General features: G+C 70.9%; 50 protein-coding genes (2 of these 50 running past the window's edge). 34 read left to right on the top strand and 16 right to left on the bottom strand.

The window, feature by feature from the left end; all coding sequences use genetic code 11:
* Both AC07N1_RS02880 and AC07N1_RS02875 read right to left on the bottom strand, forming a co-directional pair.
* Nucleotides 1-533: the 5' portion of a Tle-like phospholipase domain-containing protein gene (locus tag AC07N1_RS02880; protein WP_494670415.1), read on the bottom strand. 406 nt of this gene lie to the left of the window's left edge; 533 of the gene's 939 nt are visible here — the first part of the coding sequence; the start codon lies at nucleotides 531-533; its stop codon lies off the left edge, out of view.
* Nucleotides 534-814: 281 nt separating this feature from the next.
* The gene (locus AC07N1_RS02875; protein WP_494670414.1) at nucleotides 815-1321 is read right to left on the bottom strand and encodes an ArsR/SmtB family transcription factor; all 507 of its coding nucleotides are present in this window, start codon (nucleotides 1319-1321) and stop codon (nucleotides 815-817) included.
* 84 nt (nucleotides 1322-1405) lie between these two features.
* Here AC07N1_RS02875 and AC07N1_RS02870 point away from each other — a divergent pair, with 84 nt between their 5' ends.
* Nucleotides 1406-2752 (top strand): MFS transporter, encoded by a 1347-nt coding sequence (locus tag AC07N1_RS02870; RefSeq protein WP_494670413.1) that lies wholly within the window; start codon nucleotides 1406-1408, stop codon nucleotides 2750-2752.
* 164 nt (nucleotides 2753-2916) lie between these two features.
* Here the strand turns inward: AC07N1_RS02870 and AC07N1_RS02865 are convergent, their stop codons facing one another.
* Together AC07N1_RS02865 and AC07N1_RS02860 are read right to left on the bottom strand one after the other, a co-directional pair.
* Nucleotides 2917-3237 (bottom strand): antitoxin YezG family protein, encoded by a 321-nt coding sequence (locus tag AC07N1_RS02865; protein WP_494670412.1) that lies wholly within the window; start codon nucleotides 3235-3237, stop codon nucleotides 2917-2919.
* Between the two features lie 20 nt (nucleotides 3238-3257).
* Entirely contained in the window at nucleotides 3258-4397 is a 1140-nt protein-coding gene (locus AC07N1_RS02860) for a DNA/RNA non-specific endonuclease (protein ID WP_494670411.1), read from the bottom strand.
* A gap of 156 nt (nucleotides 4398-4553) precedes the next feature.
* Between AC07N1_RS02860 and AC07N1_RS02855 the strand changes: the two genes are divergently transcribed.
* The 3 genes from AC07N1_RS02855 to AC07N1_RS02845 all read left to right on the top strand — a co-directional run bounded on the left by AC07N1_RS02855 (nucleotide 4554) and on the right by AC07N1_RS02845 (nucleotide 7590).
* Nucleotides 4554-6275, top strand: coding sequence for a LysM peptidoglycan-binding domain-containing protein (locus tag AC07N1_RS02855; protein WP_494670410.1), 1722 nt, complete (start codon nucleotides 4554-4556; stop codon nucleotides 6273-6275).
* 200 nt (nucleotides 6276-6475) lie between these two features.
* Nucleotides 6476-7078, top strand: coding sequence for a hypothetical protein (locus AC07N1_RS02850; protein WP_494670409.1), 603 nt, complete (start codon nucleotides 6476-6478; stop codon nucleotides 7076-7078).
* A complete protein-coding gene (locus tag AC07N1_RS02845; protein WP_494670408.1) occupies nucleotides 7075-7590 on the top strand; it encodes a hypothetical protein in 516 nt (171 codons plus the stop codon). The genes AC07N1_RS02850 and AC07N1_RS02845 overlap by 4 nt, the downstream gene beginning before the upstream one ends.
* Nucleotides 7591-7756: 166 nt before the next feature.
* Here AC07N1_RS02845 and AC07N1_RS02840 read toward each other — a convergent pair whose 3' ends face one another.
* The 5 genes from AC07N1_RS02840 to sctU form a co-directional block, all read right to left on the bottom strand.
* Nucleotides 7757-8278 carry a hypothetical protein gene (locus tag AC07N1_RS02840; RefSeq protein ID WP_494670407.1) on the bottom strand — a complete coding sequence of 174 codons (522 nt, stop codon included), beginning with the start codon at nucleotides 8276-8278 and terminating at the stop codon, nucleotides 7757-7759.
* Between the two features lie 14 nt (nucleotides 8279-8292).
* The gene (locus AC07N1_RS02835; RefSeq protein ID WP_494670406.1) at nucleotides 8293-9072 is read right to left on the bottom strand and encodes a DUF6683 family protein; all 780 of its coding nucleotides are present in this window, start codon (nucleotides 9070-9072) and stop codon (nucleotides 8293-8295) included.
* A gap of 84 nt (nucleotides 9073-9156) precedes the next feature.
* Entirely contained in the window at nucleotides 9157-9852 is a 696-nt protein-coding gene (locus tag AC07N1_RS02830) for a hypothetical protein (RefSeq protein ID WP_494670405.1), read from the bottom strand.
* 91 nt (nucleotides 9853-9943) lie between these two features.
* Entirely contained in the window at nucleotides 9944-10315 is a 372-nt protein-coding gene (locus tag AC07N1_RS02825) for a FliO/MopB family protein (protein WP_494670404.1), read from the bottom strand.
* Nucleotides 10316-10329: 14 nt separating this feature from the next.
* Nucleotides 10330-11460 (bottom strand): type III secretion system export apparatus subunit SctU, encoded by a 1131-nt coding sequence (sctU, locus tag AC07N1_RS02820; protein WP_494670403.1) that lies wholly within the window; start codon nucleotides 11458-11460, stop codon nucleotides 10330-10332.
* A 438-nt stretch (nucleotides 11461-11898) separates the two neighbouring features.
* Here sctU and AC07N1_RS02815 point away from each other — a divergent pair, with 438 nt between their 5' ends.
* From AC07N1_RS02815 to AC07N1_RS02760, 12 genes are read left to right on the top strand one after another with little or no spacing between them, the layout of a single operon-like run.
* A complete protein-coding gene (locus AC07N1_RS02815; protein WP_494670402.1) occupies nucleotides 11899-12423 on the top strand; it encodes a lytic transglycosylase domain-containing protein in 525 nt (174 codons plus the stop codon).
* A 10-nt stretch (nucleotides 12424-12433) separates the two neighbouring features.
* Entirely contained in the window at nucleotides 12434-14443 is a 2010-nt protein-coding gene (locus tag AC07N1_RS02810) for an FHIPEP family type III secretion protein (RefSeq protein ID WP_494670401.1), read from the top strand.
* A gap of 13 nt (nucleotides 14444-14456) precedes the next feature.
* Complete coding sequence (gene sctC, locus AC07N1_RS02805) at nucleotides 14457-16361, top strand: type III secretion system outer membrane ring subunit SctC (RefSeq protein ID WP_494670400.1); 1905 nt, start codon at nucleotides 14457-14459, stop codon at nucleotides 16359-16361.
* 4 nt (nucleotides 16362-16365) lie between these two features.
* Entirely contained in the window at nucleotides 16366-17541 is a 1176-nt protein-coding gene (locus AC07N1_RS02800) for a SctD/MshK family protein (RefSeq protein WP_494670399.1), read from the top strand.
* A 42-nt stretch (nucleotides 17542-17583) separates the two neighbouring features.
* Nucleotides 17584-17889, top strand: a complete 306-nt coding sequence (locus AC07N1_RS02795; protein WP_492856830.1) for a hypothetical protein — start codon at nucleotides 17584-17586, stop codon at nucleotides 17887-17889.
* 27 nt (nucleotides 17890-17916) lie between these two features.
* Entirely contained in the window at nucleotides 17917-18318 is a 402-nt protein-coding gene (locus AC07N1_RS02790) for a hypothetical protein (protein WP_494670398.1), read from the top strand.
* Between the two features lie 11 nt (nucleotides 18319-18329).
* Nucleotides 18330-19073: a type III secretion system inner membrane ring lipoprotein SctJ gene (sctJ, locus tag AC07N1_RS02785; protein ID WP_494670397.1), complete on the top strand. Its 744-nt coding sequence runs from the start codon at nucleotides 18330-18332 to the stop codon at nucleotides 19071-19073.
* Nucleotides 19070-19639 carry a hypothetical protein gene (locus AC07N1_RS02780; protein WP_494670396.1) on the top strand — a complete coding sequence of 190 codons (570 nt, stop codon included), beginning with the start codon at nucleotides 19070-19072 and terminating at the stop codon, nucleotides 19637-19639. The genes sctJ and AC07N1_RS02780 overlap by 4 nt, the downstream gene beginning before the upstream one ends.
* Complete coding sequence (locus AC07N1_RS02775; protein WP_494670395.1) at nucleotides 19636-20235, top strand: FliH/SctL family protein; 600 nt, start codon at nucleotides 19636-19638, stop codon at nucleotides 20233-20235. The genes AC07N1_RS02780 and AC07N1_RS02775 overlap by 4 nt, the downstream gene beginning before the upstream one ends.
* The gene (locus AC07N1_RS02770) at nucleotides 20232-21554 is read left to right on the top strand and encodes a FliI/YscN family ATPase (protein WP_494670394.1); all 1323 of its coding nucleotides are present in this window, start codon (nucleotides 20232-20234) and stop codon (nucleotides 21552-21554) included. The genes AC07N1_RS02775 and AC07N1_RS02770 overlap by 4 nt, the downstream gene beginning before the upstream one ends.
* Entirely contained in the window at nucleotides 21551-22033 is a 483-nt protein-coding gene (locus AC07N1_RS02765) for a hypothetical protein (RefSeq protein WP_494670393.1), read from the top strand. The genes AC07N1_RS02770 and AC07N1_RS02765 overlap by 4 nt, the downstream gene beginning before the upstream one ends.
* Nucleotides 22030-22701 (top strand): hypothetical protein, encoded by a 672-nt coding sequence (locus AC07N1_RS02760; protein WP_494670392.1) that lies wholly within the window; start codon nucleotides 22030-22032, stop codon nucleotides 22699-22701. Before AC07N1_RS02765 ends, AC07N1_RS02760 begins: the two co-directional genes overlap by 4 nt.
* 185 nt (nucleotides 22702-22886) lie before the next feature.
* Here the strand turns inward: AC07N1_RS02760 and AC07N1_RS02755 are convergent, their stop codons facing one another.
* Both AC07N1_RS02755 and AC07N1_RS02750 read right to left on the bottom strand, forming a co-directional pair.
* Entirely contained in the window at nucleotides 22887-23543 is a 657-nt protein-coding gene (locus AC07N1_RS02755) for a hypothetical protein (RefSeq protein ID WP_494670391.1), read from the bottom strand.
* A 15-nt stretch (nucleotides 23544-23558) separates the two neighbouring features.
* Nucleotides 23559-23789 (bottom strand): hypothetical protein, encoded by a 231-nt coding sequence (locus AC07N1_RS02750; RefSeq protein ID WP_494670390.1) that lies wholly within the window; start codon nucleotides 23787-23789, stop codon nucleotides 23559-23561.
* 107 nt (nucleotides 23790-23896) lie between these two features.
* Between AC07N1_RS02750 and AC07N1_RS02745 the strand changes: the two genes are divergently transcribed.
* From AC07N1_RS02745 to AC07N1_RS02710, 8 genes are all read left to right on the top strand, one after another.
* The gene (locus tag AC07N1_RS02745; protein ID WP_494670389.1) at nucleotides 23897-24958 is read left to right on the top strand and encodes a sensor histidine kinase; all 1062 of its coding nucleotides are present in this window, start codon (nucleotides 23897-23899) and stop codon (nucleotides 24956-24958) included.
* Complete coding sequence (locus tag AC07N1_RS02740; protein ID WP_494670388.1) at nucleotides 24955-25605, top strand: response regulator transcription factor; 651 nt, start codon at nucleotides 24955-24957, stop codon at nucleotides 25603-25605. Before AC07N1_RS02745 ends, AC07N1_RS02740 begins: the two co-directional genes overlap by 4 nt.
* Nucleotides 25602-26591 (top strand): FliM/FliN family flagellar motor switch protein, encoded by a 990-nt coding sequence (locus tag AC07N1_RS02735; RefSeq protein ID WP_494670387.1) that lies wholly within the window; start codon nucleotides 25602-25604, stop codon nucleotides 26589-26591. Before AC07N1_RS02740 ends, AC07N1_RS02735 begins: the two co-directional genes overlap by 4 nt.
* A gap of 6 nt (nucleotides 26592-26597) precedes the next feature.
* Nucleotides 26598-27260: a type III secretion system export apparatus subunit SctR gene (sctR, locus tag AC07N1_RS02730; RefSeq protein ID WP_110119752.1), complete on the top strand. Its 663-nt coding sequence runs from the start codon at nucleotides 26598-26600 to the stop codon at nucleotides 27258-27260.
* A 13-nt stretch (nucleotides 27261-27273) separates the two neighbouring features.
* Nucleotides 27274-27546, top strand: coding sequence for a type III secretion system export apparatus subunit SctS (gene sctS / locus AC07N1_RS02725; RefSeq protein ID WP_494670386.1), 273 nt, complete (start codon nucleotides 27274-27276; stop codon nucleotides 27544-27546).
* Nucleotides 27543-28343 (top strand): type III secretion system export apparatus subunit SctT, encoded by an 801-nt coding sequence (gene sctT / locus AC07N1_RS02720; RefSeq protein WP_494670385.1) that lies wholly within the window; start codon nucleotides 27543-27545, stop codon nucleotides 28341-28343. Before sctS ends, sctT begins: the two co-directional genes overlap by 4 nt.
* Before the next feature lie 234 nt (nucleotides 28344-28577).
* The gene (locus AC07N1_RS02715) at nucleotides 28578-29384 is read left to right on the top strand and encodes a DUF1521 domain-containing protein (RefSeq protein WP_494670384.1); all 807 of its coding nucleotides are present in this window, start codon (nucleotides 28578-28580) and stop codon (nucleotides 29382-29384) included.
* Between the two features lie 145 nt (nucleotides 29385-29529).
* Nucleotides 29530-30999, top strand: coding sequence for an adenosine deaminase family protein (locus AC07N1_RS02710; protein WP_494670383.1), 1470 nt, complete (start codon nucleotides 29530-29532; stop codon nucleotides 30997-30999).
* Between the two features lie 130 nt (nucleotides 31000-31129).
* On the opposite strand, the gene AC07N1_RS02705 is transcribed toward AC07N1_RS02710, so the two are convergent.
* Nucleotides 31130-33616, bottom strand: a complete 2487-nt coding sequence (locus AC07N1_RS02705; protein ID WP_494670382.1) for a glycosyl hydrolase 115 family protein — start codon at nucleotides 33614-33616, stop codon at nucleotides 31130-31132.
* 396 nt (nucleotides 33617-34012) lie between these two features.
* Nucleotides 34013-36043, bottom strand: a complete 2031-nt coding sequence (locus AC07N1_RS02700) for a phytase (protein WP_494670381.1) — start codon at nucleotides 36041-36043, stop codon at nucleotides 34013-34015.
* A 178-nt stretch (nucleotides 36044-36221) separates the two neighbouring features.
* On the opposite strand from AC07N1_RS02700, the gene AC07N1_RS02695 reads away from it, so the two are divergent.
* The 6 genes from AC07N1_RS02695 (at nucleotide 36222) to AC07N1_RS02670 (ending at nucleotide 46484) form a co-directional block, all read left to right on the top strand.
* A complete protein-coding gene (locus tag AC07N1_RS02695; protein WP_494670380.1) occupies nucleotides 36222-38237 on the top strand; it encodes a TonB-dependent receptor in 2016 nt (671 codons plus the stop codon).
* Nucleotides 38238-38546: 309 nt separating this feature from the next.
* Complete coding sequence (locus AC07N1_RS02690) at nucleotides 38547-39737, top strand: glycoside hydrolase family 27 protein (RefSeq protein WP_494670379.1); 1191 nt, start codon at nucleotides 38547-38549, stop codon at nucleotides 39735-39737.
* A gap of 117 nt (nucleotides 39738-39854) precedes the next feature.
* Nucleotides 39855-40778, top strand: a complete 924-nt coding sequence (locus AC07N1_RS02685) for an ROK family protein (protein ID WP_494670378.1) — start codon at nucleotides 39855-39857, stop codon at nucleotides 40776-40778.
* A gap of 25 nt (nucleotides 40779-40803) precedes the next feature.
* Entirely contained in the window at nucleotides 40804-42285 is a 1482-nt protein-coding gene (locus AC07N1_RS02680; protein ID WP_494670377.1) for a carboxylesterase/lipase family protein, read from the top strand.
* 51 nt (nucleotides 42286-42336) lie between these two features.
* Complete coding sequence (locus AC07N1_RS02675; RefSeq protein ID WP_494670376.1) at nucleotides 42337-45762, top strand: glycosyl hydrolase 2 galactose-binding domain-containing protein; 3426 nt, start codon at nucleotides 42337-42339, stop codon at nucleotides 45760-45762.
* Nucleotides 45759-46484, top strand: a complete 726-nt coding sequence (locus AC07N1_RS02670) for an SGNH/GDSL hydrolase family protein (protein WP_494670375.1) — start codon at nucleotides 45759-45761, stop codon at nucleotides 46482-46484. Before AC07N1_RS02675 ends, AC07N1_RS02670 begins: the two co-directional genes overlap by 4 nt.
* Before the next feature lie 157 nt (nucleotides 46485-46641).
* Here AC07N1_RS02670 and AC07N1_RS02665 read toward each other — a convergent pair whose 3' ends face one another.
* Together AC07N1_RS02665 and AC07N1_RS02660 are read right to left on the bottom strand one after the other, a co-directional pair.
* Complete coding sequence (locus AC07N1_RS02665; RefSeq protein ID WP_494670374.1) at nucleotides 46642-46950, bottom strand: DUF1244 domain-containing protein; 309 nt, start codon at nucleotides 46948-46950, stop codon at nucleotides 46642-46644.
* Nucleotides 46951-46958: 8 nt separating this feature from the next.
* Nucleotides 46959-48170: an ROK family transcriptional regulator gene (locus AC07N1_RS02660; protein WP_494670373.1), complete on the bottom strand. Its 1212-nt coding sequence runs from the start codon at nucleotides 48168-48170 to the stop codon at nucleotides 46959-46961.
* A gap of 170 nt (nucleotides 48171-48340) precedes the next feature.
* On the opposite strand from AC07N1_RS02660, the gene AC07N1_RS02655 reads away from it, so the two are divergent.
* Nucleotides 48341-49330, top strand: a complete 990-nt coding sequence (locus AC07N1_RS02655) for a cellulase family glycosylhydrolase (protein WP_494670372.1) — start codon at nucleotides 48341-48343, stop codon at nucleotides 49328-49330.
* 204 nt (nucleotides 49331-49534) lie between these two features.
* On the opposite strand, the gene AC07N1_RS02650 is transcribed toward AC07N1_RS02655, so the two are convergent.
* Nucleotides 49535-50551 carry a cupin-like domain-containing protein gene (locus tag AC07N1_RS02650; RefSeq protein ID WP_494670371.1) on the bottom strand — a complete coding sequence of 339 codons (1017 nt, stop codon included), beginning with the start codon at nucleotides 50549-50551 and terminating at the stop codon, nucleotides 49535-49537.
* Nucleotides 50552-50869: 318 nt separating this feature from the next.
* On the opposite strand from AC07N1_RS02650, the gene AC07N1_RS02645 reads away from it, so the two are divergent.
* From AC07N1_RS02645 to AC07N1_RS02635, 3 genes are all read left to right on the top strand, one after another.
* Nucleotides 50870-54229 carry a TonB-dependent receptor gene (locus AC07N1_RS02645; RefSeq protein ID WP_494670370.1) on the top strand — a complete coding sequence of 1120 codons (3360 nt, stop codon included), beginning with the start codon at nucleotides 50870-50872 and terminating at the stop codon, nucleotides 54227-54229.
* Between the two features lie 110 nt (nucleotides 54230-54339).
* Nucleotides 54340-55872 (top strand): tryptophan halogenase family protein, encoded by a 1533-nt coding sequence (locus tag AC07N1_RS02640; RefSeq protein WP_494670369.1) that lies wholly within the window; start codon nucleotides 54340-54342, stop codon nucleotides 55870-55872.
* A protein-coding gene (locus AC07N1_RS02635) for a tryptophan 7-halogenase (RefSeq protein ID WP_494670368.1) crosses the window boundary here: on the top strand, nucleotides 55869-56913 show its 5' portion. It continues 464 nt past the right edge of the window; the window shows 1045 of its 1509 coding nt (coding positions 1-1045); it begins with the start codon at nucleotides 55869-55871; its stop codon lies beyond the right edge, outside the window. Before AC07N1_RS02640 ends, AC07N1_RS02635 begins: the two co-directional genes overlap by 4 nt.

The raw sequence follows: 56913 nt of genomic DNA, 5'->3' as shown, positions 1-56913 counted from the left end.
GAGTGGCCGGTCAGGGTGACGTCCTCGCCCGCCGTCCGCAGCCGCTCGCCGATCAGCAGGGCCTTGTCGTAGTGGCCGGAGTCCAGCCCCAGGCCCTGTTGCAGGTTGGCCTTCCAGTCGGCCGCGCTCTGGGTGCCGCGGAAGGCCACCACATAGTCGCCCGCCGTATCGACATAGACCCGGGCGCGGAAGTCGGAGCCTGACTCCTGCAGGTCGGTGGGATCCAGCCCCAGCCGCGCCAGGTCCTCGTCGCCGGCCACGCTCCAGCCGGCCGGCGGGTTGGGGGTGTCGTTGTAGACGTCGGCGGCCAGGGCCATGTGCACACGCGCCTGCGCCAGCTCGGCCGCCTTGCCGCCGCCGGCCGCGACGGCCGAGACCTTCGCATCCGCCTGGGCCGTGACCGACACGGCCGGCCGCGAGGCGGGGGCGTTCCACTCGGCCGCCACCTGGGCGTCGATCGCGACCTCGGCCTTCGGCCCGACCGTGCTCCGGTCGCTGACCGCCGTGATCCCCGATCCGCCGTCGATACGCATGACCCTGTCCCTCGATGCGAGCGTCGAGGCGGATGCTGCGCGCGGGTCGGGGGCTGGACTAGCTGGGGAATTCCCTAGTGTGGCGGGAGGTCAGGGACCTTCCACAGTCAAATCCACGATCGACAATAGATCCCGTCATTCCCGCCCTTGTGGCGGGAACCCCTCTGTCAGCCGCAAGGGCGGATGGGGCGGCGTGCTCAGCACGCCGCTTGCACTTCACCTGCGACCGGAACCAGGGGTTCCCGCCACAAGGGCGGGAATGACGGGAGAATAAGAGAAATTCACGCCGCCACGCGGCCCTCGTCGTCGAGGCTGACGCCCAGCCGCGCCTTCAGTTCCCGCGCGCCTTCGGGTGTCAGACGTACGGCTCGGCCCTTGGCCTCCAGGGCCAGCCAGCCGCGATCCGTCATCGTCGACAGCAGCCTGACCCCCAGCCGTCCGGCCAGGTGGCCGTAGCAGCAGCGGGCCTCGCGCAGGGCGCGGGCCTTGGGCGAGCGCGGGACTTCCAGCGACCGCACCGGCGTGGCGATCGCCGACAACGCCTCGATGGCGTGGGCCACCTCGGCCGAGGCCAGGCGGTAGTAGCGATGACGGCCCTCGCGTTCGACCGCCAGCAGCCCGCCCTCGACCAGCTTGGACAGGTGGTTGCTGGCCGCCTGGGCGCTGACCCCGGCGGCCCAGGCCAGGGCGCCGGCGGGTTGGGCGCGGCCGTCCTGCAAGGCCTGCAGCATGGCGGCGCGGACCGGGTCGCCGATCAGGGCGGCGGGGGTGGCGATATTGGCGTCCATGCGTCCACTCTAGACCCATCGTCGGCGCGATGGTTCATCGGCGCGTGTAGCATTCCATCGTCGGATCGGCGCATCACCGGGGCCATGAGCGCACAGACCTCCCGCCTGCCGTGGATCACGGCCGCCGCCAGCTTCGGTTTCCTGGTCACCCAGCTGGACGTCACCATCGTCAATTTCGCCCTCGACGCGATCGGCGACGCCTTCGACGCGCCGACGGCCCAGCTGCAATGGGTGGTCGACGCCTATGTGCTGGCTCTGGCGGCCATGCTGCTGTCGGCCGGCGCGATCGGCGACCGGATCGGACCTCGGCGCGCCTTCCTGGCCGGGCTGATGTTGTTCGGCGTGGCTTCCGCCGCCTGCGGGTTCGCGACGAGCCCACTGGCCCTGATCCTGGCCCGCGTGGCGCAAGGCGCGGCCGGCGCGCTGCTGATCCCGCCGTCCCTGGCCCTGATCGCCCACGCCGCCCATGGCGACGACCGCCGGCGCGCGGCCGCGGTCGGCTGGTGGACGGCGGCCGGCGGCGTCTCGATCGCCGCCGGGCCGGTGCTGGGCGGACTGCTGGTCGAGACGCTCGGCTGGCGCTGGGTGTTCTTCGTCAACCTGCCGCTCTGCGCGGCCGGCGTGGTCCTGACCCTGCTGGTCGCTCCGCCGAGCCCGCCCAAGCCCAAGGTCCCGTTCGACCTGGTCGGCCAGGCCCTGGCCGCGGCGGCCGTCACCCTGCTGATCGGCGGGCTGATCGAAGGCGGACACCGTGGCTGGGGCGGCGCGCCGCTGGCGGCCCTGGTCGCCGGCCTGATCCTGGCGCTGGCCTTCGTGCTGTTCGAGCGGCGGGCGGCCCATCCGGCCATGCCGTTGTCGGTCTTCCGCCGTCGTCCCGCCTGGAGCGCGGTGGTCGTCGGCTCGGCCCTGAACTTCACCTATTACGGCCTGATCTTCGTGCTGGGCCTCTACATGCTGCGGGCGCTGCACTGGACACCGGGCAAGGCGGGCCTGGCCTTCCTGCCGCTGACGGCGACCTTTATCGTCTCCAACCTAGCGAGCGGATCCCTGGTCGGACGCTTCGGGGCCAAGGCCGTCACCAGCGTCGGGGTGCTGGTCGCCGCCTGCGGCTACGCCCTGACCGCGCGGCTGGGGCAGGACAGCGGCCTCTTGGAAATGCTGCCCGGTTTCGCCTTGATCCCCGGCGGCATGGGCCTGGCGATCCCCGCCCTGACCAGCGGCCTGCTGGCCGGCGTCGACCGCCACGACGCCGGCGCGGCCTCGGGCGTGCTCAACGCCTGCCGACAGGTCGGCGGCGCGGCCGGGGTGGCGATCTTCGGCGCGCTGGCCGGGGCGGGGATCGTGAGCGGCTTGAAGGCCTCGGCGATCGTGTCGGCGGCGATGCTGGTCGTCGCGGCGGGCGTGCTGCTGGCGCCGGCGCGGAAGACATAGCGACGTCTTTCTTTCTCCCGTGATTCCCGCCCTTGTGGCGGGAACCCCTCTGTCAGCCGCAGGGGCAGTAGAGGCGGATCGCTGGCGATCCGCTTGCGCCTCACATGCGAGCGGAACCAGGGGTTCCCGCCACAAGGGCGGGAATGACGGGAGTATTTTTAGATTTAAGCCGCCGCGTAGTCGTACTTCAGGTCGAAGGCTCCGTCCGACTTCAGCGAGAACACCGCCTTCGACCACGGCTCGTGGGCGCTGGAGGCGGTGAGGCGGTGCAGGTTGCGCAGGGCCTTCGACACCGAATAGTCGAGCTTGCGCACGTCGAGGTCGGCCACCTCGCCGGCGGCCTTGGTGTAGTCGCCGGTCAGGCCCACCGAGCCGTCGATCACGTCGACATGCAGGCGGATCTCCGACCAGGGCTCGGCCACGCTGCCGGCCAGGGCCTGGCCGACATGGCGGTAGATGCCTTCGGGGGTGTCGATGTCGGCCATGGAATCCTCCGCGGCTCAGATTAGTCGTTGAAGAAGGTTCGGGTCGAGGGCTTGCCGTCGATGACGTACTCCACCCTGAACGCCTCGGGTCGCTTGGAGGCGCCGTCGAACACCGCCTTGATGTCGACGTCGACGCTCTTGCTGTCCTTCAGGGCGGCGGCCCACTCGTTCTCCATGGTCTTCCAGCCGCTCTTGTTCAGCGTGCCGTCCATGGCGTGGTAGTTGATCTGCTCGCCGGGGCCGTTGAAGATCGCCGCGATCAGGTGGCCGCCCTCGTCGCTCTCGACCCCGTCCTTGATCCCGCCTTCCTGGCCCGCCTTGGTCTGCTGGTAGCCGTTGCGGTCGGCGTGCTTGAGGTCGAGCGTGCCCGTCACCTGCTCGACCCGGCCCTTGGCGTCGGTGTGATAGGTGTAGCGGCCGCTGACCACGTAATCTGTGTTGGGCGCCAGTTCGCCGTTCAGCTTGGCGTTCCAGCCGCCCTTGGCGCCTTGCTCCAGCTCGACGCGCGGGCGGGCGCTCAGCGCCTCGTCCAGCTTGCGGCTGGCGGTCTCCAGGGTGTTGCGGGCGCTTTCGGGCAGCTTGTCCAGCGGCAGGGCGTCGATGGCGCCCTTCAGCTTCTCCAGCGCCGGCCTGGCGGCCGCGGCGAAGGCGCTGTCGACCTTGGCGAGATCCGCGGCCTTGCTCACCGTCTCGGCCCACTTGCCGAGCTTGCCCAGTTTCGCCGCGTCGCCGATGTACGGGATCATGCTGACGGCCGACAGGCCCGCGCCCAGGAAGTCGCACCGGAACAGCGAGATGACGCCGTTGGCGCCGTCCGAGATCGGGGTCGGGTCGAACAGGCCCGCGACGTCCAGCGCCATCTGGCCCAGGTCGAGCATCAGCTCCTGCTTCTGGGCGGCGCTGGCCGCGTCCAGGTCGTCGGCCAGCCGCTTCTGGTCGGTCGGCGACAGGTCGGCCTCGATCTCCGCCCGCAGGCTCTGGGCCTTGGCGGGATCGGATTTGGCGATCTCGGAAAGCTGGCCGGCCAGCTCGCTGGTGTTCAGCTGGCCGCCGGTGCGGCTGGCGGCGACCAGGCTGGAGGCCTCGCTCGCGGCGCCGGCCGCGCTCGACGCGGCGCGGCTGGAGGCTCCGAGGGACTCGGCTGCGTTCAGGGCGGACATGCGGGGCCTCCGTTGCGCCTTGGTGGCCAACGATGGCGGCGGGGAGGGGCGTCCGGATAGCTGGGAGCGTCCCTAGCTAGGGATGTCCCTAGTTATGCAGCGGACGGGGGAGGGCTAGCGTCCCCGGCAGGAAAGCGTCCGTACCAGGAGTTGCCGATGACCGCCGTGTCCCTCAACACCCAGTCATCCGTGTCCGGCGCGGGCGGCGGGCGGTCCGACGACTATGTCGTCAAGTCCGGCGACACCCTGTCGGGGATCGCCGACAAGCACGGCGTCTCGCTGGACGCCCTGATCCGGGCCAATCCGCAGATCACCAATCCCAACGTCATCCGACCGGGTCAGACCGTGACCCTTCCGCAGGGCGCAGCCGCGGAGCCGCGGAGCTACGAGGTCGCGGCCGGCGACAACCTCTCCAGCATCGGCGCCCAGTTCGGGGTCTCATGGCAGGCGATCGCCCAGGCCAACCATCTGGCCAACCCCAACCTGATCCATGTCGGCCAGGCCTTGCAGATACCGGGGGGAGGGACGGCGGCGCGTCCGATCCCGCAGACGACCGAGACGACGCCATCGACCACGACCGGCCAGGCGACCGGCGTCCTGCCGTCGACCGAGGGGCTGAGCCAGGCCCAGAAGTACGACCTCTACGCCGGTTACGTGAACGCCTATGGAGACGCCCAGGCCAAGGCCGATCTGGCCGCCGGCAAGCAGGTGATCCTGGGCCTGCGCACCGAGACCAGCCTGAACACGAACGGCGGCAAGGGCGCCTATGATGACCGGGTCGTCGTGCTGCAGCAGGGGAAGGTCCAGGAATACGCCGCCAACACCGAGCCCTCGGCCCAGTACGACGGCCGCTACGGCGCCGACTTCAACGGCGACGGCCGCAAGGAACTGGGCCGCATCGCCGAGGGCACGGTGACCTTCCAGAAGAGCACCAGCTCGACCCTGGGGAACGTGCTTCGCCCGACCGAAAGCCATGCCGTCCAGCGCGACACCAACCACGACGGCCTGATCGACGCCAAGGACGGCAAGGGAACCGGCGTCAGCACTGACAACTCGTTCCTGTTCCACGCCGGCGGCAACACCAACACCGGCTCGGCGGGCTGCCAGACCCTCAAGCCCGGCGACTTCCAGTCGTTCTGGAACGGCTTGGGCGACCAGAAGAGCTTCAACTACGTGCTCGTGAACGTCGACCGCCAAGGACCGCCCGGCGGCGCGACGACCACGACGCCGGCCGATGTCTCCGGCGACGCTCGCATCGGCGCCCTGTCGGAGCAGTACGAGACCGGCGGGCGCGGTCCCGGCACGGTGTCGAGCGGGGCGGGCGATCCGGGCGGCGTCTCCTACGGCACCTACCAGCTGGCCGGCAATCGCGGCCGGCCGCAGGAGTTCCTCGCCGCCGAGGGCCGCCAGTGGGCCGCCGAGTTCGGCGGCGCCAGCCCCGGTTCTGCCAGCTTCACGGCCACGTGGAAGGCGATTGCCGCCCGCGAGCCCGAAAAGTTCGAGGCCGCCCAGCACGACTACATCCAGCGTACGCACTACCAGGTGCAGCTAGACAAGGTGAAGACCGACACGGGCGTGGATCTGTCGACCCGCTCGGCGGCGATCCGCGACGTCGTCTGGTCCACCTCGGTGCAGCACGGGCCGGAGACCGGCGCGGTGGTCAAGGCCATGGCGCGGGTGGAAGGGCAGGGGCTCACCCCGGCCGACGGCCAGACCTATGACCGCGCCCTGATCAACGCCATCTACGACGAGCGCGGCAAGCGCGACGCCAGCGGGGCGCTGGCCTACTTCACCAGCGCCTCGGCCGACGTCCAGGCCTCGGTCGCCAACCGTTTCGCCAGCGAACGCCGGGACGCCCTGGCCATGCTGGGCCGATGAGACCGCCGCGGCGGGCCGGCGTTGATCCGCCAGGCCCGTTCCGGATGACCCCGACGATGAAGCTTGCTCCCCCAACCCTCATCGCCCTCGCGCTGGCCTTCGCCGGTTGTGAGCGACCGGCGGCGGCCGTCCCCCCCCTACCCATGGCCGCCGCCGGCACCGCTGACGCATCCGACGCGTCGGCGGCTGGGGCGTATCTGATGAGCGGCCAGCGTCGCGGTCGGCTGACCCTGACGCCCAAGGGCGAGGTCTGGCGGATCAGCCTGTCGGGCGGGGCGATCGCCGACGGCGCGTCCACGGCGGCCGACTGCCAGCTCGAGGCAGAGGGGACGCTGAAGGACGGCCGCATCGACGCTCAGGTCGTGCCTTTCGACGGGGCCAACATCTCGCTCACCGCCGCCGACCTGGCTGCGCGGCCGGCCACGGCGAGCGTGGCGCTGAACGGGGAGACCGCGACCGTGACCACCGATTTCAAGGGCTGCGGCGCCGGCGCGGATCTCTCAGGCCGCTATGTGCGCCCGGCGTCGGGCGCGATCGCGCAGGGCGCCATTTCTCAGGGGGCGAGCGTGGCCGACCTGTCGGCGGCGCTGCCCGACGCGCGGTTGATGATCCTGGAGGGCTATCCCTGGGCGCGGTTCGCGATCGCGCGCGGCGGCAAGCGGCTGGCGGTGGTGCAGTTCGACGGCGAGAACGAGGAACTGGCCGACGGCCGCAACAGCCAGCAGGCGATCGGTTCGGAGGTGGGCTGGAGCGCGCTGAAGCCCGGCCTGCGGGTGGTCAAGGTCGAGGGAGGCGCGTCGTGATCCGCCCCGTAGAGCGCGCCTCGGGAGTCGATCTCTCCTCTTCGACCCCCTCCACCACGGCCGCCCGCGCCGGCGCGGCCCGGCTGGCGCTCGAGGCGATGGCCACCATCGCCGGCGCGGCGGTGGTCGATCCCCTGCGCGGCGGCGATCGCGGCCAGGCCGCCGCCTTCGTCTGGGCCGAGCATGGCCAGCCCGGCGCCGCCAGCGTCGGCGGCGACCTGCGGACCCTGGCGGCCCAGAGCGGCCAGTCGGTGGCCGGCCGTTTGTCGGCGACCTCGCCGGTCGACGCCGGCCGCATCGAACGCGTGCTGGCCGACTTCGCCCGCGAACTGCGCGCCCAGGCCGCCGACCGGCCGCACATGACGCCCTCGGGCCTGGTCGAGCCCCTGATCCGCTCGCTCGCCGCCGGCCTGCAGCGCGAGCCCGCGCCCGGGACCGCGCGCAGCGACGCCGTCGAGCAGTTCGTGCGGATCGTCGAAGGCGCGACGGAGAGCCTGCGGGCGGCGGGTTAGGTCACCTCGATTGGCATTACTTCAGCCGTCATCCCGGCCGAAGGTCCGCGCAGCGGACCGTAGAGCCGGGACCCAGGGGCCGCCTCACTGCGCTTGGCCCCTGGGTCCCGGATAAGCCCTTCGGGCTTTCCGGGATGACGAATGAATAGAGCGCCGGGGCCGGGTCCTACCGCGGATCCGCCCGCAGGGCCGGCTGGTCGACGGGACTCGGGAAGGCCGCGGCCCAGTCCAGCGGGGCCGGCGGGGTGTTAAGGCGGCGGCCGGGCGAGAGCACGGCGTCGAAATGCGACTGGGCCTGGATGCTGCTCATCCGCTGGTCCTGGCCGTTCTCGCGGGCGTCCTCGACCTGGCGTTCGGAGCGGGTCTCCACCGCGCCGTCGGCGGCGACGTCGACCACGCCTACGGCCGTATCCACCGTCCCGCCCACCAGCGAGCCGGCGGTGTCGCCGACCAGGCCCAGCAGACCCTTGTCGGCCAGGGCGCCTTGCAGCGCGCCGCGCCGGGCGGGCGGCAGGCGGTCCAGGCGCTGGGCGAAGGCTTCGCCGCCGGCGGCCCGGGCTTCTTCCACGAGGCCCTGCGAGACCTCGCCGGTCGCCTCGAAGCGGTCGATCTCGCGGTCCAGCCGGTCGGGGCCGGCGCCCGAGGAGGCGGAGGTGGAGGAACTGGTCGAGACGGGGGCGACGGTCATCGAAGGAGGCTCCTCTAGCGCCGCTGCACGAGGCCGCGGTCGGTCAGGGTCAGGGTGCGCAGATCGACGCCCATCTCGTTCTTGAAGCGGGCCACGGCCGCGTCGCCCAACTGCTGCTGGGCGCGCTGATCGCCGCGCTTCATGGCGTCGACATAGGCGGCCTGCTGGATCAGGAAGTTCAGCATCAGCACCTCGGAGAACTCCTGGCGCTGGCCCTCGTTGAGGTTGGAATAGGCCGGGTTGGCGGCGATCATCGGCCGGACCTGCTCGCGCACCGCCAGGGTCTGGGCGCGGTTGTTGTCGCCGCGGTTGGCCATCACCCAGTTCAGCACCCAGTAGGCGGCCAGGGCGTCGGCGCTGTCGCCGGGGCGCAGGCCGTCGGAGGCCACCAGCTGGCTCCAGTTGCGCACCGGGTCGGTGCGGCGCATGGCGTCGGCCACCTGGCGGCCGCCGTCGGCGCCGGCCTGTCTGGCCATGAATTCGGAGAACTGCTTCTGCACCCGCGCGCTGACGGCCGGCGAGGCGCGATAGGTGGTCGGGGTGGTCCCGCGCGTCGCCTGGCGGGCGGTCGCCGCCGCGCCGGCCTGCGGGAACAGCGGCCGGGCGCCGGCCGCGACGCCGTTGCGCCCCGGATTGCCGCCGCCGCGCCCGAAGGCCCGGTCGTTGGACTGCAGGACGTTCTTGAACACCTGGGTGTTGAACTGCGGGGTGACCATGTCGAGCTGGGCGAAGGCGGGACCCTGAAGGCCCAGGCCGGCTGCGGCGACGATGGCGGCGAAAGTGCGAACTCGCATGCTGCGCTTCCTTTTTTACCCCTGAAACGTGAAGTCGCGGGCGCCGTTGAACGGCGCCCGCGTGCTCCACAACGCTCGGTCGTACTATTGTTTCCGGGCGATACCCGCGATGGCTTCGCCGATGGTCTTCAGCGAGGTGTTGAGGGCGTTGCTCATGATGTTCGCCTCCTGACCGTAGGCGGTCATCTTGGCGCTCATCTCGGTGACCTTCGACTCGTCCTTGTTGGACTTGGCGTTGTCGATCTCCTTGGCGATGTCGAGCATGTCGTTCATCTTGTTGTCGACCGCCGTGCCGAGCGCGATGGCCAGCTTCACCAGGAAGCTCTCGCCGCCGCCGGCCGCCGCCAGGGCGCTGGCGCCCTTGCCGCGCTTGGAGCCTTCGGCGTCCGAACCGGCCTGCAGCTCTTCCTGGGCGTTCTTCACGATCCAGTCCACCGCGTCGAAGGTGTCGCGCTGGGCCTGGCCGGCCTGGAAGTTGTCGAAGCCCGCGGCGTTGCTGAAGCCCTGGACGGCCTCGCTGACGTTCTGGGCCGCGCCGCCCGGATCGCCGGCGGCGCTATGGAAGGCCGCCTGGGCCAGGTCGATGGCGCCTTGCGGCAGGCCCAGCTGTTGGCCCAGCTGCTGCAGGACCTGGTCGCCGACCGCCGTCAGCACGCTCTTCAGAGCCGTGGTGACCAGCAGGGAGGCCCCGCCGGTGGCGACGCCCAGGGCGCCTTGCAGCGCGATGTTGGCGATGCTGCTGAACAGGTTGCCGCCGCCGCCGATACCCAGGAAAGACATGTGATGCTCCTTCGATTTCCGTCTGCTCGGAGGGCCTTGGGAGCGTCGCTCCGTCGCCCGGCAAATCGAGACAACCACCTCGCCGCGGCGGTCAGTAGTCGGGTCGTTCCCTAGCTAGGGTTTTCCCTATCAGCTGGCGCACCGCCGCCGCCGGGCGTGCGGCGCGCGTGCGGGCCTCGTCGCTCGCCCGCGCCTCGGCGGCGATCTCCTCGGGCGTGCGGGCGCGGCGATCCAGCACCGTGATCTGGCCGGCCGTCACCCCCAGCAGGAACACCTCGTCGCGATAGGCTACCAGGGTCAGCCGCTCGCGCTGGCCCACGGGCAGGGCGCGCAGGTAGCGGATCTGGTCGTCGGTCGCCGGCCCCGCCTGCACCTGCTTGAGCAGCTTCAGCGAGAAGAAGGCCAGGCCCAGCACGATGGCCAGGGCCAGGGCGACGGTCAGCAGGTCGAGTACGGCGCTCAAGCTGTGGCTCCAGGCTAGGGTAGGGGCGGGAAGGTGGGACCGGGCGGCGGCTGGTCGCCCGGCGAATCTTGTGCGTCCGCCTGGACCTGCTCGTCCTTGAGCCGGCGCGCCCAGAGGATCACCTCGGCGACGGCGGCGAACAGGTCCTGCGGGATGATGTCGTCGACGGCGGCCTTGTCGCGCAGGGCGCGGGCCAGCTCGACGTTGCGGATGATCGGCACGCCCTCGGTTTCGGCCGCCTCGCGCATGGCCTGGGCGATCAGCCCCTCGCCCTTGCCCAGCAGCACCGGCACGGCGTGCTCGGCCGGGTCGTAGGCCAGGGCGCAGGCGATGTGGGTCGGGTTGACCACCAGCACCGAGGCGTCGCGCGCGGCCTGCACCGCGTTCTGCTGCGCCCACTCCTGGTGCAGCTGCCGGCGGTGGGCCTTCACGTGCGGGTCGCCCTCGGAATCCTTGGCTTCCTGGCGGATGTCGCGCCGGCTCATGCGCATCTTCTTGGTGAAGGAAAAGCGCTGGTAGGCCAGGTCCAGCAGCGACACGAAGACGAACAGCACCGCCGTTCCCGCCAGCAGCTGGAAGGTCAGGCCGCCATAGGCCGACAGCGCCCCGTCGGCCTCGCTGGCGGGTAGGGCCAGCAGTTTGTCGAACGTCATCGCCACGACGATCCAGGTGAACACGCCCAGCAGCAGGGTCTTGGCCAGCGACTTGGCCACCTCGAACAGGTTGTCGACGCTGAACATCCGCTTGAGCCCCTCGCCGGGGTTCATGTGCGACATCTTCGGGCTCATCTTCTCGAAGGTGAAGACCGGCCCGACCTGTCCGAACTCGGCCAGCATGCCCAGGATCGCCACGGGGATGAAGGTGACGGCCGTCAGGGCCACGAACACCTTGCCGCTGGCGGCCGCCGCGATCGGCCAGGCCTCGGCGAACGGGCGGTCCATGACCGCGAACACCTCGTCGAACAGGCCGCCCAGCCGGTCGAAGGCCCAGCCCGCCGTCATCGCCCCCAACAGCACCCAGGCGCCGAGCACGATGGTCGAGGTCAGGTCCTTGCTCTTGGGAACGTCGCCCTTCTTGCGGGCGTCGGTCAGGCGCTTGGGTGTCGGTTTCTCTGTCTTGTCCCCGCCGTCGTTCTTTTCAGCCATAGCGTGTGTCTGTCGACGATCGTGACCAAACCAACCGGCGCCGAAGGACCGGCAAAGCCGACAAGCGCGCCAAAAATGGCCAAAAAGAGGCGAGCTTAGCCATAGTAGTTCTTAAGCTGAGCCATAGAATATGATGCCTGTAAGGCAGTATACTGAGTATGAAAATTGTTTTAATTCCGTGGTTGACAGGATTGATACACGAAAGCTAGCTTTTGAACGGGTAGTATGCACAGGCGGGGCGCTGCATAGAGGGACAGATTTATGCGCAAGTTCCGCGTAGTGGCGTCGAGCGTGTGTTTAGTCTTATTTTGTTCAAGTCCAGTGTTCGCATATGAATGTGTGACCGCTGACGGCTTGAAATTCAGCAGCGCCCTTCCGATCAACGAAAAGTTTTCCCTGGCGCGCATAGATTGCGTCGCTGAAACACAACCGACAGGGGTGTCTGAACAGCTTCGGCTCTATGACGGACCCCAACTGGCCAGCGCCGTGATCTCGGCGGGACGCATCTCGCCGGCGCCGGTCGTGCTGGTCCGGGGCGCCTCCGGATCCACCCTCTACGCCCCGCTGGTGGCGGCCGCCGGCCGCGACTTCGACATCGATCCCGACCTGCTGCGCGCCGTGATGCACGTGGAGTCCCGCGCCAATCCGGGGGCGATCTCGCCCAAGGGCGCCCGGGGGCTGATGCAGATCATGCCGGCCACGGCCAAGCGCTTCGGGGTGCGCGACCCTGCCGTCGAGCTGGGCGATCCGATGGTCAACATCCGCACCGGCGCGGCCTATCTGAAGACCCTGCAGGGCCAGTTCGGCAACGACCTGGAGCTGGTGCTGGCGGCCTACAACGCCGGCGAGGGCGCGGTCATGAAGTACGGCCGCAAGATCCCGCCCTATCGCGAGACGCAGGGCTACGTGTCCAGCGTGCTCGACCGGTATCGCGGCCTGGTTTCGGCGCGCGGCGGCTTCTGAGGACAGCCCCATGAGCGTCGAAACCTATCTCAAGCGCCTTCAGGGGCGGCCGCGCCAGGGAGTCGTCGCACGGTTCAGCGACCTGTTCCTGGTGGCCGGCGTCGTGGCCATCGTCGCCCTGATGATCCTGCCGATGCCGGCCCTGGCGCTCGACGCCCTGGTGGCGGTCAACATCTGCTTCGGCGTCATGCTGCTGCTGGTGGCGATCTACATCTCGACCATCGTCGAGTTCTCGGTGTTTCCGAGCCTGCTGCTGATCACCACGCTCTATCGGCTGGCCCTGTCGATCGCCACGACCCGGATGATCCTGATCGAGGGCCATGCCGGGCACATCATCGACACCTTCGGCAACATGGTCGCCGGCGGCAATCTGGTGGTCGGGCTGGTGGTGTTCCTGATCATCACCGTCGTGCAGTTCATCGTCATCGCCAAGGGCGCCGAGCGGGTGGCCGAGGTCGCCGCGCGCTTCAGCCTCGACGCCATGCCGGGCAAGCAGCTGTCGATCGACAGCGACCTGCGCTCGGGTATGATCGACAAGGACGAGGCCAAGCGCCGCCGGCGCGTGCTGGAGATGGAGAGCAAGCTCCACGGCAGCCTCGATGGCGCGATGAAGTTCGTCAAAGGCGACGCCATCGCCAGCATCATCATCGTGGTCATCAACCTCTTGGGCGGCCTGGCTATCGGCATGCTGCAGCAGGGCCTCGACTTCGGCTCGGCGATCCACAAGTACTCGATCCTGACCATCGGCGACGGCATGGTCACCCAGATCCCGGCGCTGCTGGGGGCCATGGCCGCCGGCCTGATCGTCACCCGCACCACCGACGAGGACAGCGAGACCCACCTGGGCGACGCCATGCGCCGGCAGTTTTCGGCCAAGCCCCGGGTGTTCCTGGTGGCTGGCGGCATCTGCTGGCTGATGGCCCTGGTGCCCGGCTTCCCGGCGGTGATCTTCCTGCTGCTGGGCGGCGCGGCCATGATCACCGGCGCCCTGGTCGACGTCGACATGCGCGCGCGCCTGACCCGCAAGCTCGCGCCGGCCCGCGCCGCCGCCGACGAGGCCAAGGCCTCGCCCGCCGCCGCCCGCACCAAGATCCAGGAAGCCCAGCCGGTGGTGCCGCTGCTGCTCGAGCTCGACGGCGACAACGCCCGCCGCCACGAGAGCGCTGTCCTGACCCGTGGCCTGGAGGAGGTGCTGGAGGAGTTCGAGCTGCGCCTGGGCGTGGCCCTGCCCCGCGCCTCGTTCCACTACGGCGAGGGTTCTGGCGCTCCCCGCTGGCGGCTGCTGGCTTTCGAGGCCCCGATCGGCGCGGGCGATCTGGTTCATCCGGCGGACCTCTCCGAGCTTCAGGACGCCGTGCGCCAGGCCCTGCGCCGGAACGCCGGCCTGTTCGTGGGCATCCAGGAGGCCAGTAACCTGCTGACCCGCGCCGGCGCCGACTATCCCGAGGTGGTCAAGGAAGCCGCCCGCGCCCTGCCTCTGGCCCGCATCGCCGAGGTTATGCGCCGCCTGGCCGAGGAAGAGGTGCCGCTGCGCAACCAGCGCGACATCCTCGAGGCCCTGGCCGACGCCGGTCAGCGCGAGAAGGACCCGTTCGCCCTCACCGAGTTCGCCCGCGTCGCCCTGCGCCGCCAGATCAGCCACCGCTACGCCCCCGACGGCGCCCTCAGCGCCGTGGTGCTGGAGCCGCCGCTGGAGCAGCACCTGCGCGAAGCCATCCGCACCGGCGCCGGCGCCCAGCAGCTGGCTCTCGACCCCGACATGGCCCGCCGCGTCACCGACGCGATCCTGGCCAAGGTCGACGAGAGCGGCGCGGCCGTCGTCCTGGCCGCCATCGACCTGCGCCGGCACGTGCGCAAGCTGGTCGAGGCCCGCCGCTTCGACCTCGGCGTCCTGTCGTTCCACGAACTCCTGCCGACCCTGAAGCTCGACGTGGCCGGCCGCGTGGCCTTCCCGCGCGAGCCGCTGACCGTCGTGCCCAACGATCCCGAACCGCCGCCGCCCGCTTCGGCGGCCGCCTGAACCCGGAGACAGAATGTCCCTTCAGAAGGATAGACCCAGCGTTCGCCGCGCCGCCCGGATGGGCGTTGCCGCGGCGGTCGCCGCCGCCCTGGCCGCCACCGCGCCCCAGGTTCGCGCCGGCGAGGTCCCGCTGGGCGGCCGCACCATCGACCTGACCGCCCGCGAGCAGCCGATCGCCCAGTTCCTGCAGAACTTCTACAATCAGGTCGGCGTGCCGGTGATCGTCTCCTCGCAAGTGGCCGGCACGATCAACGGCGTGTTCCGCGGCCCGGCCGCCAAGATCGACGCCGACGTCTCCAAGGCCTTCGACCTCGTCACCTATTACGACGGCGGCGCGGCCTATGTTTACACCGCCGCCCAGCTTTCCAGCCGCAGCTTCCCGATCTCCGGCTCGGCCTCGCGCCGGGTCGACCGCGCCGCGCGGCAACTGGGTCTGCTGGACGGCCGCAACACCCTGCGCGCCACGGGCGACATGCTGGTGGCCACCGGTTCGCCGCGCTTCCTGCAGCAGGTGGACGAGCTGGCGCGGGGCGGCGTCCAGGCCGAGGCCGCGTCGCCGACCCTGCAGTACCGGGTCTTCTACCTGCGCTACGGCTGGGCCGACGACGTGAACCTGACGGTGGGCGCCAAGCAGGTGACCATCCCGGGCGTGGCCTCGATCATCCGCTCGCTGGTCAGCTCCGAGACCAACGAGCGCTCCGGCGCGGCCGCCCGCAGCGAAAGCGCCATCCCCGCCGCCGTCCAGGGCCTGCGCGGCCAGGGGCTGGCGACCTTGGGCACGCCCAATGCGGGCGGTTCGTTCTACGGCAATGAAGGGCAGGGGACCCTGGGCCAGCCGCTCGCCAACGAGCAGACCGGCGTCTACGCCCCGCCCAACCCCGTGCGTGTGCAGGCCGACAGTCGGCTCAACGCCATCATCGTCCGCGACGTCGCCGAGCGCATGTCGGCCTACGAGGAGCTGGTCCGCGCCCTCGATGTCGAGCCGCAGCTGCTCGAGGTCGAGGCGGCGATCATCGACATCGACACCACCAAGGCCCGGGATCTCGGGATCAACTGGCGCTTCGACGACGGCAACGGCGGCGTCCAGTTCGGCCGGGGTCCCAATGCACCGGCCGGCCTGGAGGACACCAACCTCACCCGGGGAAACACCTCGCCCAAGCCCTACCAGGGCCTGATCGCCTCGACGATCATCGGCAACGGCGACTATTTCGCCGCCCGCCTCAACGCCCTGGAGACCGAGGGCGTCGCCCGCGTCGTCTCGCGGCCGCAGATCGTCACCCTGTCGAACGTCGAGGCGGTGTTCGAGAACAGCCGCGACTTCTACGTCCGTCTGGCCGGCGAGCGCGACGTCGACCTCTTCAACGTCACCGCCGGCACCACCCTGCGCGTCACCCCGCACGTCACCCGCGACGCCGGCCAGACCCGCATCCGCATGCTGGTGACCATCGAGGACGGCTCGCTGACCAACGCCAGCGTCGACAACATCCCGGTGGTCCGCCGCGCGGCGCTCAACACCCAGGCCCTGATCGTCGAGGGGCAGAGCCTGCTGCTGGGCGGCATGACCGTGCAGTCCGACACCACCGGCTCGTCGAAGATCCCAGTGCTGGGCTCGATCCCGGTGCTGGGCAACCTCTTCAAGGTGCAGCAGCGCAGCAGCGGCCGCATCGAGCGGATGTTCCTGATCACCCCGCGCCTGGCCTCGATCGGCTCGCGATCGCCGTCGCCGGCGGGCGTGCGCTACGACGCGCCGGCCTCGGGCTTCGAGAACGCTCCGCTGCCCGCCGCGCCGGCCCTGCCCAGCGACCGCAAGCCCGTCAAGGGCGCGCGGCGCGGTCCCGCCCAGCCGCTGCCGCCGGCGCCGCCCCCCGTGGCGGCGCAGCCTGACGGCACGATGAAACCCATCCCCAATCCGAGCTAGGCCCATGACCCATCAAGCCCTGCCGCCCGAAGACACCACGGAAGACCTGGCGAAGGTCCGCGCCGCGACCCTCGTCCTCAAGGTGCTGTCCGGCCGCGTCGCCGGCGCCCTGCTGCCCATGCCGCCGGGCGATGCCGCCGAACTCGGCCACGGCTTCGACGCCGACATCGTCCTGCGCGACGCCAGCGCCAAGGGCATTCGCGTGCGGCTCACTGCAGGCGAGGAGGCCGCCGACATCGAGGTGCTGTCGGGCCAGGTCGAGATGCTCGGCCATCGTCTGGAGGCGCCGGCCCGCGCCGTGCTGCCCTGCTACGTGCCGCTGATCGTCGGCGACAACGCCCTGGCCCTGGGCGTCGAGGAGAGCCCCCGCTGGCGCGAGGCCGAGCGCCTGCTGAACGCCGCCGCGCCCGCCGAGGCCCCGCCGGCCGAGGAGGAGGGCGGACTGTTCGAGGACGGCCGCAGCCTGCTGCGGCGCACGCTGGATCGCGGCGTGCGGGTCGTCGTCGCCACGCCGCATCTGGTGCCGGTGCTGGTGTTCGGCGCGGCCCTGGCCTGCGTCACCTACGCCGTCGCCAACGTGCCCCGCTTCGGCGGCCAGGAGGCCAGCCCCTCCAAGCTCCACGCCCTGCTGCGCCAGGAGGGCTACGGCGCCCTGGCCGTGCGGCCCGAGGAGAACGGCAAGCTGGTCATCGCCGGCGTGCTCAATCGCGACGCCGAGAAGGCCCGCCTGACCCGTCTGGTCAGCAACCGCGATCTGCCGGCCAGGGTCGAGGTCGTGACCAGCGAAAGCCTGGCCCAGAACGTCGAGGACGTCTTCCAGGCCAACGGCCTGGCCGCCACCGCCCGCCCCAACGGCCTGGCCCGCGTGCAGGTGCAGGTCACCGGCCCGGCCCAGGACGTGGACAAGGTCGAGAAGATCGCCCTGCACGACGTCAAGGGCCTGCGCGCCCTCGACGTCGAGCGGGCCGGCGGCGGCGATCGCCTGGGCCAGGTGTTCGACCAGGGTCCCGGCAAGCGCGTGGTGGCGGTGGTCGGCGGCGAGGCCGGCTACGTCGCCACCGCCGACGGCGCCCGCTACTTCGCCGGCTCGATGCTGCCCACGGGCGACCGCATCATCGGCGTCGAGAGCCAGGCCGTGCTGGTCGAGAAGGGCGGCGAGACCACCCGCCTGATGTTCTGAGAGCGAGCAAAGCAACCCGATAGAATTCAAGGAGAAGCGACGATGACCGACACGATTTCGAACTACGCGACCATGTCCGTGGCCTCCAGCCTCCAGGGCTCCAACACCAAGAACCGCCCGGGCAGCTGGTTCGAGGCCATGGCCCACGCCTGGGGCCAGGTGCTCGACTCCCAGGCCGTGCGCATCACCGAGCTGTCCGACCAGGTCGGCACGGGCGGCGACGACAAGCCCTCGGTCATGGCCATGCTGACGGCCGAAAGCCTGCGCATGAACTTCATGGCCAATTCGGAAAGCACCTCGGTCGACAGCGTCGGCCGCGCCCTCGAAACCATGGCCCGCAAGAACTAAGCGGCCTCTTCAGCGGAGAGGACGCCCATGTCCTTCGACCCCATATCGGCGGCCGCCCTGGCCGTCCCCCAGGAAGCATCGCCCCAGGTCGCCCAGGTCGGCTACGGCGCCAGCCTGACCGACGCCGTCCAGTTCCAGAACGCCCTGCACACGGCCGGCGCGTCGGGCGTGTCCGGCCTGTCCGGTCCCGAAGCCCTGGCCCCGGCCATGAAGGGGATCTTCAACCAGCTGGAGTTCGTCAACGGCCAGGCCTCGAACCTGGCCGCCCACGCCAAGGCGGCCGAGGCCAAGGGCGCGGCGATCACGCCGGGCGAGATGATCGGCCTGACCGTCCAGTGCCACGAGTTCATGTTCAACTGCCAACTGACCTCGAACATCGCCAACCGCACGTCCGACGGCCTGCAGCAGCTCTTCCGGCAGCAGTCCTGAGGGAGGCGACGATGCGCAAGATCCTGTCGGCGTTGCTGGTCGCCACGGCCCTGGGCCTCACCGCCTGCGCGGAGAAGGAGCTCTATGGCGGGCTTTCCGAGCGCGAGGCCAACGAGATGGTCGCCGTGCTCCAGAACGCCAATGTCTCGGCTTCGAAGAGCAGCAAGGACGGCAAGGTCTGGGCGCTGAAGACTCGGGCCGAGCAGTTCTCCTCGGCCGTGGCCGTGCTGCACGACCAGGGCTATCCGCGCGACAAGTTCGAGAGCCTGGGCGAGGTGTTCAAGAAGGAAGGCTTCGTCTCCTCGCCGATGGAGCAGCGGGCCCGGCTGATGTACGGCCTGAGCCAGGAACTCAGCCAGACCATCTCGTCGATCGACGGGGTGGTTCAGGCCCGGGTGCACATCGCCGTGCCCGAGGCCGACCCGCTGGCCGAGCAGCAGAAGCCGTCCTCGGCCTCGGTGTTCATCCGCCACAACCCAGACGTCGACCTCTCCGGCCAGGTGGGGTCGATCAAGGCCCTGGTCACCAACTCCATCGAGGGCCTGCCCTACGACAAGGTGACGGTGGTGATGTTCCCCGCCAAGCCGGTGATGGCCGCCGCCCCGGTATCGCCGATCAAGAGCTTCACTATGCCGGCCATCGCCATACTGGCGGCGATCGGCGGGGTGGGGGCCTATGTCGTCAGCCGCACCAGCCGTTTCAGGCCGCGCCGCAAGCTGCGGACCCTGGCCGAGCCGACGGGCCCCACCGCATGAGCGCCCGGGCTGATCGCGAACGGCTGGGCGCCCAGGCCAGGCTGCTGACGAGCGTCGGCGCGCCGGGCGGCGTGGGTCCGCGCGCGGCGCGCCTGGCCCGGCGGCTGGCCGGCCGACCCGAAACCGTCCTGGCCTTCGCCGACATCGCCGCCGCGCCCGACTGGGCCGCCTGGCCGGCCGAGCGTCGCGCCCGCCTGGCCGACTTCGCGGCGGCGGCGGCCTGCACGGCGGCGCTGCAACGCTCGATCGACGGCCGGCGGCTGGCCCGTGTGGCGCGGCGCATCGGCGAGGCGGCGCTGGACGCGGTCCTGGCCTCGCCCCCGGGCCTCGTGCCCGCCATCCCCCAGGCCGAGGCGGCCCTGGCCGACGACACGGCCTTCGCGGCGCTCGGCGCGGCCGTCCTGCTGGCCGAGGTCGCCGACCGGCCCGCTGCCGCCGATCGCCTGCGCGATCTCTTCGACGTCGTCCCCCTGGCGCTCGATCCCGAGCGTGGACGCAGCGCGGCCCACGCCGCGCGGGGACTTTTCATGGCCTTCGAGGCCGGCGCGCTGGAGGCCGCCGCATGACCTATCTGCTGCTTTCCTCGGGTCCCTCGGGCGCGCTGCTGACCGACCAGCCGGTGATCCGCCGCGAGGACGTCGGCGCGGTGCGCGACGCGGCCGAGCTGACCGCGACCCTCGACGCCCTGCGCCAGGCGACCCGCGAGGCCGCCCTGCGCGACGGCTTCGCCCAGGGCCATGCCGAGGGAACCGCCGCCGCCGCCCGCGAGACCGCCCAGGTGCTGGCGAGCGTCCACGCTGCGCTCCAGGTCGAACGCGACCGCCTGCGGACCAGCGCCGGCGCCCTGGCCCTCGACATCGTCCGCCGCATCGCCGCCGGCCTCGCGCCCGACGAGGTGCTGGCCGCCCTGGCCGAGCAGGCCGCCCGCGACCTGCTGCCCGAAGAGCCGATCCGTGTCCGCGTCGCGCCCGAGGCGGCCGGAGCGGTGACCCGCCGCCTGTGGTCGATCGACGCCCGCATCGAGGTGGTCGGCGACGTCGACCTGCCGGCGGGCGACTGCGTGCTCGACACCCCCTCGGGCCGTACCCACGCCGGCCTCGAAACCCAGCTGCGGGCTCTCGAAGCCGTGTTCGCCGCCCCCGCCGGCGAGGCCGCCGCATGAGCCTGGACGCCGATACCGACGCCCGCCTTCGCGACGTCCTGCGCGGCGCCCGCACCGTCGAGCGGCGAGGGCGTGTGGCCCAGGCCTTCGGCACCACCGTCCGCGCCACGGGACTGGACGTCCGCATCGGCCAGGAGTGCGAGATCGTCGACCGCGCCGGCGGCCACGTGGTCAAGGCCCAGGTGGTCGGCCTCGACGGCGGGGCTGCGATCCTGACGCCCCTGGCGCGGCTGGAGGGCGTGGCGGTCGACGCCGAGGTGGTGGCCGGTCCGCGCCGCAGCGAGATCGGGGTGGGCGAGGGCCTGCTCGGCCGAGTGCTCGACGCCCATGGCGAGCCGCTCGATGGCCTCGGTCCCATCACCGGCCTGCTGCGGCCGTTCCCGGTCTATGGCGAGGCGCCAAACCCGTTGGCCCGCCCGCCGATCGCCAAGCCCTTCGCCACCGGCGTGCGCAGCGTCGACGCCTTGCTGACCACGGGCGAGGGCCAGCGCGTGGGCCTGTTCGCCATGGCCGGCGGCGGCAAGTCGACCCTGCTGGGCATGTTCGCCCGCCACGCCCGCAGCGACGTCAACGTCATCGCCCTGATCGGCGAACGCGGGCGGGAGGTGCGCGAGTTCCTCGACGACTGCCTGGGGCCGGAGGGCCTGGCCCGCTCGGTGGTCATCGTCTCGACCTCCGACCGCCCGGCCATGGAGCGGGTGCGCGCCGCGCACGTCGCCACCGCCATTGCGGAAGGGTTCCGGGCCGAGGGGCGTAGGGTCATGTTGCAGATGGACAGCGTCACCCGCTTCGCCCGCGCCCTGCGCGAGATCGGCCTGTCGGTCGGCGAGCCGGCCGTGCGCCGGGGCTTTCCGCCGTCGGTCTTCGCCGAACTGCCGCGCCTGTTCGAACGGGCGGGGGCGATCGAGGGCGGGGCGATCACCGCCTTCTACACCGTGCTGATCGAGGACGAGGAGGGCGGCGATCCGGTCGGCGAGGAAGTCCGCTCGATCCTCGACGGCCACATCTATCTGTCGCGCAAGCTCGGCCAGGCCGGCCATTATCCTGCCATCGACGTCGCCGCCAGCCTCAGCCGGGTCTTCCCGCGCGTCACGGGGCCGGAGCAGCAGGCCGCAGCTTCGAAGGTGCGCGGCTGGATGGCCAAGTACGCCGAGATCGAGTTCCTGCTCCAGATCGGCGAGTACAAGCCCGGCGGCGACCCGCTGGCCGACGAGGCCATCGCCCGCCGCACCTTCATCACCAACCTGCTGCGCCAGGGCGCGCACGAGGCCGTCGCCTTCGACCAGGCCCTCGCCGCCCTGATGGAGACGGCCGCATGAGCGCCGCCCGCGTCCAGGTCCAGGCCCTGACCCCGGTGGTCAAGCTGCGCGAGCGCCGCGTAGAGAGGGCCATGCGCGAGGCCGCGCAGGCCCGCCGCAAGGTCGCCGACGCCGTCATGGCGCTGGAGACCCGCGACCGGGTGATCGCCGCCCACGACCTGGCCAAGGCCCGGCTCGACGACTGGTTCGCCGGCGGCCTGTCGGGCGCGGCCCACCTGATCGAGGCCGCCCTGGCCCGCCGCGAGGCGATCGCCACGGCCCGCGACGCCGACCAGCGCCTGCGCGACCAGGAGGCCGTGGCCCTGGATCTGGCCCGCGAGGATCTCGCCGTCGCCCTGCGCGACCTCGCCCGCGCCCAGGGCCGCTTCGACGCCATGAGCGGCCGCCTGGATCTCGCTCGCGCCCTGGTCGCCGCCGACCGCGAGGCCCGCGAGCAGCTTGAGATCGAGGACGCCGGCGCCCTGAGGAGAATTCGATGACCGCCATCCGTGACAGCGCCCCGTCCGAGCGTTCCAGCCCGTCCAGCCAGCGGTCGTCCTCGTCCGACCAGGCCGCGCCCTGGCGCGGCGCCGAGTTCCAGGCCGCCCTGCAACAGGCCGCCGAACGTCGCGAACCCGCCGCCCGCCAGCCCGCCCGCGCCGAGCGCCAGAAGGAGGCCAAGCGCGACGAGAAGGAGGAGGGCGCGAGTGTGGATCTTTCCGCCCTGCTGGGACCCGCCCGCGAGTTCAAGGATATCGCCTCGAACTCCGAACCCGCCGGCGTCGACGCCCTCGCGGCCCTGACCCGCCAAGGCGGCGAGGCGGTCGACATCCCGGTGACCGGGCCGGCCACGGCCAGCGCCGCCGAGATCGAGGCCTTCGCCGCGGCCATGGACCAGGCTTGGCTGGCGGCCGGCGGCGACCGCAAGGCGCTGGCCCTTGGTCTGGCCGACAAGAACTCGCTGCTGACGGGCCTTGGCCTGGCGCGCGGTCCCGACGGCGCCGTCTCCCTGACCCTGGCCGCCCGGCCGGACGCCACGCCCGAGGTGACCAAGGCCCTGGAGGCCCTGCGCAAGCGGCTGGAGGTGCGGGGCCTGGCCCTGGCCGACCTCTTCGTCGAGGCCGACGACGGCCTGGATCCGGAAGCGTTGATCCGGAGGGTGCGGTGACGCAACGCGCCCCCCCTCAACTCCCGTCATTCCCGCCCTTGTGGCGGGAACCCCTCTGTCAGCCGCTAGGGCAGCCGAGGCGGCGTGCCGAGCACGCCGCTAGCATCTCACGTGTCAGCGGAACCAGGGGTTCCCGCCACAAGGGCGGGAATGACGGGATCATTTTGGCTGGGGGTCGTTCCTCCCTACCTCAACGGCAACCCGAACCGCCCCCGATCGGCCTCCGCAGCCCGAGCCACGGCCCGGGCCACCTCGGCCGGGGGATCGCCGGCGCCCCAGCGGTCGGCCAGGATCTCGATCAGCCGGCGGCTCTGGGCGTTGTGCAGGCCCTCGGTCGGGTCGGCGGCGTCGGCCCGCAGCTTGTCGATGTAGAGGCCGGCCGCCTTGGGCGAGGCCGAGACGAGGTCCAGCAGGTAGGTCGCCGCCGTCTCGAAGGCCTCCGCGTCCAGCGGCGCGTCGGCGATGTCGCGCACCAGCCAGACGCACAGGAACTCCAGCGGGCCGACCTTGCGGCTGTTGCTCAGCAGCGGCCCACCCATGCCCAGACTGGAGAAACCGCCCGCGCCCCAGGCCGGCACGCGCGCGGCGGGCAGGCGGGCGGTCAGCAGGGCCTGGGCCAGGGTGTCGGCGACCAGCGCCTTGACGTCCGGCTCGCCGAAATGGGCCACGGCCGCCAGCAGCTTGGCGAAGCCGGGATAGAGCGCGTCGCCCAGGTCGGTGCAGACGCGCTCCAGCACGTCGACGCGCCGGTCCAGGCTCGGCTGGCCCTGCAGGCCCTCGACCAGGGCCTGGGCGGCGCCGAACCAGTCGGGCTCGGATTTGAGGATGCGGTCGGCGGTCACGCCCTGACGCTAGCGTCAGACGAAGCCGTTGTCGCGGGCGTCGGTGAGGCGGTCGGCCACGGCGCGAGCCGCGTCGTCCAGATCGCGCGAGACGCGCGACAGGCTGATGCGGCCGTCCTGGCGCGAGAAGCCGGAGAAGTCGCCGAAGGCCTGGGCGCGCGAGGGCTCGCCGGCCGGGGAAATCCCCGAAAGGCCGTGGCTCCAGACGCCGGAAACGGACGGGGCGTCGATGCGGCTGGCGGACATGGCAAACTCCTTCAGTCTCTCGATACGAAGATCAACGCGCCGCCGCCAGTCGGGTTTTCCCTAGGAGGAAGGCCCGTCGGGGTCTCCCGACACAGGGGGAAGGTCGCATGACCGGTCTCGCCACCTTGCTGGCCCACTCGGCCGAGGCTGAGGCCCTGGAGGCGCTCGACCTCGCCGTCGCCGCCTTCGAGGACGCCGCTGTCCCGCGCCTGGCTTGGCGCACGGCCGCCTTCGCGCGGCTGACGCCGGGGCTCGCCCCCGGCCAGGCCCCGGCCGGCGGCCTGCTGGCGGCGGTCGAGGCCGCCCAGCGCGGGGAGGGCGGGCTGCATCCGCTCGACCTCGACGGCCAGGCCTTCGAGGCCCGCACCGTCGCCGGCGACGGCCGCGTCCACCTGATCCTCTCCAGCGCCGCCGAGCGCCGGCAGGCCGAGGCCCGGCGCCTCGCCGACCGCGAACGCCTGCTGCTGACCTCGCGCGTCATGTCGGTGGGCGAGATGGCGACCATGATCGCCCACGAGCTGAACCAGCCGATCGGCTCGATCGCCAACATCGCCCGGGGGCTGAAGGCCCGGCTGTCGCGCGGCGCGCTGTCGAAGGAGGAGGGCGTCGAGGCCCTCGACCGCGCCGCCGAGCAGGCGCTCTACGCTTCGGGCGTCATCCAGCGGATGCGCTCCTTCGTCGAGCAGCGCCAGCCCCAGGTGGAGCCGCTGGATCTGCCCAAGCTGGTCCGCGCCACGCGGGACCTGCTCGACTGGGAGATCGCCCGCGACAAGGTCGTCGCCCGCGTCCGCTTCGACGCCCTGCCGCCGGTGCTGGGCGACGCGGTGATGATCCAGCAGGTGCTGGTCAACCTGGCCCGCAACGGCCTGGACGCCATGCGCGGCCGGCCCGGCCCGCGCCGCCTGACCATCGCCGCCGGACCCATGGAAGGCTCCGACCGCATGGTCGAGCTGACCGTCGCCGACAGCGGTCCCGGCGTCGACGCGGCCGCCGCCGACAAGATGTTCTCGCCGTTCTTCTCGACCAAGCCCGGCGGCATGGGGGTGGGGCTCGGCATCTGCCGCTCGATCGTCGAACTGCATCGCGGGCGGCTCTGGCACGCCCCGGATCCCGAGGGGGGAACCGTATTCCACATCGCGCTGCCCGCGGCGCGCCAGGAGGAGCCATGACGACCCCCTCGACATCCACACTGGACGTTCCGCCGCCGCCCCTGGGCGCGGTCTGCCTGGTCGACGACCACGGCGAGTTCCGCCAGTCCGCAGCCTGGTGGCTGGAAAGCCTGGGCTACGCCGTCTCCACCTTCGACGGCGCCCGGGCCTTCCTCGACGCCGGCGAGCCGCCGGCCGGCGCCTGCCTGCTGCTCGACGTACGCATGCCCGACATGTCGGGGCTGGAGCTGCTCGACGCCCTGAAGGCTCGCGGCTGCCAGCGGCCGGTGATCTTCATGACCGGCCACGGCGACGTGCCCCTGGCCGTCGAGGCCATGCAGAAGGGCGCCGTCACCTTCCTGGAGAAGCCCTTCCAGGAAGCGGCCTTGGAGGCTGCCCTCGAACGCGCCTTCGCCCAGGCGCGCCCGGCGCTCCGCCCCGGCCAGGAGGCCTACGCCGGGCGCGTCGCCGGCCTCACCGACCGCGAGCGCGAGGTCATGGCCCTGGTGGTGGCCGGCAAGGTCAACAAGGTCATCGCCTACGAGCTGGGCATCAGCCCCAAGACCGTCGAGCTGCACCGCTCGCGGATCATGACCAAGATGGAGGCCGCCAGCCTGACCCGGCTGGTGCGCATGGCCGTCACCGGCAGCGTGGACGACGACGCATGAGCGCCTTCCTCGACCTCGAAGCGGGGGAGGGCGCCGGTCCCGCCGCCGACCTGTCCGACCTCGTCGCCCGCAACCGCGCCCTGGCCATGCTGGCCGCCCTGCGCGCGCCGGGCCTCGTCACCCGCGTCGCCCTCGATCCCGAGCCCGGCCCCGGTCCCTGGATCCTGTTCGAAGCCGGCCAGCGTCTGGCGATCCGCGAGCTTGCCGGCGCCGCCTTCGCTCCGGCCGACGACGCCGAACTGCTGATCGGCCTCGACCGCATCGAGCCGGTCGTGGCCGCCATCGAAGCGGCGACTACCGAGAGCCTCGCGCCCCTGAGCGTCGAGGCCGATGCGCCCGACGGCCTGCTGGCCCTGTCGATCGAAGCCCTGGCCCAGGACGGCGCGCCCTTCGCCCGCTTGGTCCTGGCCGTCGATCCGCAGGCCGCCCGCGCCTGGCCCGAGCCGATCTTCGACCCCTGGGCGCCGGGCGCGCACCTGGCCGTGCCCGCCGCCGGCCCGCTGGTGCTGGACGGCCCGGAGCTGCCGGCGGCGACCGCCGCCTCCCTGCGCCCCGGCGACATCGTGCTGACGCCGCTGTCGGCCTCGCGCCCGGGCCTGGCCAGCCTGACCCTGTTCGACCGTCGCCTGGTCGGCCGGTTCGACCTTTCCCACCATCGCTTCACGCTCAACGCCATCGAGGAGAGCGCCATGGCCCCGCCGCCGCTCGACATCGCCGTCGTCCCCACGCAGGACGTTCCCACCGACGCCGCGCCGGTCGCGCCCGCCGACCTGCCCGTGCCGCTGAAGGTGCTGCTGGGCGAGGCCAGCCTGCCGCTGTCGGAGCTGTCGGGCCTGCGGCCCGGCGCGACCGTCGTCCTGGCCGGCCCGCGCGAGGACGCCCCCGCCGTGCTGCTGGCCGGCGGCCGCCCGATCGCCCGCGGCCGCCTGGTGCCGGTCGGCGAGGCCTGGGGCGTGCTGGTCGAAACCATAGGCGGCGAGGGCTGAGCGCAGATGGACCTCTCGCAGTTCTCGCCCGGCTCGGCCCTCATCACCGTCATCCTGCTGGCGCTGGCGCCGTTCGTGGCGGTGATGGTCACCTCGTTCACCAAGATCGTCGTCACGCTCAGCCTGCTGCGCAATGCGCTGGGCCTGCAGCAGGTGCCGCCCAACATCGTGCTCAACGGCCTGGCTTTGATCCTGACGCTCTACGTCATGTACCCGGTCGGCCAGCAGATGGCCGCCGCCAACCAGGGCGTCAAACCGATCGCCGCCGTCAGCAGCGACACGCAGGCCCTGTTCACCTACGCCGACAAGGCCAAGGAGCCGCTGCGCGAGTTCCTGATCAAGCACTCCACGCCGCGCGAGCGCGCCTTCTTCCTGAAGACCGCCCAGCGCATCAACGGCCCGGAAACGGCCCGCGCCCTGACCCAGCGCGACTTCATCGTCGTCGTCCCGGCCTTCACCGTCTCGGAGCTGGCGGCCGCCTTCCAGATCGGCTTCCTGATCTTCCTGCCATTCCTGATCATCGACCTCGTGGTGTCCAACATCCTGCTGGCCATGGGCATGATGATGCTGTCGCCAACGACCGTGTCGCTGCCGTTCAAGCTGCTGCTGTTCGTGCTGATCGACGGCTGGGTGAAGCTCGCCCACGGCCTCGTGCTGTCCTACACGTAGGGAGGGCCGCGTCATGCTGAACGCCCAGGCCATCGAGCTCGTCAACCAGGCCCTGTGGCTGGTGCTGATCCTGTCGGCCCCGCCGATCATCGCCGCCTCGCTGGTCGGGCTGTTGGTGGCGGTGATCCAGTCGGCCACCCAACTGCAGGAGCAGACCCTGCAGTACGCGGCCAAGTTCTTCGCCATCGTGCTGACTATCTTCGTCACCGCCAGCCTGCTGGGCGGCACGCTCTATCGCTTCGGCGACCGGGTGTTCACCGAGTTCCCGGCCATGGTCCGCCGATGAACACGCCCGACTGGCTGGGCGCGATCTTCTCCAACACGATGGTGCTCGCGGTCGGCGCGACCCGGGTGGCGGCCGCCTTCATGCTGCTGCCGCTGCTGTCGCCCGAGACCGTGCCGGCCCTGGTGCGCAACTCGATCTTCCTGGCCTTCGGGATCATCGTCATCACCCTCCAGCCGCAGGTCGCCCAGATGGAGCTGCCGACGGTCCAGTGGATCCTGATCTTCGGCAAGGAGGCGGTGATCGGCCTGGTCATCGGCTTCTTCTTCGGGACCATGCTGTGGGCGCTGGAGGCGGCCGGCCAGATCATCGACGCCAAGGTCGGGGCGACCATGGCCCAGGTCGTCGATCCGCTCAGCGGCCACCAGACCTCGCTGACCGGCGAGTTCCTGGGCCGCCTGGCCAACTTCGTCTTCATGTTCTCGGGCGGCCTGCTACTGATGGTCGGGGTGATCCTCGACAGCTACGCCATCTGGCCGATCGGCAGCCTGACCCCGGTGCTGTCCTTGCGCAGCCTTTCCCTGTTCGAGGGCGAGTTCTCGCGACTGATGGTGATGGCGGTGATGCTGTCGACCCCGGCGCTGATCGTGCTCTACCTTGTCGACGTCGGCCTTGGCCTGATCAACCGCTACGCCCCCCAGCTCAACGTCTTCTCCCTGGGCCTGGCCATCAAGTCGTGGATCGCCACGGCGGTGGTCCTGGCCATGCTGACGGGCCTCGTCCAGCTGCTCCTCAACGAGATCGGCGCGCGGCCGGCGACGATCTTGCAGGTGCTGCGGGGGCTGGACGGGAAGGGGTAGGGCGCTTCGCGCGCCCCCTCAGTCGCTTCGCGACAGCTCCCCCAGAGGGGGCGCATCTTGAAGCCGGCGCTCATAGATCCTCCCCCTCTGGGGGAGGTGGCCCGAAGGGCCGGAGGGGGCGCCGCAGGCGCTAGGGTTTTCCCTGATGGGGTACGCCCCAGCTATCTCGACGGCCCCGCTCGGCGCCACCTTTCGTCGCAGGCCGCGCGGCGGCGATGAGAGAGGGTAGGAGCGATGACCACCATCAACGGGTCGCTGAGCACGGCGATCAACAGCGCGATCCTGACCGGGATCGGGGCCGAGCTCGGCAAGTCGCTGGGCAGCTTCGGCGCCATGCAGTTCACCCTGGGCGCCATCGTCGCCGGCCTGTTCCAGCCCGCGCCCGCCCAGCAGCCCTTCACCGCGACCATGCCCGGCGAGGGCAAGGCCGAGATCGACATCGGCGACGGCTACACCCTGTCGATCAACGAGGCCAATTCCGAGATCGTCGTGCGCGACGCCGACGGCAACGCCACCCGCGTCTGGGGCGACCCCCACGTCAGCTACAACGGCGAGCACATCGGCGACTTCTGGGGCACGACCACCTTCCAGCTCGAGAACGGCACGAAGATCACCATCAACACCGAGACCTCGAAGTGGAACAACATGACCTACGCCGAGCAGGTGGTGGTCACCCGCGGCGACCAGGCGATCGTCATCGACGGGGTCAGCGAGCAGACCAGGGGCGACTTCTCCGTCACCCTGGGCGGCAACGGCTACGCCCTCGACGCGGCGCATGACGACGGCCTGGTGATCCACGAGGACGACGCCTCGGCCACGGGGTGGACCAGCAGCATCGACGGCGGCGCGGTCGGCCAGGCCGATTTCGACCTCACCAAGCCCGGGGCCGAGGGCCTGCGCGAGACCCTGCAGACCTTCCATGCGGGCCTGGGCCTGCTGCTGACCGGCTGGCTGCTGGGCGCCGGCGCGGGTCTTGGCCTGTCGGCCGACGCCTCGGTCTCCGCCCGCGCCGCCGAGCGGTTCCCGCTGCTGAACCTCTAGCCGCGATCTCCGTCCGGTCCTTTCCGCCGCGCTTGATTTGCCAAACGCCGCAAATCATCGTCGGTAGGCGGAAAGGATCTGGGGGCGGTCGATGCGCGCGCGAATGAAGTTGCTGGCGAGTGGTCTCGCGATGGCGGCCGGGCTGTTGACGCTCTCGTCCGCCCTGACCCCCGCCCTGGCGGCTCCGCCGGCCCCCTCGGCCGAGGCGCGCGCATCGGCCGCCTTCGACGCGGCGCTGAAGAACCGCGCCGCCCTGCGCCTGTTCCTCCAGGCCATGCCCAAGGGCGGCGACCTGCACAATCACCTGTCGGGGACGCCGTACGCCGAGGACTTCCTGGCCTGGGCCGACGCCGACGGCCTGTGCGTGACCACCGACGTCCAGCCGGCCCTGGCCAGCGGACCGTGCGACGCCCCCGGCCGCAAGCCCGCGCGCGGGCTGGCCAAGGCCGATCCGGCCCTCTACGCCCGAGCGGTCAACTCGCTGTCGATGCTGAACTACAACGCCGGCGCCGACGGGGCCCAGGCTTCCGGTCACGACCAGTTCTTCTCGACCTTCGGCCGGTTCGGGGCGGTGACCGAGAACAACCTGCCGGCCATGCTGGCGGTGGTCCGCGAATACGCCGCCGGCGACCGTGTCGGCTATGTCGAGACCTCGGTGAACCCCGGCGCCATCTACGATCTAGTGAACAAGGTCCGCGGTTCCGCATGGGACGGCGACATGGCCAAGGCCTTCGCCGCGCTGGAGCCGGGCATCCCCGACCTCGTCGCCAAGGTCCGCGCCGAGATGGACGCCGCCGAGGCCGAGTCCGACCGCCGCCTGGGCTGCCAGGTCCAGAAGCCGCGCCAGGGCGCCTGCGCCGTGGCGCTGGGCTACCAGGCCTTCGCCGTGCGCATCCTGGCGCCGCAGGTGGTGTTCGCCCAGCTGACGGCCGCCTTCGCCCTGGCCGACGCCGACCCGCGCTTCGTCGGGGTCAACATCGTCGCCCCGGAGGACAACCCGACCTCCCTGGCCGACTACCGGCTGCACATGCAGATGCTGGCCTTCCTGCACGCCCGCTATCCGAAGGTGAAGCTGTCGCTGCACGCCGGCGAGCTGACCCTGGGCCTGGTGCCGCCGCGCGATCTGTCGTTCCACATCCGCGAGGCGGTCGAGGTGGCGGGCGCGGCGCGCATCGGCCACGGCGTCGACATCGCCCATGAGGCCGACGCGCGGGAGCTGCTCGCGCGCATGGCCCGCGACAAGGTCGCCGTCGAGATCAACCTGACCAGCAACGACGTCATCCTGGGCGTGAAGGGCGCCGACCACCCGCTGCACCTCTACCGCAAGGCCGGCGTGCCGGTGGTGCTGTCGACCGACGACGAGGGCGTCTCGCGCATCGACCTGACCAACGAGTATCTGCGCGCCGCCACCGAGCAGGGCCTGACCTACCGCGACCTCAAGGCCATCGCCCGCGACAGCCTGGAATACGCCTTCGTGCCGGGGAAAAGCCTGCGCGGAACCACCGTGTGCGCCAAGCCGGGCAACGCCTGCGAGGCGTTCCTGGGCGCCAACCCGAAGGCGCAGCTGCAATGGAAGCTGGAGCGGGAATTCGAGGCGTTCGAAGCGACCCACTGATCCCTCTCCCCTTGCGGGAGAGGGTGGCCTCGCGGAGCGAGGTCGGGTGAGGGGTCTCTCAGAAACCAGACGCCGCGCGACCCCTCATCCGTCGGCTTCGCCGCCACCTTCTCCCGCAAGGGGAGAAGGATCACCGTGGACAGCCCGCCGCCGGCCGCAGCACCAGCGCGTCCAGCGCCACGCCCGGATCCAGCTGCGCCACCCGCACTGTCCGCGCGCCGCCGCACAGCGTCACGCCCGACGACACCCGCACCCGCCCGTCCAGCACCCCCTCGGCCCAGGCCTTGTCGCCGACCTTGCGCGGCGCGGCGACCTCGACGGGCGCGCCGCCGTCGGCCGAGATTGCCAGCCGCAGCGCCGTCTGGCCGTTCAATGGGAAGGTCGGCAGCAAATCGAGGTCCAGCGACCAGGCGCCGGCCGGCAGGGTCACCGCGTAGTCCAGCGCCGGGCCAAGCTGCGCCAGGGTCCGCGACGGCTCTGTGACGACCCCGGCGACCATCACCGCCCCGCCACGCCCCACGCCGTCCAGCCGCCGCCAGCCCGCGCCCCGCGCCGTCTCGGCCTCGACCACGATCACGTCGGTGTCGGTCGGCGGGAAGGGCGCCAGGCGCGGCGCGGTCGCGTCCGCGGCCGGGGCGACGAACGGCTTCTGCCGGAACGAGGTCCACTGGCCGTCGGCCGGCTCAACCGACAGGACGCCGCGCCACTTCCCCCCGGCGGTCTCGTCGTTGTAGCGGCGGGTGAGGGCGGCGATCTGCGTGTCGGCCGCCCGGGCCTTTTCGGCGCGGCGGCGAGCTTCCTCGGGCCGGCCGCCGATCAGCCGGTCGAAGGCCTCGGCGTCGAAGAAGCGGTGGTTGGCCGCCGCTGCCGCCCGCACCGGATACTCCACCAGCTCGAACCAGGCGTCGCGCTGCTCGGCCGGGATCTTGGCGCCCTCGCGGTCCAGTCGCGCCACCAGGGCGTCGAACCGCGCCAGCCGCGTATCCGCCTGTTCCACCGACAGCGGGCTCGAGCGTGGCGTCGCGCCCCGGCCCCAGAACCATTGCAGGTGCTCGGGCTTGCGCTCGAAGTTCAGCTGGTGGTGCTCGGCCAGGATTCCGGCGACCGCTTCGGCGCGCTCCGGTCCGAAGGTCTCGCGGGCGAACCGCGCTTCGTAGCCGTGAGCGCCCAGCTTGCGCACCCCGTCCACGTCCCAGGCCATGTCGAGGAACAGCTGCGTTCCCAGCTCCGCCGGCTTGATGTCGCCGACATTGGCGATCCACAGCTGGCGCGCGTCCAGGTCCCAGGCCCGGCCCATCTCCTCGATCACCAGGGCCGGCGGCGTGGTCGACAGCCAGAGGTCCGACAGCGGCGCGCCCAGATAGGACAGGTGGTAGTAGACGCCCGATCCGCCCGAGCGCTTTCGCTCTTCCGCATTGGGCAGCTGGCGGATGTAGCCGAAATTGTCGTCCGGCCAGACCAGGGTCACGTCGTCCGGAATCTTCAGCCCCGAGCGATAGACGTCCAGCACCTCCTTGTAGGCGGTGAAGGCCTGCGGGACGGTCTCGACCTTGGGATCGACGTGATCGCGGATCAGGCCGCGCTGGTCGGCGATGATCTTCTCCAGCAGCGCTCGCTGGCCGTCGATGTCGCCGCCGCCGACCATGCCGGAGTCGTGGATGCCCCGCATGCCCAGGGTGTAGATGTTCTCGTAGCCGCCGTTGGCCTTCACCCGCTGGCGCCAGTAGTCGAGCACGCCGCCCGGATTGGCCGCGTAGTTGTAGGCCTCGGCGCCCGCCTTCCACTCGCCGACATTGTTGCGCAGCATCGGCTCGGCGTGGGACGAGCCCATGATTATCCCCCAGCGGTCGGCCAGGGCGGCGTTGGCCGGATCGGCGTTGAACGGCTTGCTGACCTCGTGCATGGCCGGCCACAGGGTATTGGCCTTCAGCCGCAGCAGGAGCTGGAACACCTTCTCGTAGGTCCTGGGGCCGATGTCGCCATAGGCCGGGTCGAAGGTCCTGGCCGCCCAGGGCTGCAGGCCCCAGTCCTCGTCGTTGATGAAGATCCCGCGATACTTCACCGACGGCGCCTCGACGCGGCGTGTACCGGCGGCGACGTAGAGCGTCTTTCGTTTGATCGGCCTGACGTCGGCCCACCAGATCCAGGGCGAGACGCCGATGGCGCGGCTGAACTCATAGACGCCGTAGGCCGTTCCCCTTCGGTCGCCGCCGGCGATGACCAAGGCGCGGTCGAGGCCGGGCGCGGGGTTCTCGACCACGGTGATCAGAAAGCCCTCCCAACGGCCGCGCAGGTCGTCGACCTTCAGTTTCCCGTCGCGCACGAGGCCGTCGATCAGCGGGCTCTTGCCCAGCGTACCGACCAGGATCGCCGTCCGGCCCTTGGGCGCGCCGGTCGAGAGGAGAGGGGTCTTGCTCGTGACGGCCGCCAGGTCGTCGCGCAGGTCCTGGACCGCTAGGCCCACGAGCGGATCGTCGCTTTCCGAATAAAGGATCTCGGCGCCGGCGATTTGAAAGGCGCCGCGCGAGGCTTTGTCAGTGACCCAGGCCTCCTGCGCCCAGGCGGGCAGGGCGAACGCGGCGAGAACCAGACTGATGACAAGCGACGCCAGCCGCATGAGCTTCCTCCAGATCGCTTCGCTGTCAGGCAGCTTGGTCGAATTGGTCAGACCATAGGGTGGTCTGGAGGAATGGGCATCTATTTTGTGAGATTCAATCTCACTATGTGGAGGTGGGGTGGCGCGTCGTGCCGACCCCCTCCGGCCCTCCGGGCCACCTCCCCCAGAGGGGGAGGATCTATTCAGCGCCGCGCTTCAGATGCTCCCCCTCTGGGGGAGCTGTCGCGCAGCGACTGAGGTGGCCGCGCAGCGGAACCTCCCCTCTGGGGGAGGCGGCCGAAGGCCGATGGGGGACGTTTTCAGCTTCCGAGGCGGTGGCCGATTTCGCATCCCCCCTACCGATCGCTGCGCGATCACCTCCCCCAGAGGGGGAGGTTCCTCGCCAAGGGGGAAGGATCACTTCAGCCCCAGCGCTCCCGCGATCGCCGACCACGGCACGAGCTTGAAGTTCTGGTGCTCGGGCGGGAAGACGTTGCGGCCGTCCTGGGCGACGAAGGCGCCGCCTTCCAGGCCCGCGCCGAGCGAGGCGCTGGTCACCTCCAGGCCGTCGGTCTCGGAGATCCCGTCGATGCCCTTGGCTCCGTCGGCAACGACCGAGAAGCTGCCGACATAGGCGTTGTCGCCCTCGCGGCGATAGACGGCGTAGCTGTCGTTGCCCTGGCTGGAGACGACGATGAAGCCCTTGCCGCCCGGCTGGGCGTAGATGCCGACGCCTTCCAGGTCGTCCTTCAGGGCCGGGTTGGCGGCCACGCGGTCGACGGCGTGGGGCGCGCGCTTGTCCGACGGCTCGGCGCCCAGCCGCCACAGGGCGACGTCCTCTTCGGCCACGTAGAGGGCGCCGGTCTCGTCGTCGGCGACGCAGCCTTCGGTCTGGGTGTCGAACTTCACGTCGCGCACCTGGACGGCGCGGACCTTGCCGTTGGCTTGCGCGACCAGCTTCCACTGCCGCACCAGCCCGTCGGGATCGCTGATGAAGAGGTAGGTCGCACCCTTTTTGCCGCGATACATGCAAAGCCCGTACGGGTCCGAAAGCCCCGTGGCCTGCACGCCGTCGGCGACCGAGGTCAGCTGGCGGGTGGCCGGGTCCAGCGTGTAGATGGCGATCGACTTGTGGGTGCGGTCGCTGGCCGTGACCAGGATCGTGTCTTTGCCGCCCAGCTTGAAGCCGGACCGCAGGTCGACATTGTTCATCTTGCCGTCGGCCAGGTACTGCAAGGGCTTGCCGGCCAGATCGTAGACCAGCAGGCCGCCCTTCTTGTCGGTGGCGATGATGGCGCTCTTGGACGGATCGGCCGGGTTGGCCCAGATGGCCGGGTCGTCGGCGGCGTCGCCGTCATGGGCGACCGGCGTGGTCTCCATGGTCGGGCGGACCACGGCGAAGTCGGCCTTGGGCCTGGAGCCGGCCGCGTCGCCCGTGGCCAGCTTCAGCCCGGCGGCGACGTCGGCCCACGACACGACCTTCATGTTCGCGCCCGACTTGCGGTCGTCGGCGACCAGCAGGGCGCCGGCCGGCAGGCGCTCGCCCAGGGGCGCGCGAACCGCGAACAGGCCCGACGGGTTCTCGACGGCGTTCTGCTCGCCAGCCTGGATGCGGAAGAGGCCCGCGAAAGCGTCGTCCTGGGAGCGATCGTAGACGGCGTAGTCGCCGGCTGTGGCGTTGGCGGCCACCAGGAAGCGGGCGCTGTCGCCGCCGTCGACCAGGGCCAAGCCCGCCACCTCGCCGGCGATCTGGCCCAGGCGGTTGGCGTCGATCAGGGTCGGTACCGGATCGGACTCCGGATCGGCCGCGTAGCGCCAGATGCCGACCGCTTCCTGGGCGACATAGAGCGATCCGGTCACGTCGTCGGCGACGCAGTACTTGGCCTCGGACGACAGGTGCAGGCGGCGCACGATGCGGCCGTCCAGCTTGCCGTCGGCGGTGGGGAACAGCAGCCACTGGTCCATCTGGCCGGCCACGCCCAGGGTGAAGGCGTAGAGCGAGCGGTCGCGCGACCCGCGCCACAGGCAGACGCCTTCGCCGGCGTAGTCGAGGCTCAGCGGCTTGGCGTCGAGATTGGCGGCCTGGCCCGTGGCGAAGTCGTAAGACGCCAGGCGCAGGCGGCCTCCCTTGCGGTCGAGCAGCGCCACCAGCGGCTTGCCCTCGTGCTCGCGCACGTCGACGCCGTAGACCTCGCCGCCGGGGATCGCGCCGACCCGCTGGCCGTCGAGGCCGTAGAGCTCCAGCCCGCCGCCTTCGCCGGTGGCGGCGATCAGGCTCTTTTCCGGCGCGGCCGGATTACGCAGCAGGGCCACGCCGTTAGCGCCGCCCTCGGTGGTCGGAGCGGTCGAGATCGCCGGCGCGACGGCCGGGGCCTCGGCGAGGGCGGATCCGGCGCCGAGCAGGAAGGCGAGCACGCCGACGGCGGCGCTGGCGCGAAGATGGGTCATTCTGCGGATCCCCCAGGGTCGTTCGGACAGGTCATGCGGCCAGCCCCGGCCTGCGCGTGGCTTATGCGACGATTTCAAAACGGATTGATGACGCCAAAGTCCTTTCACCGACACGGGCGTTTCTCCGCGCCGGGGCGGCTATAGTCCGACCCGAGTCTTTCGCCGCCCTGGAGCCGCCATGTTCGACGCCCCCATTGAGGCGATCCCCGTTTCCGAAGCGACCGTATCGGAAGTCATCGTCACCGGCGCGCGCCTGCCGCCGTCGGCGGGCGAGGGGGCCTTCGCCATCTCGACCCTGGCCGATCCGGCCTGGGCGCGATCGACCCGGCTCGACGAGCAGCTGGCGCGGGCGCCGGGCGTGTCGCTGTTTCGGCGCACATCGAGCCTGGCGGCCAACCCGACCACGCAGGGGCTGTCGCTGCGGGCCATCGCCCCGTCAGGGGCGGGGCGGGCGCTGGTCACCCTCGACGGGGTGCCGCAGAACGACCCCTTCGGCGGCTGGGTGATCTGGGGCGGCCTGCCGTCCGAGACCATCCAGGACGTCCGCATCGTCCGCGGCGCCGGGGCCCAGGCCTATGGCGCGGGCGCCCTGACCGGCGTCGTCGCCCTGACCGGCCGCGACGGCGGCGCCGAGGTGCTGGAAGCCGGCGCCGAGGCCGGCGAGCTTGGCTATCGCCGCGCGGCGCTCACCGCCGGGGCCGGCGGCGTCCTGGCCAGCGTCTCGGCGGAGCGTTCCGGCGGCTGGACCCCGGTGCGCGAGGGGCGTGGCGCGGCCGACGAGCCCCTGGCCATGCAGGCCTGGTCGGCGTCCCTGCGCTACGATACGCGCCTGGCCGCCGGCCCGGCCCTGGCCGCCCGCGTCGCTGTCCATGACGAGAACCGCCGCTCGGGCCTTTTCGGCGCCGACGCCCGCTCGCGCGGCGCCCAGGCCAGCCTGACCCTCGCTCAGGCCCCTTCGCAGGACCGCAAGGGCTGGCGGCTGCAGGCCTGGACCCTGGTCAGCGACCTGCAGAACCGCTCGGTCGCCGTCGGCGCCGGCCGCGCCTTCACCACCCCGGCCAACGACCAGTACGAGACGCCGGCCTACGGCGTGGGCTTCAACGCCGCCCTGCGCGGCGTGCGCGGCCCGCTGGAGTGGGAGCTTGGCGCCGACATCCGCGCCGCCGAGGGCGAGACCCACGAGCGCTTCCGCTACATGTCCGGCCAGTTCACCCGCCGGCGCGAGGCCGGCGGTCGCACCACCACCGCCGGGATCTACGCCGACGCCAGCTGGACCGCCGGGCCGTGGCTCGCCACCGGCGACCTGCGCCTTGATCAGTGGCGGGCCTTCGACGCCCGCCGCCGCGAGTTCGACGCCCAGACCGGGGCCGCCACCCTCGATGAGACGCCGGCCGGCCGCAGCGCGACCACGCCCACCGGCCGTATCGGCCTGCGCCGCGATCTTGGCCCCGGCTTCCTGCGCGCCGCCGCCTATGCCGGCTTCCGTCCGCCCAGCCTCAACGAGCTGCACCGCCCGTTCCGGGTCGGCAACGACGTCACCGAGGCCAACGCCGCCCTCAAGCCCGAACGACTCTACGGCGTCGAGGCCGGCGGCGGCGTCGAGGGCAGGGCGGGGAGCCTGACCGCCACCCTGTTCCTCAACCGCCTCGACGATCCGGTGGCCAACGTCACGATCGGCGAGGGGCCGGCGACCTTCCCGACGGCCGGCTTCATCCCGGCCGGCGGCGTGCTGCGCCAGCGCCGGAACGTCGGCCGCATCGACGCGGTTGGGCTGGAGCTGGAAGGCCGCGCCGACCTTTCCGAACGCCTCGCCCTGACCGGCGCGGTGATGGCTACCCGGGCCGAGGTCGACGGCGGCGCCGACGCCCCGCAGCTGACCGGCAAGCGCCCCGCCCAGGCCCCGCGCCTCGCGGCTTCCGCCGGCCTGGAGTGGAAGGCGGCGCAGCACCTCGACCTCTTCCTCGCCGCCCGTCACGAGGGGGCGCGGTTCGACGACGACCTCAACACGCGTCGCTTGCAAGCCGCCACGACCCTGAACCTCTCGGCCCGCTACGCCGTCAATGCGGCGACCCGGCTGGAGGTCGAGCTGCGCAACGCCCTCGACGCCGGGGTCGCCACCGGCCGCACCGGTGACGGCGTCATCAGCTACGACGCGCCGCGCAGCCTGCGGGTGGGCGTCGTCTACGTTCGCTGAGGAATGTTAGCGTTAAAAACAAAAACAAATTTGCTTATTCTATTGACGGCGCCCCGCCCGGCGTGATGACTTCGTTCTCAAGCGATCCGGATGCGGCCTCGACGCCGCTCCAGGATCCGGGAGGGAACCATGACTTTCAGGCCTAGCCCTGGCGCGTCCGCGCGCAACCGATCTTCCCGCAGTAACGACTGAGGCCTTCGTCGCCTCGCGGTCCGCCGGTTCACCCGCGCCTTTCCCATATTTCCTGCACGCGGGAGCCAAGGGATCGGCGGACCGTCTTCCTTCTTCTTTCCCTTTCCGCGTGAGCCCATGAAGCGCCTCGTCTCGACCCTGGCGGCCGCCTCCCTGCTGGTCGCCGCCGCGCCGGCCCTGGCCGACGACCCGCCGCCGCCGCTGCCCGACAACGGCCTGGCCCGCACCCCGCCGATGGGCTGGAACAGCTGGAACAAGTTCGGCTGCAACGTCGACGAGACGTTGATCAAGCGCATGGCCGACGCCATGGTCTCGTCGGGCATGAAGGACGCCGGCTACGACTACGTCGTCATCGACGACTGCTGGCACGGCGAGCGCGACGCGCGGGGCGACATCCAGCCGGACGCCAAGCGCTTCCCGAGCGGCATGAAGGCCCTGGGCGACTACATCCACGCCAGGGGCCTGAAGTTCGGCATCTATTCCGACGCCGGCCTTAAGACCTGCGCCGGCCGTCCCGGCAGCCGCGGCTACGAGTACCAGGACGCCCGCCAGTACGCCGCCTGGGGCGTCGATTACCTGAAGTACGACTGGTGCATGGCCGGCACGCAGGATGCGCCGTCGTCCTACTACATCATGTCGGCCGCGCTTCAGGCCACGGGCCGCGACATCGTCTTCTCGATCTGCGAGTGGGGCGGCTCCAAGCCCTGGCTGTGGGGCGCCCAGGTGGGCAACCTCTGGCGCACCACCGGCGACATCTACGACGCCTGGGAGGGCGTGAAGGGCTACAGCCTGGGGATGCTCAACATCCTCGACAAGCAGGCCGAGCTCCATCCCTACGCAAAATCCGGCCACTGGAACGACCCCGACATGCTCGAGGTCGGCAACGGCGGCATGACCACGCAGGAATACCGCTCGCACTTCAGCCTATGGGCTATGCTGGCCGCGCCGCTGATCGCCGGCAACGACATCGGCCACATGGACGCCGACACCAAGGCGATCCTGACCAACAAGGAAGTCATCGCCGTCGACCAGGATCCGCTCGGCGCCCAGGCGCGGCGGGTGTCCAGGCAGGGCGACCTCGAGGTCTGGGCGCGGCCGCTGAAGGGCGGCGGCCGGGCGGTGGTGCTGCTCAATCGCGGCGCGGCGCCGGCGGAGGTGCGGGTGGACTGGTCGATGCTCGACTATCCTGCTACTCTGTCGGGCAGAGTTCGTGATCTGTGGGCGGGGAAGGACCTGGGCCCGCGCAAGGGCGGCTACGCGGCGCAGGTCGCGCCGCACGGCGTGGTCATGGTCACGGTCTCGCCGTGACCTTATGAATAAATAAAAAGCGTTTTTTAATTCTGGCGCGCCTGGCGGACGCAGGGTAAGCCATCGGCGGAATATGTGTCGGCGCGCAGTCGCCGAGCGTGCGACAGGGAGTATTGGGTGATCCAGATCGGGATCGATTTCGGTGGAACCAAGATCGAGGCGACCGCCCTGTCGTCTGACGGTCGCGTGCTTTCGACCCTCCGCACCCCTACGCCCGGCGACTACGACAGCGCCCTGGCCGCCGTGCGCGACCTGGTGGCCCGCACCGAGCAGGCGGCCGGCGGCCGCGGCACGATCGGGGTCGGCGCCCCGGGCTCGGTGTCGCCGCGCACCGGCCTCGTGCGCAACGCCAACACCACCTACCTGAACGGCCGTCGGTTCCGCGAGGACCTGGAGACCGCGCTCGATCGCCAGGTGCGCCTGGCCAACGACGCCAACTGCCTGGCCCTGTCCGAAGCCATCGACGGCGCGGCCGCGGGCGCGCGGGTGACCTTCGCGGTGATCATCGGCACCGGCTGCGGCGGCGGCCTCGCCGTCGACGGCAAGCTGGTCGAGGGCGGCAACGGCGTCGGCGGCGAGTGGGGCCACGTCCCGCTGCCCTGGCCCAAGGCCGAGGAAAGCCCCGGTCCGCAATGCTGGTGCGGCCGTCACGGCTGCCTGGAGACCTGGATCTCGGGCACCGGCTTCCGCCGCGATTTCCGTGAGCACGGCGGCGCCGATCTCAGCGGCGCGGCCATCGTCGAGGCCGCCGCCGGCGGCGACCCGGTCGCCCAGGCCGCCCTCGACCGCTATCTCGACCGCCTGGCCCGGGGCCTGGCGGTGATCGCCGACATCGTCGACCCGGACGTCTTCGTGCTGGGCGGCGGCATGTCCAATGTCGAGGTGCTGTACGACCGCCTGCCGGGCTTGGTGGGGCCGCACGTCTTCACCGACCGCTGGGAGAGCCGCATCGTCAAGGCGCGCTGGGGCGACTCCTCGGGCGTGCGCGGCGCGGCCCGGCTGTGGAACCAGGCCGACTGGTCCAGCGATGTCGCCGCCTGACGGCGCAAGGAGGAGGGATCGCCCGATGCGGACGCCCCGCCTCCTTTTCGCGGCGCTCCTGACAGCGCTGGCAACCCAAGCGGCCGCCGAGCCGGCGCGGGTCGCGACCAAGGCCGGCGTCCTGGTCGGCGAGCAGCGGGCGGACGCAAGCACGGCCTTCCTCGGCGTTCCCTTCGCCAGCCCGCCGGTCGGCGATCTGCGCTGGAAGGCGCCTAGCCCGCTCCCGGCCTGGACCGGCGAGCGTCCGGCCCTGAAGTCCGGTCCCGCCTGCCTGCAGACCTCGCGCGGCTGGAACGCCGCCGACACCGCGCGCGCCAGCGAGGACTGCCTTTATCTCGATATCCGAGTTCCCAAGCACGCCCCTGGGGCGCGCCTGCCGGTGATGGTCTGGGTGCACGGCGGGGCCAACCACGCCGGCTCCGGCGCGGGCACGGTGGAGTCCGCCCTGGTCGATCAGGGCGTCATCCTGGTCAGCGTGCAGTACCGCCTGGGCGTCTTCGGCTTCCTGTCGCATCCGGGCCTGACCCGCGAGCAGGGCGGGGCCTCGGGCAACTATGCCCTGATGGACCTGATCGCGGCCCTGCGCTGGGTGCACGACAACGCCGGCGCGTTCGGCGGCGACCCGGACAACGTCACCCTGTTCGGCCACTCGGCCGGCGGCCAGGACGTCGGCCTCGTCATGCTGTCGCCGCAGGCCCGGGGCCTGTTCGCGCGCGGGATCCTGCAGAGCGGCCTGCCGGGCTTCGGCTTTGCGCCGCGCAGCCTGAAAGAGAACGAGGCGATCGGCCGTCGGCTGGCCAAGAACGTCGGCGCGCGGTCGCTGGCCGAGCTGCGCCGGGTTTCCGGTCCCGACCTGCTGAAGGCCGCCGAGCACCTGAAGGCCCCGATCGACGACCAGGGCTTCATCTGGACCCAGGCGGTGGTCGACGGCGCTGTACTGCCCAAGTCCCCGGAAACGCTGTTGTCCGACCCGGCCGTCAAGCCGATGATCGTCGGCTCCAGCGCCCGCGAGATCGCCCTGTTCGGCGGTGATCCGAAGCGGGCAAGGGCCTGGGTGGCGGCCACTTTCGGCGCGCGGGCGCGGCAGGTGCTGGCGCTCTATGGTCTCGATCGCGGCCCGCCGCCTGCTGTCGATCCGCTGCGCGGCGACGCCGTGCTGCAATTGGCCACCGACCGCATGTTCCGCTGCCCGGCCGCCGCGGTCGCCGCCTTGCGCGCGAAATCGGGCGGCAAGGTCTGGCGCTATGAGCTGGCGACGCCTTCGCCCGGCGAGGCGCAGGTGCGCCACGGTTCGGAACTGGCCTTCGTCTTCGACCGGCCCGTCGAGGGCCGGCCGCCGATCCAGGCTTACTGGGCCGCCTTCGCCCGCACCGGCGATCCCAACACCGCCGGCCTGCCGCTCTGGCCGGCCGAGGACGGCGCTGGCCGCCGCCTGGTCTTCGCCCCGGATGGGCCGAGGGCCGAGCAGAGCGGCGAGCCGGCCTGCCGGTTCCTGACCCGGCCCTAGAACACCCAGCAACAAGCGGCGACCAAGCCGCGCGCGGAGGAGGAAACGGAAATGACGACCCGCTCGAAGTCCGCCTTTAGGCACGGTCTTTTGGCCGGCTGCGCCCTGGCCCTGATGGCCTCCGCCGCGCTGGCCCAATCTTGGGGACCCTATAACGCCGAGTTCCCGGCCGGGGGCGACGGACTGTCGCGTCCGCTGGCGGGCGCGAGCGAAGGCCAGGCCCTGCCGGCCGGCGCGCCGTGGTCGCTGTCGGCCTGGGTCAAGGTTTCCGAACCGCCGGTCGCTCCAGCCCTCGCGGCCGGGATCGGCGATCCCGCCAGCGGCCGCTTCCTCGCGGTCGGTCCGGACGGCTTCGCCGCCGTCGCCGCCGGAACCCAGACCCGGGGCGGCGAGGCGCCCAGGCCCGGCGACTGGCGCTTCGTCGCCGCCGTCTCGGACGGCGCCAAGGTCACGCTCTATGTCGACGGCAAGCCGGCAGGGCAGGGGACGGCGCCGGCCGCCGCCACGCCCGCCGTCGTCGCCCTGGCGCCGCGCAAGGCGCCCGGCTTCGCGCCCTTCGCCGGCCAGGTGGCGGGCTTCCGCGCCGAGGCCCGCGCCCTGTCGGCCGATGAGGTCAAGGCCCTGGCCGCCGCCAGGCCCGACCCGCTGACCGTGTTCGAGACCGGTAGCCCGACCTGGCCCGTCCAGGTGCGCCAGATGTATGGCCAGGTCAGCCCGCAGGAGGCGTGGACCCGGCCCCAGGGCAAGGGCGCGATCTCGGCCCCGGTCGCCAAGCCCGCCTATGCCGGCCCGGCCTTGGTCGAGGCCGGCCCCGGCGCCTGGACCCTGAAGCGCTGGAGCCTGGTCGAGGCGCCCAAGGTCGCCGAAGGCGGCGAGGCGATCACATCGCCCGGCTTCGACGCCAAGGCCTGGTACGCCGCCACCGTGCCCGGCACGGTGCTGACCACCCTGGTCGATCGCGGCGTCTATCCCGACCCCGACTACGGCCTCAACAACACCGCCATCCCGGAAAGCCTCAACAAGCAGGCCTACTGGTACCGCACCAGCTTCGACGCGCCGGCCGCCGTCGCCGGCAAGCGTCCGCGCCTGACCTTCAAGGGCGTCAACTACGCCGCCGAGGTGTGGCTCAACGGCGAAAAGCTGGGCGACATGAAGGGGGCCTTCGTGCGCGGCCGCTTCGACGTGGCCGGCAAGCTGAAGCCGACCGGAAACGTGCTGGCCGTCAAGGTCTCGCCGCCGACCCATCCGGGCTTGGCGCACGAGGAATCCCTGACCGCCGGGGTCGGCGAGAACGGCGGCATGATGGCCCTGGACGGCCCGACCTTCGTCGCCAGCGAGGGCTGGGACTGGATCCCCAGCGTCCGCGACCGCAACACCGGCCTCTGGCAGGACGTGGTGCTGGAAGCCTCCGGCGACGCGCGCCTGGGCGATCCGCAGGTGGTCACGATGCTGCCCAAAGCCGACAACAGCCTCGCCGAGATCGAGATCGTCGCGCCGGTCGACAACCTTTCCGACCACCCCGTCCAGGCCACGGTCACGGCGGCCTTCGACGGCGTCCGCGTCAGCAAGACGGTGACCGTCGCCCCCGGCGCCTCCACCGTCCGCCTGACGCCCGCCGAGTTCCCGCAGCTGGCGGTCGCCAACCCCAAGCTCTGGTGGCCCAACGGCTATGGCGACCAGGCGCTGCACGACCTTGTCCTGACCGCCACGATCGACGGCCAGCTCTCCGACGAGAAGCGCCTGCGGTTCGGTATCCGCCAGATCACCTACGAACTCTCCCTGATGAACCCGTCCGGCCACCTGCGTCGCGTCGAGGTCGACTTCAGCAAGGCCCGGCAGCTGGGTCAGGACGTCACCGACGGCTCCCACGAGGGCATCCGCAAGGTGGTCGACGGCTGGGCGACTTCGCTGACCGCCCAGGGCGACGCCTCCGAAGCCGTCAAGGACGTGCCCGAGACCGGTCTCGCGCCGTACCTCGTGCTCAAGGTCAACGGCGTGAAGATTGCCGCGCGCGGCGGCAACTGGGGCACGGACGACTGGCGCAAGCGGATCGAGCGCGAGCGCCTCGAACCCTATTTCCGCCTGCACAAGGAGGCGGGCCTCAACACGATCCGCAACTGGGTGGGCCAGAACACCGAGGAGCCGTTCTACGACCTGGCCGACGAGTACGGCCTGCTGGTGCTCAACGACTTCTGGGCCTCGACCCAGGACTACCAGCTCGAACCGCAGGACGTGCCGCTGTTCCTCAGGAACGCCGCCGACGTCATCGCGCGCTACCGCAACCACCCCTCGATCGCCCTGTGGTTCGGCCGCAACGAGGGCGTGCCGCAGCCGATCCTCAACGAGGGGCTGGAGGCGCTGGTCCACGATCTGGACGGCACGCGCTGGTACACCGGCAGCTCCAACCGCGTGAACCTGCAGAACAGCGGCCCCTACAACTACCGGGAGCCCGAGACCTATTTCAGCGACCACGCCAAGGGCTTCTCGGTGGAGGTCGGCACGCCGTCGTTCCCGACACTGGAAGCCTTCCAGGCCGCCGTGCCCGCGCCCGATCGCTGGCCGATAAGCGACACGTGGGCCTATCACGACTGGCACCCCACCGGTAACGGCGCGACCAGGACCTTCACCGACGCCATGGCCCGCAAGCTCGGCGCGCCGACCAGCCTCGAGGACTTCGAGCGCAAGGCCCAGCTGATGAACTACGAGACCCACCGGGCGATGTTCGAGGGCATGAACCAGGAGCTGTGGACCAAGTCTTCGGGCCGCCTGCTGTGGATGACCCAGCCGGCCTGGCCCAGCACGATGTGGCAGATCCTCAGCCACGACTACGACACCCACGGCGCCTTCTATGGAACCAAGGCGGCTTCGGAGCGCGTCCACGCCCAGATGAGCCTGGCCGACCACGCCCTGGCGGTGGTCAACAACACGACCGCGCCGGTGGCGGGCGCCAGCCTGCGAACCCGGGTGCTCGACCTGTCGGGCAAGGTGCTGTCCGACCGGACCGACGCGGTCGACGCCGCCGCAAACGCCGTGACGCCTGGCCGGACGCTCGACCTTGGCCTCAAGGCCGGAGAGGCGGCCGTGGTCCGCCTCGACCTGACGGCCGCCGACGGCGCCGTGCTGTCGCGCAACCTCTACTGGATCGGCCGGGACGACGTCGGCGAGCGCCGCCTGGCCGACATGCCGGCCCAGCCGGTGACCCTGGCGGCCCGGTCCGGCAAGGCCGCGAACGGGGAGAGCGTCGTGACGGTCGCGCTGGCCAACGCCGGCTCGGCCCCGGCCCTGAACGCCAAGCTGACCCTCGTGGACGCCAAGGGAAACCGCATCCTGCCGGCCTACTATTCCGACAATTACGTCTCGCTGCTGCCGGGCGAGAGCCGCACGGTCGAGATCCGCTTCCCGGCGGGCTCGGCCAAGGGGGTCAAGGTCGCACTGCGCGGCTGGAACGTGAAGCCCCGCGTGGAAACCGTCCGATGAACCGCCGCCAGATGCTGTCCGCGGGCCTCTTGGCCGGTTTCGCCCTGCCTGGCGTCGCCCTGGCCCAGACGCCGCCGAGCGAGGAGGAGGTCCGCCTCCGCACCGACTGGCCGTGGCTGGCCCGTTACCGCGACGCCAATGCCGCCGACGCCGCCCTGCCGCCCGAGCGACGGCGCTGCGTGTTCATCGGCGACTCGATCACCCAGGGCTGGAAGGACGCGCGGCCCGGCTTCTTCGAGGCCAACGGCTTCGTCGGTCGCGGCATCGGCGGCCAGACGACGCCGCAGATGCTGCTGCGCTTCACCCCCGATGTCGTGGCGCTGAAGCCCGCCGCCGTGCACATCCTGGCCGGAACCAACGACATCGCCGGCAACACCGGTCCCTTCGATCCGGCGGCGACGAGGAACAATCTCTCGGCCATGGTCGTCTTGGCCAAGGCGGCGGGGATCCGGGTGATCCTGGGCTCGATCACTCCGGCCGCGACCTATCCCTGGAAGCCGGCCCTGCATCCCGACGCCGAGATCCCGCGCCTCAACGCCTGGATCCGCGCCTTCGCCGCCGAGCAGGGCTGCGTGTTCGCCGACTACACGGCGGTGATGGACGACGGTCGCGCGGGCATGAAGCCCGGCCTGGCCTACGACCAGGTGCACCCCACGCAGGACGGTTACGCGGTGATGGAGCCGGTGGCCCTGGCGGCGGTGAAGGCGGCCCTGGGGGGCTAGATCGCTAGGAGCGTCGCTTAAATAATCCGAGCATCCCCGCGAAGGCGGGGATCCAAGCTGCGGTAGCCGGCCGAACGCGGCGCATGACCCTGGACTCGGCTTGGGCCCCCGCCTTCGCGGGGGAAATCGGAGCAGGGGACCGAGAGTGAAGAGAACCCTAGCCCTCGCCCCGCAGCTGCTTGTTCAGCGCCACGCTGGCCTCCATGCGCGCCAACTGCTCGGGAGAGGCCGGCGCCTGATGCCTGGCCTTCCACTCGGACTGCGGCATGCCGTAGATCGCCTCGCGGGCCTGCTCCTTGTCGAGCGACCCTTCCGAGGCCTCGTGCACCCAGTCGGCCAGGCAGTTGCGGCAGAAGCCGGCCAGGCCCATCAGGTCGACGTTCTGGGCGTCGGTGCGCAGGCGCAGGTGTTCGACCAGCCGGCGGAAGGCGGCGGCGGCGAGGCGGTCGTCGATCTCTACGGACATCGGTGCTCTCAGGTCTTTTGCAGGGCCGCGCGCGAGGGCAGCAGGCGCTCGATGATCGGCAGGATGGCCGCGCCCATGGCCGGGGCGTCGGCCGCCAGGGCCGCGCGCTGCACCGGGGCCAGCGACGGTACGCCGGGCACGGCGGCCAGCTTGGCGTTCAGGGCCTCGGCCAGACGATCGACCAGTGTCTCGGGCAGGCGGCCGCCCACATAGACGGCCTGCGGGTTGATCAGGCAGCTTACGGCGACCATCGGTCCGGTCAGCAGGTCGGCGGCCAAGTCGATCCAGGCCTCGATCATCGCCTGGCCGTCGGCCGGCAGGGCCTCCAGCTCGCCCGGGGCGGCGATGGCGAAGCCGTTGTTCTCTAGGAACTGGGCCAGGGCCGACAGCGACACCGCCTCCTGCAGGGTGGCCACGTCGATGCGCGGCGAAGTCACCGGCAGGAAGCCCAGCTCGCCGCTGCGTCCCTGGGCGCCACGGAAATACTCGCCCTCGACCACGAGGCCCCCGCCCAGGCCCGAGGTCACCAGCACGTAGAAGAAGCTCGGCGCGTTCAGGCCGTGGCCGAAATGCAGCTCGCCCAGGGCCGCGGCGGCCGCATCGTTCTCGACGGTGACCGGCAGGTCGTGGCGGCGCGACAGCAGCTCGCGCACGTCGGTGCTGTTCCAGGCCCCATAGTCGGCGGGGCGGTGGGGCAGGTCAACGCGAGCCATGTCGTCGGGCATGGCCACGCCCACGCCGATGATCCGCTCGGCCTGCACGCCCTCGGTCTCGAGGAAGGCGTTCCAGTTGGTCTCGAAGAACTCGACCACGGCGTCCGGGCCGGCGAAGGCCACTTCCCAGGTCGAGCGCGCCCGCACCTGGCCGGCGAAGTCCAGCAGCAGGATGGTGACGTGGTCGCGGTCGATGTTGAGGCCGATCGAGAAGCAGCCGTCCGGATTGACCGCCAGGGTCATGGCCGGCTGGCCCCGGCCGCCGTGTAGCTTGCCGGCTTCCAGGATCAGGCCGTCGTCGAGCAGGCGCTTGGTGATGTTGGTGATGGCCGGCACCGTCAGCCCGGTCAGGGCGGCGATCTCGGGCTTGGTCTTGGCCCCGCCGATGCGGATCGACTGCAGGGTGACGCGCTGATTGTAGTCGCCGGCGCGCTCCAGGTTCGTACCCGACAGGCTGGGGCCGGCTTGCGAGGTCTTGCGGGCGGGGCTTTTGGGCGACTGGCTCATATGCGGTCTGGCTTAGCACCTGCGGGGCGAATGACGAAACCGACTTGGTCGACTGGACGACACCGAGGGAGGTGGGTGGCGGCAATAAGCAAAGTCCCTTTCTTTTATCCCTTGCGCCGCCGATGCGCCATCGTCACGGTCCAGCCCGATCAATTGGGGGAGACGATCGGGTGAGGGCGAGGATCTCGCGATGGGCGGGCGCCGTGGCGGCCGTGGCCTCGATCATGGCGGCGAGCCCGGCCCTGGCCGGCTTTTCCGTGCGCGACGGCAAGCTGGTCGACGCCTGCGGCGACGTCTTCACGGCGCGCGGCGTCAATCTTCCCCATGCTTGGCGACCCAGGGCCACGGGCAAGGCGGTCCGCGAGTCTGCGGCCTTGGGTTCCAACACCGTGCGGGTGGTGCTGAGCGACGGCACGCGCTGGCGACGGACCTCGCCTTCGACCGTCCGCCGGATCATCGCCAAGGCCCGCCGCGCCGGCCAGGTCGTCATCCTCGAAGTCCACGACACCACCGGCTATGGCCTGGAGCCGAAGGCCGCCCACATCGGCTCGGCCGTGGCCTACTGGACCAGCCTGGCTCCCGTGCTGCGCGGCCAGGAGGACTATGTCCTGGTCAATATCGGCAACGAGCCGACGGCCGGAACCACCACCGGGGTCCAGTGGCTGGAGGCCCACCGCACGGCGGTGATCGCCCTGCGCGCGGCGGGCCTGCGCCACGTGCTGGTGATCGACGCCCACGACTACGGCCAGGACCGCTCCGGAACCATGCGCGACAAGGCCGCCGAGCTCTTCGCCGCCGATCCGCTGAAGGCCCTCGTCTTCGACATCCACATGTATGAGGCCTACGGGACCGAGGAGACCGTGCGGGCCTATCTCCAGGCCTTCGCCGAGGCGCGCCTGCCGCTGATCGTCGGCGAGTTCGGACCCGACCACCGGGGCGAGCCGGTCGACGACGAGGCGATCTTCCGCCTGTCGAACGCGATGGGCGTCGGCTACCTGGCCTGGTCCTGGTCGGGCAACGCCCCCGAGGTCGCCGACCTTGATCTGGTCGAGCGCTTCGACGGCCGCCGGCTGACGCCCTGGGGCGAGCGGTTCTTCCACGGTCCGGGCGGGGTGGGCGAGACGGCGCGCAGGTCGCGGGTGTTCAAGGGCTGCCGCTAGGGGGCGCGGTCTCCAATCTGAAAATCATCGTCATCCCGGCCGAAGGGCCGCGTAGCGGGCCGCAGAGCCGGGACCCAGGGGACTGGGCGCCGCGCCCGAGTTCTCCGCCCGGCGGTGGCCGCTGCACTGCGGTCGCCCCTGGGTCCCGGCTCTCCGCTACGCTGCGGCCGGGATGACGACCTGAAGAATTGCAGGGGAGCTTGGCTAGCCCTTCTTCCCCGCCGACTCCGCCAGTACGCGCGACAGGATGGTCAGCAGCTCGCGGCCGGCGGTCTCGTCGAGGTCGCCCAGTATGCCGCGGGCTTCGACCGGCAGGTGGTCGGCGGCGTCGCCGTCGGTGCGGAAGACGTAGTGGTCGAACATCGCCTTCCAGGCCTGGCGGTGGGCCGGGGGCAGGCCGCGCAGGGTCAGCATGGCGTGCATGAAGGCGTCGCGCGGCGCGCCCCGGCCTTGGTTGTGCGCGGGCCACCAGTAGTTCACCAGCATGTTGACCGGGTCTAGCGAGCGCACGTGGTGCCACCACAGGTACGGCACGTAGATGGCGTCGCCGGCCTCCAGTTCGACGGTCTGGGCCGCCTCCAGCGCCTTGGCGAAGCGGGGGAAGCGCTCCAGGTCCGGGTTCTCGAACTCCACCAGGCTGATGGTCGCCCCGGCCGGGGTGCGCTCGAACGGGCCGATATAGAGGTTCTCGACCTGGTCGGGCGGGAACAGGGTGAAGCGGCGGCGGCCGGCGACCACGCAGGCGATGTTCTCGTACGGGTCGTTGTGGGCCGCGACGATGACCCGGTTGCCGATCCACACCCGCGGTTCGATCTCGGGGCCGAGCAGGGGCAGGGGATTGGCCTCGGCGAAGCCGGGCAGGGCGTTCCAGGCCGGCGCCGACTGGGCGGCCAGGGCGTCCTGCTCGCCGCTGGCGGCGTACTGGGCCAGGAACGCGAAGGTCTTGCCCAGCCGCGCCCGGCCGCTGCGGAAGTTCATGTTGAACAGGTCGTCGCCGTAGAACAGCCGGCCGCCCGCCTCGGCGGGGGCGAAGACCGTGCCCACCGACTGGCCGGCGTCGAAGCGCGACAGGTAGTCGAACAGGGCCGCATGGCCCCGGCGGCCGGCCTCGACCACCGGCCAATGCGAGGCCAGGCCCCGGATGACGACCGGTTCGGCGGCGGCCGTCAGGGCGGCGAGCGCCTCCGGAGACGCCGCGTCCGATTCGCGGATCTGTTTCACTGGCGAAGCCCCCCCCTCGAAGGTCGTCACCCTTCGGCGGGGCGTACGGAACGCGGAATGTGTCTGTCAGGCAACAGCGGTTGGCAAGGCTCGCCGATTAAACAAAATAATTTTATAAAATGCTGGCGCGCGGACATTTGCTGCGGTTATGAAACGATAAGCGCCCGCGTTGAGACGGGCGCGACGGGAGGAAGCGCGACGCCGAGTTCGCTTGGCCAAGGCTTCCCACACATCGGCGGCGAACGCCGTCATTGCCAAGGCGAAAGTCTTGGAAACTTGAGGGGACGCGCCCACGCGCGACCTGGGAGGGGACGAGCTATGAGAACTACGCGAATCCGCATGGCCGGATGGATGGGCGGCGCTTCGGTCGCGGTGCTGCTGAGCGCGGCGCCGGCCTTGGCGCAGGAAACGGTGTCGACCGCTCCGGCCGCATCCCAGGCATCGCCTTCCGACGCCGTCGAAGACAACGCTGTCGACGTCGTCATCGTCACCGGCCAGCGCGCGGCGCTGAAGTCGGCCCAGCAGATCAAGCGCGACGCCGACACGATCGTCGACTCCATCACCGCCAACGACATCGGCGCGTTCCCCGACAAGTCGGTCGCCGAAGCGCTGCAGCGCGTGCCCGGCATCACCGTCAACCGCTACGCCTCGACCAGCGACACCACCCACTTCTCGGCCGAGCCCTCGGGCGTCATCGTCCGCGGCCTGTCGCAGGTGCGTTCGGAGTTCAACGGCCGCGACACCTTCAGCGCCAACTCCTCGCGCGGCCTGTCCTGGGGCGACGTCTCGCCCGAACTGATGGGCGGGGTCGACACCTACAAGAACCAGACGGCCGAACTGATCGAAGGCGGCATCGCCGGCAGCATCAATCTGCGTACGCGTCTGCCTTTTGACAGCGCTGGCCGCACGATCGGCCTCACCACCTCGCTGAACTACGGCACCCTGTCCGAGCAGCTGACGCCGGAAATCTCGGGCATCTACAGCAACCGCTGGGAGACCGAGATCGGCGAGTTCGGCCTGATGGTGAACGGCTCGCACTCCGAGCTGAACACGATCTCCGAAAGCGCCCAGTACGGCCGCATGGGGGTCTTCCAGGACACCGCCGCCTACGGCGCGGGCAAGAAGTACATCCCGTCGTGGTACCGCCTGGCCCACACCGAGTTCGACCGCACCCGCAACGGCATCTCGGCGGCCGGCCAGTGGCAGGACAAGGACCGCAAGTTCCTGGCCACCGTCCAGTACAACAAGTCGAGCTACGAGAACGTCTGGAACGAGCGCTCCGTCCAGGGCAGCGCCTTCAGCCTCTACGCCCAAGACCCGCGGATGGTGATCAGCAACGCCAGCAGCTGGCTGCTGCCGGCGTCCGGCTCCAAGTTCACCTTCGACGACGAGGGCAACTTCGAGAGCGGCATCATGACCTCGCCGCTGGGCTGGGTCGGCAACACCACCTCGGCCAGCCCCGATTGGGCCGGCTACCTGATCGGCCAGACTTCGACCGGCCAGCCGATCATCGATCCCTGCTACGGCTGGACCGGCCGGACCGACTGCGTGGCCGAGCAGCGCGGCGCGGAAATCTCGACCGACACCCGCTACAACTACAACAAGCAGTCCACCCAGGACCTGTCGTTGAATCTGAAGTGGGAGGCGACCGACCGCCTGCGCTTCAACTTCGACGTCCAGAAGGTCGACGCCAGCGTCCACAACTACGACGCCGACGTCGGCATGGTGGCCTATGGCAACCTGCAGATCGACGCCACCGGCGATCATCCGAAGATGACCTTCCTGCCGGGCACCAACATCAACTACGCCGCCGGGGGCCTCGGCAATCCGAACGCCTGGCGCTTCAACAACGTCAACAACCACCTCGAGGACAGCGAAGGCGAGCAGACGGCCCTTCGCTTCGACGTCAACTACGACCTCGGCGACGGCTGGCTGAACACGCTGAAGGTCGGCGCCCGCTACGCCGACCGCGAGCAGACCGTCCGCTGGAGCGCCTATAACTGGGGCGGCATCGCCAACGCCTGGGGCTGCGACAACCGCGGCGTCAACAGCACCGACTACCTCTGGTACAACGCCGACCGCAGCTCGCCGGCCACGAACGTCAACGGCGACTGCGACTCCGCGACGGCCAACACCACCTTCAGCGGCTGGTCGCCCAACCTCAGCGACGTGCGCTCCTTCAACAACATCTTCGACGGCAACGTCCTGAACGCCGGCCTGCTGACCTTCGCCGGCATGGACACGGTCAAGGACCTGGCCGCCCTGCAGAAGGCGTTCGGCTACGCCAACACCGGCGTCGGCTCGTCGAAGTGGAACGCGGTCTGCTACCGCGCCGGCGAGACCAACTGCTACCTGCCCGAGGAAATCGCCGACGTCGAAGAGAAAACCCAGGCCGTCTACGCCATGCTGAAGTTCGGCGGCGGCGACCACACGGTGTTCGGCTTCCCGGTCAGCGGCAACCTCGGCGTCCGCTACGTCGAGACCGAGAACACCAGCAACGGCGCGACGATCTACGCCGACATGTCGACGCTGACCTCGCGCACCTGCACCACCAACGCGCCGCCGACCGATCCGATCACCGGCCTGCCGCTGAACACGCCGTACCTGCCTCGGACCATGGGCTGCTACGTCTCGGCCAACGACTTCGCCTTCGCCAGCGGCGGCGGCACCACCGGTTCGGCCAAGGCCAAGCACCACAACGTGCTGCCGAGCTTCAACCTGAAGGTCGATCTGAACGACGAATGGCAGGTGCGCCTGGCCATCTCGCGGGCCATGTCGCGTCCCGACATCGGCTACATGAAGAAGTACCTGAAGATCAGCGCCACCCTGCCGAGCACGACCAACCTCAGCGATCCGCTGTGGGTCAAGGACTCGGCCGGCAACATCACCGCCGCCAACGTCCAGTACACGGCCGACGCCTACAATCCGTACCTGAAGCCGATGACGGCCGACCAGATCGACATCAGCCTCGAGCACTATTTCTCCGAGGTCGGCTCGCTGACGGTCGCGCTCTTCTACAAGAAGTTCAACGACTACATCCAGTACGGCGGCTTCTACCAGGACATCACCAACAACGGCGTGACCCGCTCGGTCTTCACCCGTGGCCCGATGAACGGCGACGGCGCCAAGATCCGCGGTGCGGAAGTGGCCTACCAGCGCTACTTCGACTTCCTGCCCGCGCCCTTCGACGGGCTGGGCGTCCAGGCCAACTTCACCTACCTGGAAAACAAGGGCGTCAAGAACCAGAACCTGACCAACGCCTCGGGCAGCGGCAGCTCCAACACCAGCGGCGGCGGCATCTCGCAGTCCGCGGGCGCCATCCGGGTGGACAGCCTCGAAGGTCTCTCGAAGTACTCCTACAACGTCGTGGGCATGTACGAGAAAGGCCGCTGGGCCCTGCGCGCCGCCTACAACTGGCGCTCCAAGTACCTGCTGACGGCCATGGACTGCTGCCTGCTCTATCCGATCTGGCAGGACGACGCCGGCTATCTCGACGCCTCGATCCGTTACCGGGCCACCGACAACCTCGAGATCAGCCTGCAGGGCAGCAACCTGCTGAACACCGAGTCGGTGCTCAAGCAGCAGGTCACCGACGCCGACGCCGGCGGCCTGCTGAAGGACAACGCCTGGAACCGCACGGACCAGCGTTACCTGCTGACCTTCCGCTTCAAGTACTAGCGGCGATCAAGGAGGGGCGGGCCATCGGTCCGCCCCTTCGATTTTGCGAGACAAACGGCCTGGGGACGGCGAACTTCAGGCCCGGTTCCTGGGGAGGAAGTCCGTCGGTCATGGAAGCCAATACGCCTCTTGATATCGTCATTGTCGGCGGCGGCACCGCCGGCTGGATGGTGGCGACCGCCCTGGTCAGCGGCCTGCGGCCGCATCAGGCCCGGGTTCGCCTGATCGAGTCCGACGATATCGCCACCGTCGGGGTGGGCGAGGCCACGATCCCCGCCATGCGCGACTACAACCGCTTCGTCGGCATCGACGAGGTCGAGATGCTGCGGGCGACCAACGGCACATTCAAGCTGGGCATCGAGTTCCTCGACTGGGGCTTCAAGGGCTCGAACTACCACCACCCGTTCGGCGTGCACGGCCAGTCGATCGGCGGCGCGGGCTTCCACCACCAGTGGAACCGGGCGCGGCTGGCGGGCCACGAGTTCGACATCGAGGACTTCTCCTACGCCATCGCCGCTTCGCGGGCCGACCGCTTCGAGTTCCCCAACGCCAACCCCGAGGCGATCGATTCCACCTACAGCTACGCCTACCATTTCGACGCCAGCCTCTATGCGAAGTTCCTGCGCAAGGTGGCCGAGAGCCGGGGCCTCAAGCGCACCGAGGGCAAGGTGGTCGACGTCACGCTGGAGGGCGCGAGCGGCGACGTCGCCTCGATCACCCTGGCCTCGGGCGAGGTGGTCAAGGGTGACTTCTTCGTCGACTGCACCGGCTTTCGCGGCCTGCTGATCGGCCAGACCCTGAACAGCCCGTTCGAGGACTGGACCCACTGGCTGCCCTGCGACCGGGCCTGGGCCGTGCCCTGCGCCCGCGCCGGGCGCTTCACGCCCTTCACCCGCTCGACCGCCCGCGAGGCCGGCTGGCAGTGGCGGATCCCGCTGCAGCACCGCACCGGCAACGGCTACGTCTATTCCAGCGCCCATATCAGCGACGACGAGGCCGCCGCCGTCCTGCTGGCCAATCTCGACGGCGAGGCCCTCGACGATCCGCGCCCGATCAAGTTCAAGGCCGGCCGCCGCACCGCCTCCTGGACCCGCAACGTCATGGCCGCCGGCCTGTCGAGCGGCTTCCTCGAGCCCCTGGAGTCGACCAGCATCTACCTGATCCAGATCGCGGTCATGAACCTCTTGAAGCTCTTCCCCGGCAAGCGGATCGAGCCGGCCCTAGTCGAGGACTTCAACCGCCGGGTCGACATGGAATACGACCGGGTGCGCGACTTCCTCATCCTGCACTACCACGCCAACACCCGCACCGACGGGACGCTGTGGAAGCAGTGCCGCGAGATGCCGATCCCCGACAGCCTGCGCGAGAAGCTGGAGCTGTTCCGCCATCGCGGTCACGCGCCCAACTATCGTGACGGCCTGTTCGCCATGCCCAGCTGGATCTCGGTGCTGCTGGGGCAGGGGGTGACGCCGCAGGGCTACGATCCCATGGCCGACAACGCGCCCCTGGCCCAGACCCTGGCCGAGCTGGAGCGCCAGCGCGAGGCCATCGCCCGCCGGGTTCCGGCCATGCCCAGCCACGCCGAGTTCATCGACCGCCACTGCGCCATCCCCGCCCGCGCCGCCGCGGAGGCGATGGCGTGAGCGGGCCGGTGAAGACCGTCGTCGTCGTTGGCCGAGGCACGACCCCGTGGCTCACCGCCCTGGCCCTGCGCCGCGCCTTCGGGGCCGGCGGCCTGGCCGTCCGCGTCGTCGAGACCGGGCCGCCGACGCCCGGCCTGTCGCACGCCGGCGTGCCGGCCCTGGGCAACCTGCACCAGTTGCTGGGCCTGCCTGAGGCTGAAGTGGCGCGGCGCTGCGGCGCGGTTCCGTCGCTGGGCCAGAGGTTCGCGGGCTTCGCCGGCGACGGGACGGCCTTCCTGCATCCCTACGACACCCACGGCCAGTCGATCGACTATGTCGACTTCACCCACCACTGGGTGCTTGCCCGCCGGCGCGGCCTGCAGGCGGCGCTGGAGGACTTCTCGCTCGGGGCGGCCGCCGCCAAGCAGGGCCGCATCGTCGAGGGCGACGATCCCGGCCGGCTGTCGGTTCCCGGCGTGGGCCTGCACGTGGACGCCACGGCCTACGCCGCGCTGTTGCGCCAGCACGCCCTGGCGGCCGGCGTCGCCGTCGACCAGGGCGCGGTCGCCGAGATCGACCGCACGGGCGACCTGATCGCCGCCGTGGTGCTGGAGGGCGGGACGCGGGTCGTCGGCGACCTGTTCATCGACGCCGGCGACGGCGCGCTGATCGGCCAGATGCCGGGGGCTGGGTTCGAGTCCTGGAGGGACTGGCTGCCCTTCGACCGCGTGCTGCCGCTGGCCGGCCGCCGCCTCAGCCCCGCGCCGGCCTTCGCCCACATCGAGGCCGTCGACGGCGGCTGGATCGGGCTCTATCCGCTGCTGGACCGCACGGCGGGCCTGGCCGTCTACGACTCCGGCACGACCGACGGCGAGGCCATGCTGCGCCGCGCCGAGACCGTCTCGGCCCTGGGCTGGCGGGCTGGCGAGCCCCTGGCCCTGTCGCCCGGCGTCCAGACCCGTCCCTGGATCGGCAACTGCGTGGCCGTGGGCGAGGCGGCGGTCGCGCTCGATCCATCCGACGCCGGACCGCTCTACAGCCTGCAGGCGGCGATCTCGCACC

Source organism: Caulobacter sp. GW821-FHT09B11 (genome assembly GCF_059418205.1).
Note: the sequence above shows the minus strand (reverse complement) of the source record. Positions and strands in the feature narration are given on the sequence as shown.

Coding starts and splice junctions, on each gene's coding strand:
- AC07N1_RS02875 (WP_494670414.1), bottom strand. CDS start 1,321: ATGGACGCCAATATCGCCACCCCCGCCGCCCTGATCGGCGACCCGGTC.
- AC07N1_RS02870 (WP_494670413.1), top strand. CDS start 1,406: ATGAGCGCACAGACCTCCCGCCTGCCGTGGATCACGGCCGCCGCCAGC.
- AC07N1_RS02865 (WP_494670412.1), bottom strand. CDS start 3,237: ATGGCCGACATCGACACCCCCGAAGGCATCTACCGCCATGTCGGCCAG.
- AC07N1_RS02860 (WP_494670411.1), bottom strand. CDS start 4,397: ATGTCCGCCCTGAACGCAGCCGAGTCCCTCGGAGCCTCCAGCCGCGCC.
- AC07N1_RS02855 (WP_494670410.1), top strand. CDS start 4,554: ATGACCGCCGTGTCCCTCAACACCCAGTCATCCGTGTCCGGCGCGGGC.
- AC07N1_RS02850 (WP_494670409.1), top strand. CDS start 6,476: ATGAGCGGCCAGCGTCGCGGTCGGCTGACCCTGACGCCCAAGGGCGAG.
- AC07N1_RS02840 (WP_494670407.1), bottom strand. CDS start 8,278: ATGACCGTCGCCCCCGTCTCGACCAGTTCCTCCACCTCCGCCTCCTCG.
- AC07N1_RS02835 (WP_494670406.1), bottom strand. CDS start 9,072: ATGCGAGTTCGCACTTTCGCCGCCATCGTCGCCGCAGCCGGCCTGGGC.
- AC07N1_RS02830 (WP_494670405.1), bottom strand. CDS start 9,852: ATGTCTTTCCTGGGTATCGGCGGCGGCGGCAACCTGTTCAGCAGCATC.
- sctU (WP_494670403.1), bottom strand. CDS start 11,460: ATGGCTGAAAAGAACGACGGCGGGGACAAGACAGAGAAACCGACACCC.
- AC07N1_RS02810 (WP_494670401.1), top strand. CDS start 12,434: ATGAGCGTCGAAACCTATCTCAAGCGCCTTCAGGGGCGGCCGCGCCAG.
- sctC (WP_494670400.1), top strand. CDS start 14,457: ATGTCCCTTCAGAAGGATAGACCCAGCGTTCGCCGCGCCGCCCGGATG.
- AC07N1_RS02800 (WP_494670399.1), top strand. CDS start 16,366: ATGACCCATCAAGCCCTGCCGCCCGAAGACACCACGGAAGACCTGGCG.
- AC07N1_RS02795 (WP_492856830.1), top strand. CDS start 17,584: ATGACCGACACGATTTCGAACTACGCGACCATGTCCGTGGCCTCCAGC.
- AC07N1_RS02790 (WP_494670398.1), top strand. CDS start 17,917: ATGTCCTTCGACCCCATATCGGCGGCCGCCCTGGCCGTCCCCCAGGAA.
- sctJ (WP_494670397.1), top strand. CDS start 18,330: ATGCGCAAGATCCTGTCGGCGTTGCTGGTCGCCACGGCCCTGGGCCTC.
- AC07N1_RS02780 (WP_494670396.1), top strand. CDS start 19,070: ATGAGCGCCCGGGCTGATCGCGAACGGCTGGGCGCCCAGGCCAGGCTG.
- AC07N1_RS02775 (WP_494670395.1), top strand. CDS start 19,636: ATGACCTATCTGCTGCTTTCCTCGGGTCCCTCGGGCGCGCTGCTGACC.
- AC07N1_RS02770 (WP_494670394.1), top strand. CDS start 20,232: ATGAGCCTGGACGCCGATACCGACGCCCGCCTTCGCGACGTCCTGCGC.
- AC07N1_RS02765 (WP_494670393.1), top strand. CDS start 21,551: ATGAGCGCCGCCCGCGTCCAGGTCCAGGCCCTGACCCCGGTGGTCAAG.
- AC07N1_RS02760 (WP_494670392.1), top strand. CDS start 22,030: ATGACCGCCATCCGTGACAGCGCCCCGTCCGAGCGTTCCAGCCCGTCC.
- AC07N1_RS02750 (WP_494670390.1), bottom strand. CDS start 23,789: ATGTCCGCCAGCCGCATCGACGCCCCGTCCGTTTCCGGCGTCTGGAGC.
- AC07N1_RS02745 (WP_494670389.1), top strand. CDS start 23,897: ATGACCGGTCTCGCCACCTTGCTGGCCCACTCGGCCGAGGCTGAGGCC.
- AC07N1_RS02740 (WP_494670388.1), top strand. CDS start 24,955: ATGACGACCCCCTCGACATCCACACTGGACGTTCCGCCGCCGCCCCTG.
- AC07N1_RS02735 (WP_494670387.1), top strand. CDS start 25,602: ATGAGCGCCTTCCTCGACCTCGAAGCGGGGGAGGGCGCCGGTCCCGCC.
- sctR (WP_110119752.1), top strand. CDS start 26,598: ATGGACCTCTCGCAGTTCTCGCCCGGCTCGGCCCTCATCACCGTCATC.
- sctS (WP_494670386.1), top strand. CDS start 27,274: ATGCTGAACGCCCAGGCCATCGAGCTCGTCAACCAGGCCCTGTGGCTG.
- sctT (WP_494670385.1), top strand. CDS start 27,543: ATGAACACGCCCGACTGGCTGGGCGCGATCTTCTCCAACACGATGGTG.
- AC07N1_RS02715 (WP_494670384.1), top strand. CDS start 28,578: ATGACCACCATCAACGGGTCGCTGAGCACGGCGATCAACAGCGCGATC.
- AC07N1_RS02705 (WP_494670382.1), bottom strand. CDS start 33,616: ATGCGGCTGGCGTCGCTTGTCATCAGTCTGGTTCTCGCCGCGTTCGCC.
- AC07N1_RS02700 (WP_494670381.1), bottom strand. CDS start 36,043: ATGACCCATCTTCGCGCCAGCGCCGCCGTCGGCGTGCTCGCCTTCCTG.
- AC07N1_RS02695 (WP_494670380.1), top strand. CDS start 36,222: ATGTTCGACGCCCCCATTGAGGCGATCCCCGTTTCCGAAGCGACCGTA.
- AC07N1_RS02690 (WP_494670379.1), top strand. CDS start 38,547: ATGAAGCGCCTCGTCTCGACCCTGGCGGCCGCCTCCCTGCTGGTCGCC.
- AC07N1_RS02680 (WP_494670377.1), top strand. CDS start 40,804: ATGCGGACGCCCCGCCTCCTTTTCGCGGCGCTCCTGACAGCGCTGGCA.
- AC07N1_RS02675 (WP_494670376.1), top strand. CDS start 42,337: ATGACGACCCGCTCGAAGTCCGCCTTTAGGCACGGTCTTTTGGCCGGC.
- AC07N1_RS02670 (WP_494670375.1), top strand. CDS start 45,759: ATGAACCGCCGCCAGATGCTGTCCGCGGGCCTCTTGGCCGGTTTCGCC.
- AC07N1_RS02665 (WP_494670374.1), bottom strand. CDS start 46,950: ATGTCCGTAGAGATCGACGACCGCCTCGCCGCCGCCGCCTTCCGCCGG.
- AC07N1_RS02660 (WP_494670373.1), bottom strand. CDS start 48,170: ATGAGCCAGTCGCCCAAAAGCCCCGCCCGCAAGACCTCGCAAGCCGGC.
- AC07N1_RS02645 (WP_494670370.1), top strand. CDS start 50,870: ATGAGAACTACGCGAATCCGCATGGCCGGATGGATGGGCGGCGCTTCG.
- AC07N1_RS02640 (WP_494670369.1), top strand. CDS start 54,340: ATGGAAGCCAATACGCCTCTTGATATCGTCATTGTCGGCGGCGGCACC.